This window comes from Streptomyces sp. NPDC048521, from assembly GCF_043199855.1.
GTDB lineage: Bacteria > Actinomycetota > Actinomycetes > Streptomycetales > Streptomycetaceae > Streptomyces.
In genome coordinates, this window is sequence record NZ_JBICWR010000010.1 from 1 (window position 1) to 57,267 (window position 57,267).

50 protein-coding genes (1 of these 50 only partly in view) are annotated in these 57,267 nt (G+C 69.6%); 23 read left to right on the forward strand and 27 right to left on the reverse strand.

Annotated features, from left to right (window positions below):
- Positions 1–397: 397 nt before the first annotated feature.
- Positions 398–1,405, reverse strand: a complete 1,008-nt coding sequence (locus ACGFRF_RS22835) for a stage II sporulation protein M (protein ID WP_393742709.1) — start codon at positions 1,403–1,405, stop codon at positions 398–400.
- A 143-nt stretch (positions 1,406–1,548) separates the two neighbouring features.
- Here ACGFRF_RS22835 and ACGFRF_RS22840 point away from each other — a divergent pair, with 143 nt between their 5' ends.
- A complete protein-coding gene (locus tag ACGFRF_RS22840; protein ID WP_393742711.1) occupies positions 1,549–2,508 on the forward strand; it encodes an RDD family protein in 960 nt (319 codons plus the stop codon).
- A 54-nt stretch (positions 2,509–2,562) separates the two neighbouring features.
- On the opposite strand, the gene ACGFRF_RS22845 is transcribed toward ACGFRF_RS22840, so the two are convergent.
- Together ACGFRF_RS22845 and ahcY are read right to left on the reverse strand one after the other, a co-directional pair.
- The gene (locus tag ACGFRF_RS22845) at positions 2,563–3,177 is read right to left on the reverse strand and encodes a hypothetical protein (protein ID WP_393742713.1); all 615 of its coding nucleotides are present in this window, start codon (positions 3,175–3,177) and stop codon (positions 2,563–2,565) included.
- Between the two features lie 150 nt (positions 3,178–3,327).
- Positions 3,328–4,785, reverse strand: coding sequence for an adenosylhomocysteinase (gene ahcY, locus ACGFRF_RS22850; RefSeq protein ID WP_393742715.1), 1,458 nt, complete (start codon positions 4,783–4,785; stop codon positions 3,328–3,330).
- Between the two features lie 516 nt (positions 4,786–5,301).
- Between ahcY and lepB the strand changes: the two genes are divergently transcribed.
- Positions 5,302–5,982, forward strand: coding sequence for a signal peptidase I (gene lepB / locus ACGFRF_RS22855; protein WP_393742717.1), 681 nt, complete (start codon positions 5,302–5,304; stop codon positions 5,980–5,982).
- Between the two features lie 91 nt (positions 5,983–6,073).
- On the opposite strand, the gene ACGFRF_RS22860 is transcribed toward lepB, so the two are convergent.
- From ACGFRF_RS22860 to ACGFRF_RS22885, 6 genes are all read right to left on the reverse strand, one after another.
- Complete coding sequence (locus ACGFRF_RS22860; RefSeq protein WP_393742718.1) at positions 6,074–7,054, reverse strand: cation diffusion facilitator family transporter; 981 nt, start codon at positions 7,052–7,054, stop codon at positions 6,074–6,076.
- Between the two features lie 147 nt (positions 7,055–7,201).
- A complete protein-coding gene (gene manA, locus ACGFRF_RS22865; RefSeq protein ID WP_393742720.1) occupies positions 7,202–8,353 on the reverse strand; it encodes a mannose-6-phosphate isomerase, class I in 1,152 nt (383 codons plus the stop codon).
- A gap of 159 nt (positions 8,354–8,512) precedes the next feature.
- A complete protein-coding gene (locus tag ACGFRF_RS22870) occupies positions 8,513–9,643 on the reverse strand; it encodes an SIS domain-containing protein (RefSeq protein WP_393742722.1) in 1,131 nt (376 codons plus the stop codon).
- Positions 9,644–9,730: 87 nt separating this feature from the next.
- Complete coding sequence (locus ACGFRF_RS22875; protein ID WP_393742724.1) at positions 9,731–9,901, reverse strand: Trm112 family protein; 171 nt, start codon at positions 9,899–9,901, stop codon at positions 9,731–9,733.
- Between the two features lie 196 nt (positions 9,902–10,097).
- Entirely contained in the window at positions 10,098–11,462 is a 1,365-nt protein-coding gene (locus ACGFRF_RS22880; RefSeq protein WP_393742726.1) for a phosphomannomutase/phosphoglucomutase, read from the reverse strand.
- A gap of 147 nt (positions 11,463–11,609) precedes the next feature.
- Positions 11,610–11,987, reverse strand: a complete 378-nt coding sequence (locus ACGFRF_RS22885) for a DUF3499 domain-containing protein (protein ID WP_308286699.1) — start codon at positions 11,985–11,987, stop codon at positions 11,610–11,612.
- A gap of 397 nt (positions 11,988–12,384) precedes the next feature.
- On the opposite strand from ACGFRF_RS22885, the gene ACGFRF_RS22890 reads away from it, so the two are divergent.
- A complete protein-coding gene (locus ACGFRF_RS22890) occupies positions 12,385–12,771 on the forward strand; it encodes a metallopeptidase family protein (protein ID WP_393742728.1) in 387 nt (128 codons plus the stop codon).
- Between the two features lie 199 nt (positions 12,772–12,970).
- On the opposite strand, the gene ACGFRF_RS22895 is transcribed toward ACGFRF_RS22890, so the two are convergent.
- The 3 genes from ACGFRF_RS22895 to ACGFRF_RS22905 all read right to left on the reverse strand — a co-directional run bounded on the left by ACGFRF_RS22895 (position 12,971) and on the right by ACGFRF_RS22905 (position 18,650).
- Positions 12,971–14,488: a DUF5719 family protein gene (locus tag ACGFRF_RS22895; RefSeq protein WP_393742730.1), complete on the reverse strand. Its 1,518-nt coding sequence runs from the start codon at positions 14,486–14,488 to the stop codon at positions 12,971–12,973.
- A complete protein-coding gene (locus tag ACGFRF_RS22900; protein ID WP_393742732.1) occupies positions 14,485–18,186 on the reverse strand; it encodes a glycosyltransferase in 3,702 nt (1,233 codons plus the stop codon). Before ACGFRF_RS22900 ends, ACGFRF_RS22895 begins: the two co-directional genes overlap by 4 nt.
- Before the next feature lie 200 nt (positions 18,187–18,386).
- Positions 18,387–18,650 carry a WhiB family transcriptional regulator gene (locus ACGFRF_RS22905; protein WP_003975777.1) on the reverse strand — a complete coding sequence of 88 codons (264 nt, stop codon included), beginning with the start codon at positions 18,648–18,650 and terminating at the stop codon, positions 18,387–18,389.
- Between the two features lie 672 nt (positions 18,651–19,322).
- Here ACGFRF_RS22905 and ACGFRF_RS22910 point away from each other — a divergent pair.
- The 4 genes from ACGFRF_RS22910 (at position 19,323) to ACGFRF_RS22925 (ending at position 23,298) form a co-directional block, all read left to right on the forward strand.
- Positions 19,323–19,829, forward strand: a complete 507-nt coding sequence (locus tag ACGFRF_RS22910) for a cysteine dioxygenase (protein ID WP_393742734.1) — start codon at positions 19,323–19,325, stop codon at positions 19,827–19,829.
- A 33-nt stretch (positions 19,830–19,862) separates the two neighbouring features.
- Complete coding sequence (gene cofD, locus ACGFRF_RS22915) at positions 19,863–20,822, forward strand: 2-phospho-L-lactate transferase (RefSeq protein ID WP_393742736.1); 960 nt, start codon at positions 19,863–19,865, stop codon at positions 20,820–20,822.
- A complete protein-coding gene (locus tag ACGFRF_RS22920) occupies positions 20,819–22,138 on the forward strand; it encodes a coenzyme F420-0:L-glutamate ligase (protein WP_393742738.1) in 1,320 nt (439 codons plus the stop codon). Before cofD ends, ACGFRF_RS22920 begins: the two co-directional genes overlap by 4 nt.
- A 137-nt stretch (positions 22,139–22,275) precedes the next feature.
- On the forward strand, positions 22,276–23,298 hold the full coding sequence (locus ACGFRF_RS22925) for a DNA-3-methyladenine glycosylase family protein (protein ID WP_393742740.1): 1,023 nt from the start codon (positions 22,276–22,278) through the stop codon (positions 23,296–23,298).
- A 256-nt stretch (positions 23,299–23,554) separates the two neighbouring features.
- On the opposite strand, the gene ACGFRF_RS22930 is transcribed toward ACGFRF_RS22925, so the two are convergent.
- Positions 23,555–24,637 (reverse strand): sugar phosphate nucleotidyltransferase, encoded by a 1,083-nt coding sequence (locus ACGFRF_RS22930; protein ID WP_393742742.1) that lies wholly within the window; start codon positions 24,635–24,637, stop codon positions 23,555–23,557.
- A 217-nt stretch (positions 24,638–24,854) separates the two neighbouring features.
- Complete coding sequence (locus tag ACGFRF_RS22935; protein WP_393742744.1) at positions 24,855–26,234, reverse strand: peptidoglycan recognition protein; 1,380 nt, start codon at positions 26,232–26,234, stop codon at positions 24,855–24,857.
- A 129-nt stretch (positions 26,235–26,363) separates the two neighbouring features.
- Between ACGFRF_RS22935 and ACGFRF_RS22940 the strand changes: the two genes are divergently transcribed.
- The 4 genes from ACGFRF_RS22940 to ACGFRF_RS22955 all read left to right on the forward strand — a co-directional run bounded on the left by ACGFRF_RS22940 (position 26,364) and on the right by ACGFRF_RS22955 (position 32,416).
- Positions 26,364–27,119, forward strand: coding sequence for a TIGR03089 family protein (locus ACGFRF_RS22940; protein ID WP_393742746.1), 756 nt, complete (start codon positions 26,364–26,366; stop codon positions 27,117–27,119).
- Between the two features lie 219 nt (positions 27,120–27,338).
- A complete protein-coding gene (locus tag ACGFRF_RS22945) occupies positions 27,339–28,520 on the forward strand; it encodes an LCP family protein (RefSeq protein WP_393742748.1) in 1,182 nt (393 codons plus the stop codon).
- Positions 28,521–28,751: 231 nt separating this feature from the next.
- Complete coding sequence (locus ACGFRF_RS22950) at positions 28,752–30,545, forward strand: LCP family protein (RefSeq protein ID WP_393742750.1); 1,794 nt, start codon at positions 28,752–28,754, stop codon at positions 30,543–30,545.
- A gap of 275 nt (positions 30,546–30,820) precedes the next feature.
- The gene (locus tag ACGFRF_RS22955; RefSeq protein ID WP_393743238.1) at positions 30,821–32,416 is read left to right on the forward strand and encodes an LCP family protein; all 1,596 of its coding nucleotides are present in this window, start codon (positions 30,821–30,823) and stop codon (positions 32,414–32,416) included.
- Between the two features lie 73 nt (positions 32,417–32,489).
- Here ACGFRF_RS22955 and ACGFRF_RS22960 read toward each other — a convergent pair whose 3' ends face one another.
- Positions 32,490–33,518 carry a glycosyltransferase family 2 protein gene (locus tag ACGFRF_RS22960; protein ID WP_393742752.1) on the reverse strand — a complete coding sequence of 343 codons (1,029 nt, stop codon included), beginning with the start codon at positions 33,516–33,518 and terminating at the stop codon, positions 32,490–32,492.
- A gap of 282 nt (positions 33,519–33,800) precedes the next feature.
- Between ACGFRF_RS22960 and ACGFRF_RS22965 the strand changes: the two genes are divergently transcribed.
- A complete protein-coding gene (locus ACGFRF_RS22965; RefSeq protein ID WP_393742754.1) occupies positions 33,801–35,174 on the forward strand; it encodes an LCP family protein in 1,374 nt (457 codons plus the stop codon).
- A 134-nt stretch (positions 35,175–35,308) separates the two neighbouring features.
- Here ACGFRF_RS22965 and ACGFRF_RS22970 read toward each other — a convergent pair whose 3' ends face one another.
- Both ACGFRF_RS22970 and ACGFRF_RS22975 read right to left on the reverse strand, forming a co-directional pair.
- On the reverse strand, positions 35,309–36,964 hold the full coding sequence (locus tag ACGFRF_RS22970) for an LCP family protein (RefSeq protein ID WP_393742756.1): 1,656 nt from the start codon (positions 36,962–36,964) through the stop codon (positions 35,309–35,311).
- Between the two features lie 227 nt (positions 36,965–37,191).
- A complete protein-coding gene (locus ACGFRF_RS22975; RefSeq protein ID WP_393742758.1) occupies positions 37,192–37,767 on the reverse strand; it encodes an acyl-CoA thioesterase in 576 nt (191 codons plus the stop codon).
- A 92-nt stretch (positions 37,768–37,859) separates the two neighbouring features.
- Between ACGFRF_RS22975 and ACGFRF_RS22980 the strand changes: the two genes are divergently transcribed.
- Positions 37,860–39,182, forward strand: a complete 1,323-nt coding sequence (locus tag ACGFRF_RS22980) for an LCP family protein (protein ID WP_393742760.1) — start codon at positions 37,860–37,862, stop codon at positions 39,180–39,182.
- On the opposite strand, the gene ACGFRF_RS22985 is transcribed toward ACGFRF_RS22980, so the two are convergent.
- Both ACGFRF_RS22985 and ACGFRF_RS22990 read right to left on the reverse strand, forming a co-directional pair.
- On the reverse strand, positions 39,179–39,961 hold the full coding sequence (locus ACGFRF_RS22985) for a class I SAM-dependent methyltransferase (protein WP_393743240.1): 783 nt from the start codon (positions 39,959–39,961) through the stop codon (positions 39,179–39,181). The two genes, ACGFRF_RS22980 and ACGFRF_RS22985, sit on opposite strands and share 4 nt — an antisense overlap.
- Positions 39,962–40,083: 122 nt before the next feature.
- Entirely contained in the window at positions 40,084–40,455 is a 372-nt protein-coding gene (locus tag ACGFRF_RS22990; RefSeq protein ID WP_393742762.1) for a four-helix bundle copper-binding protein, read from the reverse strand.
- A gap of 256 nt (positions 40,456–40,711) precedes the next feature.
- Here ACGFRF_RS22990 and ACGFRF_RS22995 point away from each other — a divergent pair, with 256 nt between their 5' ends.
- The 8 genes from ACGFRF_RS22995 (at position 40,712) to ACGFRF_RS23030 (ending at position 45,892) form a co-directional block, all read left to right on the forward strand.
- Positions 40,712–41,260, forward strand: coding sequence for a GNAT family N-acetyltransferase (locus ACGFRF_RS22995; RefSeq protein WP_393742764.1), 549 nt, complete (start codon positions 40,712–40,714; stop codon positions 41,258–41,260).
- A gap of 492 nt (positions 41,261–41,752) precedes the next feature.
- A complete protein-coding gene (locus ACGFRF_RS23000; RefSeq protein ID WP_030115393.1) occupies positions 41,753–41,944 on the forward strand; it encodes a hypothetical protein in 192 nt (63 codons plus the stop codon).
- Positions 41,928–42,452 carry a DUF6879 family protein gene (locus ACGFRF_RS23005; RefSeq protein ID WP_393742766.1) on the forward strand — a complete coding sequence of 175 codons (525 nt, stop codon included), beginning with the start codon at positions 41,928–41,930 and terminating at the stop codon, positions 42,450–42,452. The genes ACGFRF_RS23000 and ACGFRF_RS23005 overlap by 17 nt, the downstream gene beginning before the upstream one ends.
- On the forward strand, positions 42,449–43,279 hold the full coding sequence (locus ACGFRF_RS23010) for a helix-turn-helix domain-containing protein (RefSeq protein ID WP_393742768.1): 831 nt from the start codon (positions 42,449–42,451) through the stop codon (positions 43,277–43,279). Before ACGFRF_RS23005 ends, ACGFRF_RS23010 begins: the two co-directional genes overlap by 4 nt.
- 332 nt (positions 43,280–43,611) lie before the next feature.
- Positions 43,612–43,836 (forward strand): hypothetical protein, encoded by a 225-nt coding sequence (locus ACGFRF_RS23015; protein WP_250404821.1) that lies wholly within the window; start codon positions 43,612–43,614, stop codon positions 43,834–43,836.
- A 95-nt stretch (positions 43,837–43,931) separates the two neighbouring features.
- Positions 43,932–44,156 (forward strand): DUF397 domain-containing protein, encoded by a 225-nt coding sequence (locus ACGFRF_RS23020; protein WP_046427928.1) that lies wholly within the window; start codon positions 43,932–43,934, stop codon positions 44,154–44,156.
- 81 nt (positions 44,157–44,237) lie between these two features.
- Entirely contained in the window at positions 44,238–44,705 is a 468-nt protein-coding gene (locus ACGFRF_RS23025) for a hypothetical protein (protein WP_393742771.1), read from the forward strand.
- 431 nt (positions 44,706–45,136) lie between these two features.
- Positions 45,137–45,892, forward strand: a complete 756-nt coding sequence (locus tag ACGFRF_RS23030) for a class I SAM-dependent methyltransferase (protein ID WP_393743242.1) — start codon at positions 45,137–45,139, stop codon at positions 45,890–45,892.
- Positions 45,893–46,082: 190 nt separating this feature from the next.
- Here ACGFRF_RS23030 and ACGFRF_RS23035 read toward each other — a convergent pair whose 3' ends face one another.
- The 7 genes from ACGFRF_RS23035 to ACGFRF_RS23065 form a co-directional block, all read right to left on the reverse strand.
- Positions 46,083–47,465 (reverse strand): DUF3987 domain-containing protein, encoded by a 1,383-nt coding sequence (locus ACGFRF_RS23035; RefSeq protein ID WP_393742773.1) that lies wholly within the window; start codon positions 47,463–47,465, stop codon positions 46,083–46,085.
- A 397-nt stretch (positions 47,466–47,862) separates the two neighbouring features.
- Positions 47,863–48,618 carry a histone-like nucleoid-structuring protein Lsr2 gene (locus tag ACGFRF_RS23040; RefSeq protein WP_393742775.1) on the reverse strand — a complete coding sequence of 252 codons (756 nt, stop codon included), beginning with the start codon at positions 48,616–48,618 and terminating at the stop codon, positions 47,863–47,865.
- A 220-nt stretch (positions 48,619–48,838) separates the two neighbouring features.
- A complete protein-coding gene (locus tag ACGFRF_RS23045; RefSeq protein ID WP_393743244.1) occupies positions 48,839–49,381 on the reverse strand; it encodes an HNH endonuclease in 543 nt (180 codons plus the stop codon).
- A gap of 303 nt (positions 49,382–49,684) precedes the next feature.
- On the reverse strand, positions 49,685–49,978 hold the full coding sequence (locus ACGFRF_RS23050) for a hypothetical protein (protein ID WP_393742777.1): 294 nt from the start codon (positions 49,976–49,978) through the stop codon (positions 49,685–49,687).
- 117 nt (positions 49,979–50,095) lie between these two features.
- Positions 50,096–50,806 carry a hypothetical protein gene (locus ACGFRF_RS23055; RefSeq protein WP_393742779.1) on the reverse strand — a complete coding sequence of 237 codons (711 nt, stop codon included), beginning with the start codon at positions 50,804–50,806 and terminating at the stop codon, positions 50,096–50,098.
- Positions 50,807–50,821: 15 nt separating this feature from the next.
- Entirely contained in the window at positions 50,822–51,268 is a 447-nt protein-coding gene (locus ACGFRF_RS23060) for a helix-turn-helix domain-containing protein (protein ID WP_393742781.1), read from the reverse strand.
- A 1,356-nt stretch (positions 51,269–52,624) separates the two neighbouring features.
- Entirely contained in the window at positions 52,625–53,176 is a 552-nt protein-coding gene (locus tag ACGFRF_RS23065; protein ID WP_393742783.1) for a hypothetical protein, read from the reverse strand.
- Between the two features lie 145 nt (positions 53,177–53,321).
- Between ACGFRF_RS23065 and ACGFRF_RS23070 the strand changes: the two genes are divergently transcribed.
- A complete protein-coding gene (locus ACGFRF_RS23070) occupies positions 53,322–54,497 on the forward strand; it encodes a tyrosine-type recombinase/integrase (RefSeq protein WP_393742785.1) in 1,176 nt (391 codons plus the stop codon).
- A 199-nt stretch (positions 54,498–54,696) separates the two neighbouring features.
- Here the strand turns inward: ACGFRF_RS23070 and ACGFRF_RS23075 are convergent, their stop codons facing one another.
- Entirely contained in the window at positions 54,697–55,854 is a 1,158-nt protein-coding gene (locus ACGFRF_RS23075) for an acyl-CoA dehydrogenase (RefSeq protein WP_393742787.1), read from the reverse strand.
- A 180-nt stretch (positions 55,855–56,034) separates the two neighbouring features.
- Here ACGFRF_RS23075 and ACGFRF_RS23080 point away from each other — a divergent pair, with 180 nt between their 5' ends.
- Positions 56,035–57,267: the 5' portion of a UDP-glucose dehydrogenase family protein gene (locus ACGFRF_RS23080; protein WP_393742789.1), read on the forward strand. The gene runs 111 nt beyond the window's last position; 1,233 of the gene's 1,344 nt are visible here — the first part of the coding sequence; the start codon lies at positions 56,035–56,037; the stop codon falls past the right edge of the window.

A 57,267-nucleotide genomic window follows, 5' to 3' on the forward strand; every position in this document is an offset into this window, starting at 1 on the left:
TGTTGAGTTCTCAAGGAACGGTCGCTTCCTTCGTACTCACCCTCTCGGGCTTTCCTCCGGGCGCTTCCCTTCGGTGTTTCCGACTCTATCAGATCTTTTCTCGATCCGATTTCCTCGGCGCTTTCCAGGTTTCCGCTTTCGCAGTTCCCTTTCCGGCGGTTCCGACTTTATCAGAAGTTCTTGGCCGGTCTGACCGGCCGCTCATTTCTGAGTAATCGGGCGGATTGCTTCTTCAGAATGTCGTAGTGACTTCTCCGAAGCGGAGTAGAGTCTAGCGGCTGCCTCCGAACCTGTCCAGTTCCAGGCAACTGTTTGAATCTACCTCCCCACGCGCTCCGTGTCAACGGCTCTTGTGAGGCGAAGAGGAGAGTAGCAGCTCACAGAGGGTGGATGCACATCAGGCCGCGGTGGGTACGGAGGCGCTGCGCTCCCGCGCTTCGAGATCGCCCGTCTCGCCGGCGCGTGCCGCACGGCCGCCCAGGACGTAGACGTACGTGAGGAATGCCAGCTCGGCCGCGATTCCGATGGTGATGCGGGCCCAGGTGGGCAGGCCGGACGGGGTGACGAACCCTTCGATGGCGCCGGAGACGAACAGGACCAGAGCCAGACCGATGGCCATGGCGATCGCCGAGCGTCCCTCCTCGGCGAGAGCCGTGCGCCTGGTGCGCGGACCGGGGTCGATCAGTGTCCAGCCCAGGCGCAGGCCCGTACCGGCGGCGACGAAGACCGCGGTCAGTTCGAGCAGGCCGTGCGGCAGGACCAGGCCCAGGAAGGTGTCGAGGCGGCCGGCCGAGGACATGAGACCGAAGCCGACACCGAGGTTGAGCATGTTCTCGAAGAGGATGAAGAGAACCGGCAGCCCCAGGAAGACGCCCAGGACCAGGCACATCGCGGCTGCCTGGGCGTTGTTCGTCCACACCTGGGCGGCAAAGGCGGTCGCCGGGTGGCTGGAGTAATAGGTCTCGTACTCACCGCCCGGGCGGGTCAGCTCACGTAGCTGGCTGGGGGCCGCGATGGACGACTGCACGTCGGGGTGGGTACCGATCCACCACCCCAGGAGGATCGCGACGGCGGTGGAGACGAGCGCGGTGGGTACCCACCAGTGGCGTGCGCGGTAGACGGCGGCCGGGAAGCCCTGGCCCAGGAAACGCGTGACGTCGCGCCAGGAAGCGCGGCGGGTTCCGGTGACGGCACTACGCGCGCGTGCCACGAGTTGGCTGAGCCGCCCGGTCAGCTGCGGGTCCGGAGCGCTGGACTGGATGAGGGAGAGGTGGGTGGCGGTGCGCTGGTAGAGGGCGACGAGTTCGTCGGCTTCGGCTCCGTCGAGACGGCGCCGACGACGGAGCAAGGCGTCGAGGCGGTCCCATTCGGCACGGTGTACGGAGACGAAGACGTCCAGGTCCATCGGGTCTGCCTGCTCCTCGGCTGGTCGCCGACTGCTTGTGGTGGATGCTCGTGGGTGCTGTCAGCTTGTCGTACTGGGGCGCGACGCGCTCACAGCTTGGCAGACTTGCGGTTCACCGGGTGGACCAGGGAAGGGCGGCGGGCGTGAGTGAGCTGGTGACGGGCGAGGCGGTGGCGCTCGAGCTACGACCCGCGAAGCTGCCCAGCAGGGCGTTGGCGGTGTTGCTCGACCTGACGGCTGCCATGGTCGTGTACATCCTCGTGACCGTGGTGCTGGTGGCGACGACCTCTTCTCTGGACGAGGCCGCGCAGATGGCGTTGTCGATCGCGACGTTCCTGCTGGTGCTGGTCGGGGGGCCCATCGCGGTGGAGACGCTCAGTCATGGGCGTTCGCTGGGGAGGCTGGCGTTCGGGCTGCGGGTCGTGCGGGACGACGGTGGGCCGATCCGGTTCCGGCACGCGCTGGTGCGGGGCGCGATCGGTGTCGTCGAGATCCTGATGACGTTCGGGGTGGTGGCCTGCATCGCCTCGCTGGTGTCGGCACGCGGGCGGCGGCTCGGGGACGTGTTCGCGGGCACCCTGGTCGTGCGTGAGCGGATACCCGCCGGACGGACCGGTTTCGTCCCGCCTCCGCCCCCATGGCTCGCGGGCCGGTTCGCCGGGCTGGATCTGTCGGCGGTTCCGGACGGACTGTGGCTTGCCGTCCGGCAGTACCTGACGCGGATGCACCAGCTCGATCCGCAGGTCTCCCTGGGTATGGCGCAGCGGCTCGCGGACGACCTCGCGGTGCGGACGGGAACTCCGGTGCCGCAGGGGATTCCTCCAGCCGCTTTCCTGGCGGCCGTGGTGCACGAGCGGCAGGCCCGGGAGGCCCGGCGGGCGTTCGGCGCCCCTTCCTTCTCCCCACCCGTGGCACAGCCGCCTGGTACGCCGGCCGCGTATCCGCCGCCCGCGGGGGTGCGACCGCCCCAGCCGGCGTCTCAGGCCCGGGTTCCTCTCGCTCCGTCGGTGTCCCCGGCGCACGCCCCGCTCGCGCCGTCGGCGCCGGCTCCGGATCAGCCGCCCGCCGACCGGCCGGCCACGGGGTTCGCACCGCCGGCGTAGGGCGCGGGTGCGTTCGGTCCGTGTACGTGACGTTCGACGCCGCGTGCGCGCCGTTCAGTCGAACCGCGACGGCGGCGACTGAAGGTCTTCCAGCTCTATCCCGGGCGCGGCCAGGACGACGTCGCCGGCGATGTGGACGGAGTGCCGTTCGCCGGTGTCCAGGGCTGTGACCTGGTATTCGTCCACGGTCAGAGGCCCGTTGTCAGTGGCGTGTGCTTCGCTGTTCACCAAGGCCCAGGACTGGTCCACGGTGCGGGGGGCGAGGACCGGATCCGTGAAGGCCACCAGGCGGACGCGGGTCGCGGCGGCAGAGGGGGTGAGGCGTAGGAGACGGGCGGTGGCGACGAGGAACGCGGGGGACGTGCCGGTGAAGGCGTGGGCGCGCACATTGCCTTCGGTGGCATGGGTTCCGGTGGGGTCGGTGCGGACCCAGGTCACGCCGTCGAGGGCGGCACCGCGCACCTGCCAGCCTCCCGCGTGGAGTTCGAGACGGATGGGGCGGCCGAGGTCGTCCAGGGCGAGGTCGACCGAGCCGCGGTGGTCGCCGCCGGGGGTCGTCAGCTGGGAGACGTAGCGCCAGCCGGACGGACCGGGGGCGCACTGGAAGTGCTCTTCGGCGAGGGGGGTGTGATCGTGCGGATCGTGGAGCGAATAGCGGCCGCGGGGCATGGGGGTCCTGGGTCTTGACGGGCTGGTCGGGCCACAGCGGCCAAAGGGGCAGGCCCCCGGCACGGGGGTGCGGGGGCCTGCCTCGGAGGTACTTCCGCTGAGGAGCGCGTCGGCGCACCGACGCGCTCGCCACGGGCTGCGCCGGGCTGCTCAGTAGCGGTAGTGATCCGGCTTGTACGGGCCGTCGACCTCGACGCCGATGTACGCGGCCTGCTCCGGGCGCAGCTTGGTGAGCTTGACGCCGAGCGCGTCCAGGTGGAGGCGGGCGACCTTCTCGTCGAGGTGCTTGGGCAGCACGTAGACGCCGATCGGGTACTCGTCGGGCTTGGTGAACAGCTCGATCTGGGCCAGGGTCTGGTCCGCGAAGGAGTTGGACATCACGAACGACGGGTGGCCGGTGGCGTTGCCAAGGTTCAGCAGGCGGCCCTCGGACAGCACGATGATCTTCTTGCCGTCCGGGAAGGTCCAGGTGTGGACCTGCGGCTTGACCTCGTCCTTGACGATGCCGGGGATCTTGGCGAGGCCGGCCATGTCGATCTCGTTGTCGAAGTGGCCGATGTTGCCGACGATCGCCTGGTGCTTCATCTTCGCCATGTCCGACGCAAGGATGATGTCCTTGTTGCCAGTGGTGGTGATGAAGATGTCGGCGGTCTCGACGACGTCGTCCAGGGTGGTGACCTGGTATCCGTCCATGGCCGCCTGCAGGGCGCAGATCGGGTCGATCTCGGTGATGATCACGCGGGCGCCCTGGCCGCGCAGGGACTCGGCGCAGCCCTTGCCCACGTCGCCGTAGCCGCACACGACGGCGGTCTTGCCGCCGATCAGGACGTCGGTGGCGCGGTTGATGCCGTCGACCAGGGAGTGGCGGCAGCCGTACTTGTTGTCGAACTTCGACTTGGTGACGGCGTCATTGACGTTGATCGCCGGGAAGAGGAGGGAGCCCTCGCGCTGCATCTCGTACAGGCGGTGGACACCGGTGGTGGTCTCCTCGGTGACGCCGCGGATCTCGGAGGCCAGCTGGGTCCACTTCTGGGGGCTCTCGTCCAGGGTGCGGTGGAGCAGCTGGAGGATGACGCGGTGCTCGTCGGACTCGGCGGTGTCGAGGGAGGGGACCTCACCGGCCTTCTCGTACTCGACGCCCTTGTGGACGAGGAGCGTGGCGTCGCCGCCGTCGTCCAGGATCATGTTCGGGCCGCCGGTGGGGCTGTCCGGCCAGGTCAGCGCCTGCTCGGTGCACCACCAGTACTCCTCCAGGGTCTCGCCCTTCCAGGCGAAGACCGGGACGCCCTGCGGGTTGTCGGGCGTGCCGTTCGGGCCGACGGCGATGGCGGCGGCCGCGTGGTCCTGGGTGGAGAAGATGTTGCAGGAGGCCCAGCGGACCTGCGCGCCCAGGGCGACCAGGGTCTCGATGAGGACGGCGGTCTGCACGGTCATGTGCAGGGAGCCGGTGACGCGGGCGCCGGCCAGCGGCTGCGCCTCGGCGTACTCCCTGCGGATCGCCATCAGGCCGGGCATCTCGTGCTCGGCGAGGGTGATCTCCTTGCGGCCGAACTCGGCCAGCGAGAGGTCGGCGACCTTGAAGTCCTGTCGGTTGTCGACAGTCGTCATTGCGAGCTGCTCCTCGGGGTTGGGTCGAGGTGGGTACGGCTGGTCTGCGCGGCGGCGGACACAGGGGTGCCCGAAAGAGGACACAGGCATGCCCACGTGCGCGCAGCGCAGTCCGTCGGAGGCCCTCTCTCCCTCGGTCGGTCCATCACTGGACCGCCCGACCGCCATCAGCAGCGACGTCTGGCTCCGTCCCAAGCTACACCGGAGGACCCGGTCGTCCCCAGTCCGCCTTCGCATACTTCGAGCCGCACGGAAGGCGGTCTCGAGGCGGAGACGAGGGCGCGAGGCGGGGCCGGAGTGTGTGCGGCAACGGTGGAACCGGAGTGGTTTCGGAGTCGGCGGAACGGCGTGAACTGGGGCTTTTGTATGTTCGGGTCGGCGGCGGGGTGATGCGGAATGCAGGGGATCGGGGCGGAGCACGATGCCGCCCTGGCCGCCCGAGGGGCCCCGTAGGACGAGTTTCACGGGTGACCGCTATTCTCCGCGCCGCGGATGGGCCGCGTGGAAGGACGGGACATGGCGGGTAGAGGGCGGGGCCTCGGGATCGCGGCGCTCGTGGTGGGGCTGCTGGGGTTGGTGCTGGCGATCGGCACCTTCGCCCATATGCGGGCGGCGTACGGGGCCTCCACCATCCGGAGCGGCAGCATGGCGCCGACGTACGAGCCGGGTGACCGGATCGTCTGGGAGCACGTCGACGGGAGCGAGCTGCGGCACGGTGACATCGTGATGTTCAGGGCGCCGGAGTCCTATGGAGTCGACGGGCTTCTGATGAAGCGGGTCATCGGCGTGGGCGGGGACCGGGTGGCGTGCTGCACGCTCGTGGGCTCGCAGGAGCGGGTGACCGTGAACGGGAAGCCGATCGCGGAACCGTACGTGCACGGCGGTGACGCCGACGGCGCGCACCAGTCGTACGACGTGAAGGTCCCGGCGGGCCGGCTGTTCCTGCTGGGCGATTACCGCGCGAACTCCCAGGACTCGCGTTTCCACCTCGACGAGGAGGGCGGCACGGTGTCCGTGGACGCGGTGCGGGGCCGCGTGACGGACGCCCGTACGGCCCCGGCGCTGCTCGCCACGGCCCTGCTCCTCGGGGGTGTCCTCGTCCTGACCGGCATCGGGCTCGGGATCGGGGCGTGGGCCGTACGCCGGCGGAAGGCGGCGCAGCTGCCGCCCGCGCCGTGGCCGGTGCAGCCGGTGTGACGACGACGTGAGGCCGGCCGGGACGGCGATGACGTGACGACGGCCACGGGGCCCGCCGAGTGATCGGCGGGCCCCGTGGCCGTGAGAGGACTCAGTGGTCGGCCGCGTGGGGGTTCGGGCCGCCCGGGGTCGCCTCCGGGTCCGGGCCCTTGGCGGCCTCGGCCTCGCTGTAGATGTCGGGCTCGAGGTAGATGACGCGGGCGATGGGGACGGCGGCGCGGATGCGGGCCTCGGCGGCATTGATGGCGTTCGCGACCTCGGCGGCCGTTTCGTCGTGCTGGACGGCGATCTTGGCGGCGACCAGCAGTTCCTCGGGGCCGAGGTGCAGCGTGCGCATGTGGATCACGCCGGTGACCGCGTCGCCGTCGACGATCGCGGTCTCGATCCTCTTGACCTCCTCGATGCCGGCGGCCTCGCCGAGCAGCAGCGACTTGGTCTCGCCGGCCAGCACGAGGGCGATGAGGACGAGGAGGACACCGATGCAGACGGTGCCGATGCCGTCCCAGATGCCGTCGCCGGTGAGCAGGGCGAGGCCGACTCCGCCGAGGGCGAGGACCAGGCCGATGAGCGCGCCGAAGTCCTCCAGGAGGACGACCGGCAGCTCGGGGGCCTTGGCGCGGCGGATGAACTGCGACCAGGACAGCTTGCCGCGCAGTTCGTTCGACTCCTTGATGGCCGTGCGGAAGGAGAAGCCCTCGGCGATGATCGCGAAGACGAGGACGCCGACCGGCCAGTACCAGTGCTCCAGTTCGTGCGGGTGGCGGATCTTCTCGTAGCCCTCGTAGATGGCGAACATGCCGCCGACGGAGAAGAGGACGATCGAGACGAGGAAGGCGTAGATGTACCGCTCGCGGCCGTAGCCGAAGGGGTGTTGCGGGGTCGCGTCGCGCTGGGCCTTCTTGCCGCCGACCAGCAGCAGGAACTGGTTGCCGGAGTCGGCGAGCGAGTGGACGCCCTCGGCGAGCATCGAGGAGGAGCCGCTGAACGCGAACGCCACGAACTTCGATGCCGCGATCGCGAGATTGGCGCCGAGTGCCGCCACGATCGCCCTGGTACCGCCTGACGCGCTCATGTTCCGCGTTGTCCCTTCGCCTCTGGCGACAGTCGCCCTCGTACGTCCACGCCGTCCAGACGTGTGCCCGGCTTTGCCCGGCCTTTGCCAGTGGGCCATTCTTGCAGCCCGGCCGGGCATCGGATCGTCAGGTATCCACAACCCCGGTCATACGATCACAGTGGCGCGGAAGACGGTGCCCTCGCCCGAGATCTCCGCCTTCTCGCCCGCGGGGACGAACACCGACTGACCAGGACTCAGCTCGTGTTCGCCCGCCCGGACGGAACCGGCCGTGCAGAGCAGGATCTGCGGGGTGTCACGGGTGACGTCGTGGGTGCTGCCGCCCTGGGGCAGGACGTACCGGGAGAGCCGGAACTCGTCGATCGGGGTCTCGTAGACCTCCTCGCCGTCCGGGGACGCCTCGGGGCGCAGCACGCCTGGGTCGCTCGCCGTGAAGCGGACTATGCGCAGGAGTTCGGGGACGTCGACGTGCTTGGGGGTCAGGCCGCAGCGCAGGACGTTGTCGGAGTTGGCCATGATCTCGACGCCGAGGCCGTTGAGGTAGGCGTGCGGGATGCCGGCGCCGAGGAACAGGGCCTCGCCGGGCTGCAGGCGGACGTGGTTGAGCAGCATGGCCGCGATGACGCCGGGGTCGCCCGGGTAGTGGTGGGCGATGTCGGCGTAGGGGGCGTAGTCGCCGCCCAGGCGGGTGCAGGCGGTGGTGGCCTCGGCCACCGTGCGGGCCATCTCCTCGGGATCGGCGGTGAGGATCGCGGTGAGGACCTCGCGCAGGGCCGCGTCCTCGGGGTGGGCGTGCAGCAGGTCGACGTACGGCTTGAGGGAGCCGACGCCGAGGCCGTCGAGCAGGTCGGCGGCCCGGGCCGGGTCGCGGAATCCGCACAGGCCGTCGAACTCGGTGAGGGCGCAGATCAGTTCGGGCTTGTGGTTGGCGTCCTTGTAGTTGCGGTGCGGGGCGTCGAGCGGGATGCCGCGGCGCTCCTCGTCGGCGTAACCCTCCTTGGCCTGCTCCAGGTTGGGGTGCACCTGGAGGGAGAGGGGCGCGCCGGCGGCGAGGATCTTGAGCAGGAACGGCAGGTGGGGGCCGAACCTGGCCACCGCGCGGGCGCCGAGTTCCTGCTCCGGGTCGGCCTCGATGACCTCGACGAGCGTTCCGCGCGCGGTGCGCGAAGGGGCGCCGGGGTGCGCGCCCATCCACATCTCCGCCTGGGGTTCGCCGGTCGGCTCGACGCCGAGCAGGTGCGGGATGGCGGTGGGGGAACCCCAGGCGTAGGGGCGGATGGTGTTGTCGAGGCGGTCCATGTGTCTTCTCTGTCTCCGTACGTACGCTGCTCAACCGGTGTCGAGCCGGTCCCTGACGCTGTGCCGGGTACCTGTACCGGTCTCTCCCCGGGGCATGCCTGTCGCGGGCGGCGGTCCCTGTGCCGGTCGCGGGCGCGGGTCGTTCGGCCCGCAGCAAGGTCAGGCCCTGGAAGCGAGCGCCAGGTAAACGGCGGCGAAATCCGTGACGGCGATCAGTTCCGCGAGGGTCTCCAGTTCGCCGCCCTCCTCCGGTTCGAGTTCGCTGATCGGCGTGTCGTGGCTGAGGGCCACGTCACGGGCGGTGGGGGCGGCGGTGAGGCCGCCGATCGGGCGGTCGCGGAGCAGCACCACGCGCGCGTGCAGCGCGGGAGGCTCCTCCACGCGGTCGCGGAAGAAGTCGTCCGGGTCGGCGCTGGCGGCGAGCGGGCCGGCCAGCAGGGCACTGTGCGCGGCGAGCGCCTCGGGAAGTTCGGCGACGAGGGCGGGGCGGCCGGCGAGTTCGGCGAGGGCGGCGGCGAACCGGCGGCCCGCCGGGCCCGCCGAGATGCCCTCCGTCCACACCACGGGAAGCGCGTCGGCCAGTTCCGCGGCGAGGGTCTTGGCCGGGTTGCTGTAGGTCGCGATGGCGGGACCGCAGCGCTCCGCGATGTGGTCCAGGCGGTCGGCGATCTTCTCCAGGGCGTTCGGCGGGGCGCCGCCGAGCAGGCCGATGCGGTCCAGGAGGGCGAGGAGCGGGGTCAGCAGGGCCCAGAAGACGCCCGGGGAGGACGCGGCGAGCGGTTCCTCCTGGTCGTACGGTGCCGTCGCCATCGGTACGAACAGGCCGTGCGCGCCGGCGACCGCCTCGGCGAGCGGGGTGCCGGGCGGCGCCACGGCGACGACCGAGCAGCCGCGGCGGTACGCCTGGTCGGCGAGGAGGGAGAGGCTCGGTTCGCTGCCGTCCGGGGTGGCGATCAGCAGCAGGTCCACGGAACCGGCCCAGCCCGGAAGCTCCCATCGCAGGGCGCCCGCGGCCGGGGCGACGCCGGCGGGGGCGAGCCGGACGACGGGGCTGCCGGGGCCGGCCAGTGTGCCGAGGAGGTCTGCGGTGTGGGTGGCGGCGGCGCCGGGGCCCGCGATCAGGACGGCGCGGGGACGGCCGTCGGGCTTCAGGTCGCCGATGCCGGCCTCGGCGGCGTGCCGGGCGGCGGTGCGGACGCGGGCGCCGGCCTCCGCCGCGCCGCGCAGCAGGCCTCGGTGGTCGGCCTCGGCGAGGCCCTCCGGGGTGTCGAGCAGCGATTCGTCCAGCATGGGCGGCAGCCTCTTCCGATCGCCGGGATCCTGTGCGGGTTTGTGGGCGCGAGGGGGTGCCTCGTCGCTACGAGGTGAACGGCCTCGTCACTCCGGGCGGCGGGCCTCGTCCACGAGCAGGACCGGGATGCCGTCACGGACGGGGTAGGCGAGACCGCAGTCCTGGCCCGTGCAGATCAGCTCGGTCTCCTGCTCCTTCAGCGGGGCGTGGCAGGCCGGGCAGGCGAGGATCTCCAGGAGGCCGGCTTCGAGCGGCATGGGGTGTCCCTTCGGAGGCGGGTACGGCTGTGTGGATGTGCTGGTCAGCGTACCGCCGGTGGCGCCGCGCCGGAGGGTTCGTTCGACTTCCGTCGCCCTGCGGGGGGCTTGGCCCCCTGGACCACCGGCCCTGTGCCCACGCACCACGCGAGTGTGTCGGCTGGAAGGGCAGGCGGCTGGATCGGTGGGGCGGGCGTCAGGCTCGGATGATCGCGAGGGCCTCGTCGCGAATCTTGGTCATCGTGGCCTCGTCCTTGGCCTCCGCGTTCAGGCGCAGGAGCGGCTCCGTGTTGGAGGGGCGGACGTTGAACCACCAGTCGGCCGCGGCGACCGTGAGGCCGTCGAGGTCGTCGAGGGTGACGTCGGTGCGGCCCTCGTAGGCGGTGCGGATGGCGGCCAGGCGGCCGGCCTGGTCGGCGACCGTGGAGTTGATCTCGCCGGAGCCCGTGTAGCGGTCGTACTGGGCGACGAGTGAGGAGAGGGGGCCCTCCTGGCCGCCGAGGGCAGCGAGGACGTGGAGGGCGGCCAGCATGCCCGTGTCGGCGTTCCAGAAGTCCTTGAAGTAGTAGTGGGCGGAGTGCTCGCCGCCGAAGATCGCGCCGGTGCGGGCCATCTCGCCCTTGATGAAGGAGTGGCCGACGCGGGTGCGGACCGGGGTGCCGCCGTTCTCCCGTACGACCTCCGCAACCGTGCGGGACGTGATCAGGTTGTGGATGATCGTGCCCTTGCCGTCATTGCGGGCCAGTTCCCGCGCGGCGACCAGCGCGGTGATCGCGGACGGGGAGACCGGGTCGCCGTGCTCGTCCACGACGAAGCAGCGGTCGGCGTCGCCGTCGAAGGCGATGCCGAGGTCGGCGCCCTCCGCCGGAACCCGCTTCTGCAGGTCCACGAGGTTGGCCGGGTCGAGCGGGTTGGCCTCGTGGTTCGGGAAGGTGCCGTCCAGTTCGAAGTACATCGGGACGAGGGTCAGGGGCAGGCCGGCGAAGACCGTGGGGACCGTGTGGCCGCCCATGCCGTTGCCGGCGTCGACCACGACCTTCAGGGGGCGGATGGAGGTCAGGTCGACGAGGGAGCGCAGGTGTGCCGCGTAGTCCTCCAACGTCTCGCGGGCGGTGAGGGTTCCCGGCTCGGTGACCGGCTCGGGGGCGCCCGACTCCAGCCAGGTCTCGGCCAGTTCGCGGATCTGTGCGAGGCCGGTGTCCTGGCCGACCGGGGCGGCGCCCGCGCGGCACAGCTTGATGCCGTTGTACTGGGCGGGGTTGTGGGAGGCCGTGAACATCGCGCCGGGCAGGTTCAGCGCACCCGAGGCGTAGTAGAGCTGGTCCGTGGAGCACAGGCCGATCTCGGTGACGTCCACGCCGCGGTCCGCCGCGCCGCGCGCGAAGGCGCGGGTCAGGCCGGGGGACGAGGGCCGCATGTCGTGGCCGACGACGATCGCCGCCGCACCCGTCACCTCCGCGAAGGCGGCACCGAAGAGTCCGGCCAGTGTCTCGTCCCACTGGTCCGGGACCACTCCGCGTACGTCGTACGCCTTCACGATCTGCGACAGATCAGCAGTCACGGCCAACCCTCCTGAAAGTCCTATGGGTGCCCACAAACTACCCGTCGGGGATGAGGGGGAGGTGTGCGGACACCAGGTGGAGGCCCAGCGGACTCCGAGCCGTAACCGAGGACGAGGCCGGGCGGGGGGGGGGTGGCGTGGGGTGGCTCAGTTGTCCGGGGAGCGCAGGACCCGCAGGTGACCGCGGCGGGCGACCTCCATGGGATCCGCCGAGCGGGCTCCTCCGCCGCCCGCCTGCGCCGCCCGCTCCTGGGGGCGGGCCGCCTCGCGCACGGCGTTGGCAAGGGCTTCCAGGTCGTCTCCGCTGGGCCGCGCGGGAGCCGAACCGTCGAGGAGGCGCACGACCTCCCAGCCGCGCGGGGCGGTCAGGCGCTCGGAGTGCTCGGCGCACAGGTCGTAGCAGTGGGGTTCGGCGTAGGTGGCGAGCGGGCCGAGGACCGCGGTCGAGTCGGCGTAGACGTACGTCAGCGTCGCGACGGCGGGTCGGCCGCAGGCGGTGCGCGAACAGCGACGTACAGGGCTCACGACGTTGGACGGTACCGCACTCTTGAGCGGGCCGCGACGACTCTCCCCCAGGTCACTCCACCGTGTCGTGCTGTGAGACGCCCCACACACCTTACCTCGCGGACCGCGTTGACCTGCGTGTCCGAGCTCTCGGCGGGTCCCGGGCGGGAGCGCGCCCGGTCACGAGTCGGCACAAACACCGTCAATTGCCTTGAGTTCGGCGGTCTTGGAGGGTTACGGAAACGAGCCAGACCTTGGCTGGAATGGTCAACCTGTGACAGGAATGTGCCGGTGGCCGGTTGCCGCGTGGGGCCGGGCGGGCGGAGCGCTCGGGGACTACCCTTCACCAGTGATGGACAACCGTGTACCCCGTGCCGCAGGCCCCGGGCCCCGTCGCCGTGATCGCCACGGGCGGGGCATGCGGGGGCCGATCGCACCGCCTCAGGTGCCGCTGGCGGCCAGCCGTGCGGAGGTGTTCGCGGATCTGGTGCAGGACTCCGTGGACCGCCTCGAGCGGCGGTGGCCGCAGCTGGCCGACATCGATTTCCTCGTGCTGGAGGTGCCTCGGCTGGAGAGCCGGGGCGGTCAGGCGGTCTGGGGCGACGATGCCGTGCCGCTCGGCGGAATCATCCCTGCGCGTGACGGGCGGCGGGCCCGGGTGGTCGTGTACCGGCGGCCGGTGGAGATCCGGACCAAGGGGCGGGACGAGCGGGCCGCGCTGGTGCACGAGGTGGTCGTGGAACAGGTGGCGGAGTTGCTCGGGCTCACGCCGGAGACGGTGGATCCGCGGTACGGGGAGGACTAGGGCCGGGCTGCCGGTTGCCCGGTGCCGCGGCCGCTCAGCGGTGTCGCCGTTGGTCCCTGGTGCTGTCGTCGGGCGGCCGGGCGTCGGCGGGTGCCGCTTTTCTCCTGGACGGGCGCCGCCCGACCGACCGCAGCCGCGCAGGTGCGACGACTGCCGGCCGCACCTGCGCAAGGACGGTCGATCGAATGCGCCCCGCCCGCTACTTCTGCAGCACCGACAAGTCCTCGTCCGTCCTCGGTACGGACACCATTCCCCGGTCGTCCGGGAGGGTCTGGATGGTGAAGCCGGGGATGCCGGCCTCGGTGGCCGCCAGGGTGCGGGAGGCGTAGACAGGGCCCCCGGAGACGGGTTCCACCGTCAGGGCGTAGGTGCCCTTCAGGCCGGACGGGCTCGGGACGTCGACGTTCTGCGTGGTGCCGGACTTGATCGTGTACGTCTTCGTCACCGCGGTGCCGCCCTCGCTGCCCGCCGAGGCCGTGACCTTGACCGTGGCGGTGGCGGTGGGCGCCGTGATCGCCAGGGTCGTGCCCTTGGCGCTGTTGTCGGCCGAGGTCGCGCGCGTGCCGACGGGGGCGGTGGCCGGGATGTACGCCGTCTCCCGCTTGTCGCCCTTGCCGCGCACGACACGCAGGGCGGCGACGACCGGGACGGACCGGTCGGTGGGGGTGAGCACCAGGGAGCCCGCCTCGCCGCGGGTGACGCGGCCGAGGTCGGCCGCGGTGGTCATGCCGGACTTGACGTGCAGGGCCTCGTTGCCGGCCGGGGTGATCAGGCCGTCGGGCGAGGCCAGGCGCACCTTCAGGTCGGCGTCGTCGCCGCCGGGTGTGAAGGCGATCAGGCGGACGTCGGTGGCGTCCTTGGGGATGCCGGGCAGGACCAGGCTGCCGGCCGGGTCGGTGGCCGCGGCCAGCCAGTCGCCGCCGGTGGCGTCGTCCAGGGCCTGCACGGCCGCGCCGACCCGTCCGCTGCGCACGCTGACGTGCACGGTCAGGTCGCTCTGGTGCTCGTCGCTGAGCGTGGAGAGCAGGATCGGCTCGCTCGTGTGCGGCTTGATCGTGAGGTTCTCCCCCAGCGGGGATTTGATCGCGCCGTCCTTGCCGTACAGCTCGATGTCGACGACGGCCGCGGAGTCGTCCGGGTTGGTCAGGTGGACGTAGTCGGTGCGGCCGGTGGCCGTACTGGCGCCCGGGAACCAGAACTCCGTGTCCGGGGCGGTGCAGTTGACGCCCTGCAGGCCACGGCCGGTGCCGGCGGCGACCTCGGTGGTCTCCTGGACGGTCCAGCCGGGCGCGAACCTCCCGTCGGCGGTGCCGATCAGCGCGGGTGCGTCACCCCCGGAGGTGTCGCCGGTGACGGGCGTGCCCGGCGCCTTCGGCGTGAGCACCGGCTGGTCCGCCTTCTTCTTGGTGCCCTTGCCCTTCTGGCTCTTCTGCGAGCCGTCCGTGCCGTCCGCCGACTGCTCGCCGGCGGCCTGGAGTTGGGCCTTGCCGCTGTTCGCGGTGCCCTTGATGACGGGCGTGAACGAGGTGTACGACGTCTCGGCTATGTCCGAGAGGCTCGGCGCGGGGCACAGCAGGCTCGTGCGCTCCACGGGCAGTCGGGCGGCCGCCTCGGCGACGGACGCGCCGGACGCGGACGGGCTGTCGAACGCCGCGAACGCGGTGACGGCGGCCAGCGCGGAGGTGCCGGCGATCAGGGACAGGGTGGTGCGCTTCACTGCTGGCTCCCGTCGGGGCGCTCGCTGCCGGTGCCGTGGGGGTGCTGGGCCGGGTCGTAGCCCTGCTGGGCGGGGTCGTAGCCCTGCTGGGCGGGGTCGTACGCCGGGTCGTAGCCCTGCTGGTAGGTCGTCGGGTCGTACGGCATCTGGTCGGCCGTGCCGCCGTAGGCGTAGGGGTCGTACGGGGCCGCCTGGTACGGGTCGGGCGGGTAGGCCTGCTGGTCGTAACCGGAGGTCTGGTGCTGTCCGCCGCCCTGGTACTGGTCGGCTCCGTAGCCGGTGTACCCGGCGTTCGCGTAGCCGGCCGGGTCCCACTCGTCGTAGGACTGCTGCTGGGGCACGGCGGCCGGGGCCTGTGCCGGGGGCGGCGGGGTGCCGGGCTGGTCCCCGGCGGCCGTTTCCTCGGCCTGGGCGCGCAGCCGGCGGGCGCGGCGGCCCTCGCCGGCGGTCGCCTGGGCGGGCAGCGGCTGCTCCTCGGGCAGGTCGTCGTCGACGTCGCGGCGGCGGCCGGGCAGGGCGAGGACGACCAGGACGACGGCGAGCGCGCCCTGCACCCACAGCCAGGCGGTGTGGCCGATCGGGTCGTCGTAGACGACGTCCAGCTTGCCGCCGCCCGCGGGCAGTTGGAAGCCCTGGGCCCAGCCGTCGACGGTGGTGCCGGTGAGCGGCTTGCCGTCGAGGGTGGCCGTCCAGCCGTCGGAGGCGCTGTCGGCCAGGCGCAGGACGCGGTTGCCGGAGCCGGAGGGGATCGTCGTGTGGACCTCCACCGGTCCCGCGCTGATCGGCTGGGCCTTGCCCGAGCCGCCGGCGGGCACGATGGCGGCTCGGGAGACCTGCTGGTCGACGCGCCACAGGGCGCTGCCGTCCTGCTGGCTGAGCCGGGCCAGGCCGGGGGTGGCGTCGAGGACGCGGGTGATCTCGCGGGGCGCGCCCTTGTGGACGAGGACGTACCGCACGGCGAAGCCGCCGAGTTCGTCGGCCTGGTCGGCACCGGAGCCGGCGACGAGGTTGGCGACGACCTTGGCCAGACGTGTGTTCTCGCCGTCGGCGGCGGCCAGTTCGGCGTCCCCCAGCCGCGCGCCGGAGCCGCGGACCAGGGTGTAGCGCACGCGCGCGGTCGAGTCGCTGTCGAGGACCAGGGTGCGCGCCTGGTCGCCGCCGCTGGAGTCCTCGGCGACGAACGCGGGCACCTGGGCCGGGTCGCGGCGCTCCAGGGGGCTGTCGGCACCGCGGATCATCCAGCCGGCGGCGACGAGCAGCGGACCCGCAGCGGCGGCGAAGGCGATCAGGGCGGCGACGGGCTGACGCCAGCCGAAGCTCTGCTCGGCCACCCGGGCGCGTGCGCCGTCGGCGCCGAGGGCGGCGGCGGCCAGCAGGGCGACGCCGTAGACGAGGGTGGCCGGGCCGGCCCAGGCGGACTGGTTGGACAGGACGGCGAGGACGAGGCCCAGCAGGGCTACGGCCCAGGCGGTGCGGATGCCCAACTGCCGCTCGGAGCGCAGGAGCGCGCCGAGGGCGGCGAGCACGATGCCGATGAGCATCAGGCCGTGCACGGTGCCGGGGCCGCCGGGGCTGGAGCCGAGCAGATCCAGCGCGGAGGCGGTCGAGGGGCCGTAGTCCAGGCCCGCCTCCTCGAAGAAGCCGGTCGGGAGCAGGGTCAGCGACCAGGGGGCGAGGACGAGCAGCGGGGTGCCGAGCTGGGCGAGGAAGCGCAGTCCGTGGGCGAGGAGGTCGCCGCGGCGCAGGACGAGCACGCCGAGGCCGAGGATCAGCGCGAGAGGCCAGACGATCGGCGTGAAGGCGGTGGTGATGGTCAGCAGCAGCGCGTACGCCCAGGTGGCGCGCCAGCTGCCGCGTGCGCCGGTGCGGTTCGCGAGGCCGCTCGCGGCGATGCCCGCGCGCGCGATGAGCGGGAGCAGCACGGCCAGGACGGCGGTGCCGATGCGGCCGCCGGCCAGGGCGCCGGTGGTGGCGGGCAGGAAGGCGTAGGCGATGGCCGCCCAGGCGCGCAGCAGCCGGGAGGTGACGAGCGGCCGGGAGGCGAAGTAGGCGGTGCAGCCGGCGAGCGGCACCGAGCAGACCAGCAGGACGGTGACGGCGAGCCCGGTGGAGCCGAACAGGAGGGAGGCGAGGGTCGCGACGATCGCGAGGTAGGGCGGCGCGGACGGGGCGCCGCCGGCACCGACCGGATGCCAGGCGTCCAGGTAGCGGGACCACAGGTCGCCGGCGCCGGCCGGGCCGGGCAGCAGGGCGCCGCCCGCGAGCGCGCCGCCGCCGAGCAGGGCGCGGCAGGCGACGAGGGAGACCAGGAGCAGGGCGAGGAAGAGCACCGGGCCGGGTTTGCGGGCGATCCGCTTGAGCCGGGCGAACTGCTCGACCTCCAGGAAGTCGGCGTCGTCGCCGCCGGGCCCGGACTCCACGGCGCCGCCGTGCCGGCCGGCCGAGGAGGTGTCGGTGTCGGAGCCGCTGGCGAAGTTGCCCGCGATCTGTTCCACGGTGGCCCGGATGGTGGCGCCGGGCGGCGGGAAGAGCCGGCGCAGCTCGCCCTTGTCGATCTGCGCGGGGCCGCGGCTGCGCCGGGCGGCGATGATCCGCTCGGGCCGCAGCAGGACGCTCAGCAGGCCGCGGATCTCGTCGACGGCCTGGCCGGGGACCTTGCCGACGAGGTAGGCGAGGGTCCGCAGGAGGGTGCCGAGGACGAGCCGCAGCAGCACCCAGGGCAGGGCTGCGGTGCGGGTGTTGGCGAGCAGGGTGTGGACGGCGCCCGCCTTGTCGACCTTGTGCGGGGAGGCGGAGGTACGGCCCGCGCAGTCGACGGTGCGGCGCTCGCGGGAGGCGGCCTCGGCGTGCCGGACGACCGCCTCGGGGGCGACCAGGACGCGGTGGCCGGCCATGTGGACGCGCCAGCACAGGTCGACGTCGTCGCGCATCAGGGGCAGCCGGCGGTCGAAGCCGCCGAGCTGTTCGAAGACGTCGCGGCGGATGAGCATGCCGGCGGTGGAGACGGACAGCACGGTGCGGACGTGGTCGTGCTGGCCCTGGTCCTGTTCGCGGCGGTCCAGGCCGGTCCACCGGCGGCCGGAGTTGGCGATGGAGACGCCGACCTCCAGCAGCTGTCGGCGGTCGTACCAGCCGCGCAGCTTGGGGCCGACGACCGCCACGTCGTCGCGGCCGAGCTCGAGTTCGTTGTCGACGACCCGGAGCAGCTGGGCGAGGGCGTCCGGTTCGGGGGCGCAGTCGTCGTGCAGCAGCCACAGCCACTGGACGGGTTCGCCGTGCGGCAGTTCGGGCAGGTCGTAGGCGTCGTCGCGCCATGAGCGCGTGACCGGGTCCCAGCCGCTGGGGCGTTTGAGGTACGGCAGCTCCTGCGGGGTGAGGACCGGGGCGATGCGGCTCGCCTCCTCCACTGCCTGGCCGAAGCCGGTGCGGCGGGCGAGGTGCAGCACATTGCCGTCGCCGAGGGCGTCGGTGAGCAGCTGGGCGGAGTCGTCCGCGCTGCCGGTGTCGGCGGCCACCGCGTGCTGGACGGGGCGCTCCTGGCCGAGCAGGCCGGCGAGCGCGTCGGGCAGCCAGCGGGCACCGTCGTGGGAGACGAGGACCGCGGTCACCACATGACGCGGGAACTCGGGCGGGCGGGACGGGTCAAACACGGCGGTGGCAGCGTCGTGTTGGGCTGCCGCATGGCTGTGCACGGACATCGAGGTACGGGCCCCGGTTCGATGGACTGCGGTGGACGCCTGTGTCTCCTCGTGCGTCAAGGGGACAGCGGGGCGTCTCGGACGAGCGCCCACACTATCGGCTGGCCAAGACGGCGGCCCGCCGCCTGTGGATAACCCACCTGCGACGGGCCGTTCGTGACGTTTTCGGGCGCGTACGCGCACGCGTGCGGGCGTGCGCGTCAGACGGCGGCCTTCTTGAGCCTGCGGCGTTCGCGCTCGGACAGGCCGCCCCAGATGCCGAAGCGCTCGTCGTTGGCGAGGGCGTACTCGAGGCACTCGGAGCGGACCTCGCAGGCGAGGCAAACCTTCTTCGCCTCTCTGGTGGAGCCGCCCTTCTCGGGGAAGAAGGACTCGGGGTCGGTCTGGGCGCACAGCGCGCGCTCCTGCCAGCCGAGTTCCTCGTCCGCGTCGTCGACCAGCAGTTGCTGCACCAGCTCGGTCATGTGCGCCCCTCGTCTGTCTTCGCGTCCCCGTGCGTAGCCGTTACCGATTTCGGCTGAACGACACGAGTGAAATTACAAGTGTGCTGCTCCGGGCGAGTCAAGCCGAGATCTGCTATTGGGTCCGTTATTCACTCTGCGGAACCAAGGCCGTGCGGAAAGTGTTCAAATCGCCATAAACCTTGACACGCAGACGGGACCCACGGGGCGACTGGACCCCGTACAGCTCTCTGTACGGAGAAGGACGTCTCCGTGTTCGATCGCGTTCCGCGAGGCTCGAGCGCTCGGTTGTGCCCCATGTGTCCCGGCATCCCGGTGAACAAACCTTTCACCTGACAGATGAACCGGATGAGGTGAAACATGTCCCACATACCGGGCGCCGAGTTGACACTGCGGGTGTGAACCGGTGTCCTAGTGGGCATGCTCGCGAACTTGGCACTCACCTCGACCCGCACCGCCGGGTCGCACGGTGCCGCACGCGCGCGCTGTAGCTGTTGTTGCTGTTCCAGCTGTTGAGCCACGCTCGCTCCGGCTGTTCCCGAGTCCATCCCGGCTCGGTCGCGTTTCCCGTCGTGATCCCTCATCCAGGGCACCCCGCCCGCCCGTGACCCGGGCGGACCGTACGCGCCGTCCCAGCTCCAGCCCCCACTTCTTCGCCGAGGACCACCGCATCCGATGAACAGCGACAACGACCTCCAGATCGCCGGCGACATCCTCGAAGTCCCGCACCTGCTCCAGCCGCCGCGCGAGCACCCGGCCACCGTCGCCGAGTTCGTGGGGCTCGCCCGCTCGATCGCCGCCGACCGCTCCGCGTGGGCGCACCTGGTCCGCTACGACGCCACCACCCGCTGGTACCACCGGCTGCGCACCGGTCCCGGCTACGAGGTGTGGCTGCTGTCCTGGGTGCCGGGACAAAGCAGCGGACTGCACGACCACGGTCGCTCCGCCGGTGTCCTCACCGTCCTGGAGGGCACCCTCACCGAGCGCACCGAGCGCGGCACGCGCGCGTTGGCGGCGGGTGCGCAGCGGGTGTTCGCGCCGGGGTACGTGCACGAGGTCGTCAACGACGCCCTGGAGCCCGCGGTCAGCCTGCACGTGTACTACCCCGGCCTGACCGAGATGCCGATGCACACCTCCCCGCACTGCGAGGCCCGGACCGAGCCGGGTGCGGTGACTGCCTGACGCGTTGTCGGACGAGCCTGCAAGACTTGGTCCATGCGCATTGTGGTTCTGGCAGGCGGCATCGGCGGTGCCCGGTTCCTGCGCGGTCTGAAGCGGGCCGTGCCGGAGGCGGACGTCACGGTGATCGGCAACACCGGCGACGACATCCACCTCTTCGGGCTCAAGGTCTGCCCGGACCTGGACACGGTGATGTACACGCTGGGCGGCGGCATCAACGAGGAGCAGGGCTGGGGAAGGACCGACGAGACCTTCCACCTCAAGGAGGAGCTGGCGGCCTACGGCGTCGGCCCGGACTGGTTCGGGCTCGGCGACCGGGACTTCGCCACGCACATCGTGCGGACGCAGATGCTGGGTGCCGGCTATCCGCTGAGCGCGGTCACCGAGGCGCTGTGCGACCGCTGGAAGCCGGGCGTGAAGCTGATCCCGATGACCGACGACCGCGTGGAGACGCACGTCGCGGTCGAGATCGACGGTGAGCGCAAGGCCATCCACTTCCAGGAGTACTGGGTGCGGCTGCGGGCCTCCGTCGCCGCCGCGGCCGTGGTCCCGGTCGGCGCCGAGCAGGCCAAGCCCGCGCCGGGCGTCCTGGAGGCCATCGCCGAGGCCGACGTCATCCTCTTCCCGCCGTCCAACCCGGTCGTGTCCATCGGCACCATCCTCGCCGTGCCCGGCATCCGGGAGGCCATCGCGGAAGCGGGCGTGCCCGTGGTCGGCCTCTCCCCCATCGTCGGGGACGCGCCCGTGCGCGGAATGGCCGACAAGGTGCTGGCCGCGGTCGGCGTGGAGTCCACGGCCGCCGCGGTCGCCGAGCACTACGGCTCCGGGCTGCTGGACGGCTGGCTGGTGGACACCGTGGACGCGGGCGTGGTCGAGCGGGTCGAGGCGGACGGCATCCGCTGCCGGGCCGTACCGCTGATGATGACCGATGTGGACGCGGCCGCGCAGATGGCGCGGGAGGCACTGGCACTGGCCGAGGAGGTGCGGGCAACGTGAGCGAGGAGCGCCCGGAGTACACGGTCCGGGCCCTGGACGGCATTCCCGAGGTGCAGCCGGGCGACGATCTCGCCAAGCTGATCGCCGCCGCCGGGCCGGGGCTGGCGGACGGGGACGTGCTGCTCGTCACCTCCAAGATCGTCTCCAAGGCCGAGGGACGGATCGTGCGGGCGGCCGACCGGGAGGCGGCCATCGACGCCGAGACGGTCCGGGTCGTGGCCCGGCGCGGCCCGCTGCGCATCGTGGAGAACCGGCAGGGCCTGGTCATGGCCGCCGCCGGGGTCGACGCCTCCAACACCCCCGCCGGCACGGTGCTGTTGCTGCCCGAGGACCCGGACGCGTCCGCGCGCGCGATCCGCGACGGCCTGCGCGACGCCCTCGGCGTCAACGTCGGTGTCGTCGTCACCGACACCTTCGGGCGACCCTGGCGCGCGGGGCTCACGGACGTGGCGATCGGCGCCGCCGGGGTGCGCGTGCTGGACGATCTGCGCGGGGGCACGGACGCGTACGGCAATCCGCTCAGCGCGACCGTGGTGGCCACGGCGGACGAGCTGGCCGCCGCGGGCGACCTGGTCAAGGGCAAGGCGGCGGGCCGGCCGGTGGCCGTGGTGCGCGGACTCCCCCATGTGGTGAGCGCAGACCGGGACAGCGAGGCGGGTGAGGGGGCGCGGGCGCTGGTGCGCACCGCGCGCGACGACATGTTCCGGCTCGGCACCTCCGAGGCGGTCCGTGAGGCGGTGACCCAGCGGCGCACGGTCCGGGCCTTCACGGACGAGCCCGTGGACCCCGGCGCGGTACGGCGCGCGGTGGCGGCGGCGGTCACCGCGCCCGCCCCGCACCACACCACGCCGTGGCGGTTCGTGCTGCTGGAGTCGGAGGAGTCCCGGACCCGGCTGCTGGACGCGATGCGGGACGCCTGGATCGCCGACCTGCGCCGGGACGGCAAGAGCGAGGAGTCCATCGCCAAGCGGGTCCGCCGCGGGGACGTCCTGCGCAACGCGCCCTACCTCGTCGTGCCCTGCCTCGTCATGGACGGCTCCCATCATTACGGGGACGCGCGGCGGGACGGCGCCGAGCGGGAGATGTTCGTCGTCGCGATGGGCGCGGGCGTGCAGAACTTCCTGGTCGCACTGGCCGGGGAGCGGCTGGGCTCGGCGTGGGTGTCGTCCACGATGTTCTGCCGGGACGTGGTGCGCGAGGTGCTCGGGCTGCCGGCGGAGTGGGACCCCATGGGCGCGGTGGCGGTCGGTCATCCGGCTCAGGATCCGAGACCGCGGCCGGAGCGGGACGCGGGGGCGTTCGTCGAGGTGCGGTGAGTTTTCCGCACAGGCGTTTCGCGTACGCCTTCCGTGCATTGCGTTCCGCGGATGAGGTCCGCGGGTGCGTTCCACGGATGGATTCCGCTACGACCGCCTAGTCTCATAGGACAGCCCCCGCATCCCGAGGACCTCACGTGGCAGGACGTTTCCCCCCGCGGCCCACGCGTACGACCGTGCGCGGTGGGCAGGTCGGCGTACCCGCGGGGGCGCGCGCCGGGATACCGCGGCAGGCGGGGGTCCCGACGCGGGTACGACGGTGGGTGCCGGACGGGCCGCTCGACCTCGGGCTGGTGCTCGGGCCGCTGCGGCGCGGGCCCGCCGACCCGACGTTCCGGGCCACGGCGGACGGGTCCGTGTGGCGGGCCACCCGTACGCCCGCCGGACCGGGCACGTTGCGGGTGCGCGCGTACGGCGGTGAGGTGTTCGGCGAGGCATGGGGGCCCGGTGCCGAGTGGCTGCTGGACCGGCTGCCCGAGTTGCTCGGCGCGGCCGACGATCCGGACGCGTTCGTGCCCCGGCACCGGGTGGTGGCGCTCGCGCGGCATCGGCGGCCGGGGCTGCGGCTGACGCGGACCGGGCTGGTGCTGGAGTCTTTGATCCCGTCGGTGCTGGAGCAGAAGGTCACGACCGACGAGGCGTACCGGGCGTGGCGGCTGCTCGTACGGAGGTTCGGGGAGCCGGCGCCGGGACCCGCGGGGGTGGGCGAACGGCCGATGTGGGTGATGCCCGCGCCGCGGACCTGGGCGTTGATTCCCTCCTGGGAGTGGCACCGGGCCGGGGTCGACGACAAGCGGGCGTCGACGATTCTGCGGGCCGTGCGGGTCGCTGCGCGGCTGGAGCAGGCTGTGGGGATGCCGGCGGCCGAGGCTCAGGCGCGGTTGGAGGTCGTGCCGGGGGTCGGGCCGTGGACGTCGGCGGAGGTGGTGCAGCGCAGCCACGGGGCTCCGGATGCGGTGACGGTCGGGGATCTGCATCTGCCGGGGATCGTGGGGTGGGCACTCGCGGGGGATCGGCATGCCGATGATGCGGTGATGCTGCGGCTGCTCGAGCCGTATGCGGGGCAGCGGCATCGGGCGGCTCGGTTGATTCTGCTGAGCGGGCATGTGCCGGCTCGGCGGAAACCGAAGATGCCTCGGGTGGACATCGGGTTGCTGTGAGGCGCCGTCCGCCGGTGCCGTTCTTCACCGCCCCCGCGCTTCCTCGTGCCCTGTGCTGCGACTGAGCGGGGGCGTTTCGCTTGCCCGCGCCGGCGGGGTGCCGCGCGCCCACCCGTGCCGCCCCAAGCGGCACGACTGCCCCCAGCTACGCAAGATGGACAGCCGGCCGCGGGGGCGCGGGGAACTGCGCGAGCGGCCACGACGGCCCGCAGGTGGGGCGCAGCCCCCATGGGCGGCGCCCCGAAGGCCGCTGACGTTACTGGTCGGAGGAGAAGCGCACCGCCCCCGCCGGGATACGGGCGTCGCACCACACCCGTACTCCCTCGCGCAGCTCGTTGTCGGCGCCCACGATCGCGCCGTCGCCGATCACCGTGCCGGTGAGGACGGAGCGTTCGCCGACGCGGGCGCGGGTGCCGATGAGGGAGTCGGTGATGACGGCGCCCGGTTCGATGACGGCACCGGGAAGGATCGTGGAGCCGAAGACGCTGGCGCCCTCCGCCACGAACGCGCCCTCGCCGACCACCGTGCCGCCCGTCAGCTTGGCGTCGGGGGCGACCGTCGCCGTGGGCAGCACGAGCCGGTCGCCGCAGCGGCCGGGCACGGCCGGGGAGGGGGCACGGCCGAGGACCAGGTCGGCCGAGCCGCGTACGAAGGCGGCCGGGGTGCCGAGGTCCAGCCAGTACGTGGAGTCGACCAGTCCCTGCAGGTGGGCGCCGGCGGCGAGGAGGCCGGGGAAGGTCTCGCGTTCCACGGACACCGGGCGGCCCGCCGGGATCGTGTCGATGACCGAGCGGCGGAAGACGTACGCCCCCGCGTTGATCTGGTCGGTGACGATCTCCTCCGGCGTCTGCGGTTTCTCCAGGAAGGCGAGGACGCGGCCGGTCTCGTCCGTCGGGACCAGGCCGTAGGCGCGCGGGTCGGTCACCTTGGTCAGGTGCAGGGAGATGTCCGCGCCCGTCGACTCGTGGGTGTCGACCAGGGCCCTGATGTCCAGGCCCGTCAGGATGTCGCCGTTGAAGATCAGCACCGGGTCGTCGGGGCCGGAGTGGAGGCGCGAGGCGACGTTGCGGATCGCGCCGCCGGTGCCGAGGGGCTCCTCCTCGGTGACGTACTCGATGTGCAGGCCCAGGGAGGCTCCGTCGCCGAAGTAGGGCTCGAAGACCTCGGCGAGGTAGCTCGTCGCGAGGACGATGTGCTCGACGCCCGCCGCTCTCGCTCTCGCCAGCTGGTGTGTGAGGAACGGCACCCCGGCGGCCGGGACCATGGGCTTGGGAGTGTGCACCGTGAGCGGGCGCAGCCGGGTGCCTTTGCCGCCGACCAGGAGGATCGCTTCTGTCACCTGTCGTCTCTGCTTCCTGCCGGGACCGGCCGAACTACTCGTCACTACTCGTTTCGGCCGGTCAGTGTATGCAGACCGTGCGACGACGCCCCGATGGCCGCGCGGTGTCCGGCGGGATCGGCGTGCGGATTCCCCCGACCGACCCCCCGGTCGCCCCACCCCGTTCCACGAGCCGCCCCCCACCCGTCCCCCGACGGCGTGAACGCGTGCCCCGGCGTCAGCGGCCCTGGTAGCGCGCCGCGTGCGAACGGGCCGTGCCGAGTTTGGCGTAGAGCGACTTGCCGGGGCACTCGGTGGCGAATCCGTCCCGATGGCCGGAGATCACATTCAGTCGTACGTTCTTCCCCTTGGGGTAGAGATTGCCACCGCCCGACGTGAGATATGTCTTTCCGCGCGGATTGGCCCCATAGAGCCCGAGCTTCCACGCGGTGAGCCTCGCGACCGCCGTCACCGCCGCCCCGGACGGCTTGCTCGCGGCGTAACTGCCGATCACGGCGATGCCCATGCTGTTGGTGTTGAAGCCGCGGGTGTGCGCACCCAGGACCGCCTTCGCCACGCCTCCGGCCCGACCCTCGTAGATGGTTCCGCACTTGTCGACGAGGAAGTTGTAGCCGATGTCCCGCCAGCCCATGCTCTTGACGTGGTAGCGGAAGATACTGCGGATGACGGACGGGGCCTGGGAACAGGTGTACTTGTTGCCCGAGGCCGTGTGGTGCACGAACGCCGCCTTGATCTTCTTCGTGTAGGCGAACCCGCGTTCGCGCAGTGACTCGTACGCGCCCCAGCCCCGGCGCGTGACGATCCGCGGCCGCGGCCCGATGTGCGGTTTCGCCGACACCGGGCCCTGGAGCCGGACGAGTTCCCGCCCGGTGTCCCGCCGGCCCAGCTCGGGGATCTCGGTGGTGCCGAAGCCGGTGATGTCGGCGTTGGCGGCGGTCGCCGCGTCCGTGTGCGGCCCGGTACGGCGTGCGTCGACCGGTGCGCCCTCGGTCGGTGCCTCGTCCCCCGGGTCGACGAGTTCCACGCGCAACCCCGGGGGCAGCGCGGCCCGCGGCCCTGCGCTGCGGGTGCCCCGCGCGACGGGAGCGTCCGCGCGGACCCGTACGTCCACGCCGTCCGACTCGCCCACCCACAGCGGCGCGGTCGCCCCGTGCACGCGGTGCGAGGACCGTTCCGCGGTGCCCGGGTCGGCGCCGTGGTCGACGTTGTGGGTCTCGACGTCCTGCCAGCCGGACCACTCCCCCGTCACCACGGACCGGGTGCGCACCTGGACCCGGCCGTGCAGTTCGGCGTCCGGGTCGTCCCAGACGACCCCGATCAGCGAGAAGCATGCGATGTCGGCGCGGTACAGACCCTGCTCCGGGGCCGCGCCGCCGACGCGGTCCGGGGAGAGGGGCGCGAGGGGCAGCGAACGGGTGCTGCCCGCAACCGCGGGCCCGGCGGACGCGGAGGCCGCGGGGGTCACGGAAGACGCGGAGGCCGCGGCGGTCGCGGTTACGGGCAGGGCCGGCGGGAGCGCGAGGACGGCGCAGGTGACGCCGATCGAGGAGGCGGCGAGCGAGGAGGCACCGGGGGAGGAAGTGAGGAATCCACGCATGCCCATGATCTTGGACATCATCATAGAAATGTGTCCAACGGTGAATTGACGGTCCGTCGGGAGCCGTTCCGCCGAACCGGTGGCCCCGGCGCTCGGTGCGCGCGCCCGCGCGCGCGTACCCTGTCCCGGGTGAACGCCACCGATCGCACCCCCGCCGACCTGCTGACTTCCGCGCTCGCCGCGGACCCCGGCCGTCCCCTGGTGACCTTCTACGACGACGCCACGGGCGAACGCGTCGAACTGTCCGTGGCCACCTTCGCCAATTGGGTGGCCAAGACCGCCAACCTCCTCCAGGGCGACCTCTCCGCCGGACCCGGTGACCGGGTCGCGCTGCTGCTGCCCGCGCACTGGCAGACGGCGGTGTGGCTGCTGGCCTGTTCCTCGGTGGGCGTGGTCGCGGACGTCGCCGGGGACCCGGCGGCGGCCGACGTGGTGGTCAGCGGGCCGGACTCGCTGGAGGCCGCGCGGGCGTGCCGGGGCGAGCGGGTCGCACTGGCGCTGCGGCCGCTCGGCGGGCGCTTCCCGCAGACGCCGGAGGGTTTCCTCGACTACGCCGTCGAAGTGCCGGGCCAGGGCGACCGGTTCGTGCCGTTCGCGCCGGTGGACCCGGAGGAGCCTGCGCTCATCGTGGCCGGCCGGGAGTTCAGCGGGGCGGAGGTCGTCGAGCGGGCCTCGGCGGAGGCGCCGTCGCTGGATCTGACGGGACCCGGATCGCGGTTGCTGGCCGCCCTGCCGTACGACACGTGGGAAGGGCTGAGCGCGGGGTTGTACGCGCCGTTGGCCGTCGGGGGGTCGGTGGTGCTGTGCCGTCACCTCGACCGGCTGGACGAGGAGGCTCTCGCCAAGCGGATCGAGAGCGAGAGGGTGACCGCGGTGCGGCGGTGACCGCGCCTCTTCGGGCGGGGGTGCGCCGTGGTGTCCCGCGCCGGCGGGGGGCCGCATGTCGCTACGGCCCCGCGCCCCCACGGCGTCACGGTTTCCCCGTCGGGAGCAGCAAGGAGGACGCCCGTCTGGAGTAGCAAAGGGCGCTCCTCCTCCCCCTCCCCCGCCATGGTCGTAGAAGCAGGACGTGACGCTCGTACGCCATGAGGGGGTGCCCCGGTCGTGACCGACACGGCAGGCAGACCCCTCGGTCCCGGTCTCGGGGCCTCCGCCACCGGAGAAGGGCTCGTACGGCGGCGTCGGCGGCGGTGGGGGAAAGGGTCGGTGGTGGGCCTCGCCGGGCTCCTCGTCGTGGCAGCCGGGACCGGCTGGGTCGTCTACGCCAAGCTCAGTGCCAACATCACCGCCGACGAAGCGGCCGCCGCCGAGCTGGCCCGGTACGAGCGGGAGCGGCCCACCGCGCTGGTGCACGGCGCGCAGAACATCCTGCTGATCGGGTCCGACACCCGGGCCGGGGACGGCAACGGCGAGTACGGACGGGACGTGGGCAGTGAGCGGTCCGACACGACGATCCTGCTGCACCTGGCCGCCGACCGGCACAGCGCCACCGCCGTCTCGCTGCCCAGGGACCTGATGGTGGACGTACCCGGCTGCCGGCGTACGGACGGCAGCCGGAGCGAGCCGGTGTTCGCGATGTTCAACCACGCGTTCCAGGTCGGGGGTTCGGCGTGCACCGTCCGTACCGTCGAGAAGCTGACGGACATCCGGGTCGACCATCACGTCGTCGTCGACTTCAGCGGGCTCAAGGAGATGGTGGACGCCGTCGACGGGGTGCAGGTGTGCCTGAAGGAGCCCGTCGACGACAAGGCGGCCAAGCTGAGGCTGCCCGCGGGCAGGGTCACCCTCGACGGGGAGCAGGCGCTCGGGTACGTGCGGGCGCGCAAGTCGCTCGGCGACGGCAGTGACACCGAGCGGATGGAGCGGCAGCAGCTCTTCCTCGGCGCGCTCGTCGACAAAGTGCAGAGCAACCATGTCCTGCTGAACCCGGTGAAGCTGTATCCGGTGCTGGACGCGGCGACCTCCTCGCTGACCACCGACCCGGAACTGGCCAGTCTGCGCGGTTTGTACCAGTTGGTCCGCGGGTTGCGCGGCATCCCCACCGAACGTGTGCAGTTCCTGACGGTGCCGAGGGAGTCGTACGTCTACGACGCCAACCGTGACCAGCTCGTGGAGCCGGAGGCGGAGAAGTTGTTCGCGCGGCTGCGGGCCGACCGGCCCGTGGCGGTGGCCCAGGACCATTCACGGCAGACTCCCGGAAAGACCGGGAAGGGGGGCGGCAAGAGCCACCCCTCCCCGGCCCCCACCTTCCGCGGGAACACCGCCGCCGAGCACGCCTGTGAGTAGGGCGACCACCGGGACGAAGAACTTTCCTTCAGAAAATGAGGGGGATTGCCCGGTTGTAGGAAGGTCGAATTTGTCACGGGCGTCGCTCGAGGCTGAACTGGGCGGATAGTGTGAGCGATCCGGTGCACCTGGCCGCGAGGTCCGTCCTGGGGTCGTGCACTGATTCACCGAGACCCGAGCGCCTTGGAGGGGGAAGGCGCCGCGTGGCCCCGACGGAGGATTCGGACAACCGTGGACGCGCAAGGCCGTGGGCGGGCGGACAACATCGACCCCGCAGACCAGTGGGTACTCAATCCGAACACCGGCGAATACGAACTGCGACTGAGCCCTTCCCCAGCGCAGTCACCGGTCCCCGGACCCCGGAGACCGGCGCGGGGCGACGGCGGTGCGCCGCGCCGCCGTGACGACGCGGCGCCCGGGGGGACGCGTGAGCAGCGCCGCCGCGACGACGCGGCGCCGGGGGGGACGCGTGAGCAGCGCCGGGTGCGCCCCGGGGACGTCCCCGCGCCGCGCGGACGGCGCCGGGCTGCCGAGCCCGAGGCGCCGCAGGGGCGGCGCGCGGCCCGGCGGCCGGTGAAGAAGAAGTCGAAGGTGAAGAAGGCACTGCTGTGGACCGGTGGGTCCATGGCCTTCGTGCTGGTCGCCGTGTCGGCCGCCGGTTACCTCTACGTCAAGCACCTGAACGACAACATCACGTCCGTCTCCGACGACGGCGCGAGCACGGGTGGCTTCCGCAAGGACGAGGCGATCAACATCCTGCTGATCGGCACGGACAAGCGGACCGGCAAGGGCAACGAGGGCTACGGCGACGCGGGCAGCGTCGGGCACGCCGACACCACGATCCTGCTGCACGTCGCCAAGGACCGGTCCAACGCCACCGCGCTGAGCATCCCGCGCGACCTGATCGTGGACGTCCCCGACTGCCCGACTGAGCAGGAGGACGGCACCACCAAGGTCATTCCGGGGTCGGAGGGCGTCCGCTTCAACACGAGCCTCGGCCAGGACGGCCGTACGGCGAGCTGCACCATGCGCGCGGTGACCGAGCTGACCGGGGTCAAGCCGGACGACTTCATGGTCGCCGACTTCAACGCGGTCAAGACACTGACCGAGGCGGTGGGCGGTGTCGAGGTCTGCCTGGCCCATGACATCGACGACAAGGACTCGCACCTGAAGCTGTCCAAGGGCACGCACAACATCTCCGGCGACCAGGCGCTGGCGTTCGTGCGCACCCGGCACTCCGTCGGCTTCGGCGGCGACCTGAGCCGGATCGCCCTGCAGCAGCAGTTCCTGAGCGCGCTGATGCGCAAGCTGAAGGGCAACGCCACGCTCACCAGTCCGACGAAGATGGTGAAGCTGGCGGAGGCCGGCACCAAGGCGCTGACCGTCGACGCCAAGCTGAAGAGCATCGGGAAGCTGAAGGACCTGGGCCTGGAGCTGGGCAAGCTCGACCCGAAGAACCTGACGTTCACGACGGTGCCGGTCGTGGACAACCCGGCGGAGAAGGTCAAGTCCACGGTCGTCCTCAACCAGTCGAAGGCGCCCGCGGTCTTCGACGCCATCCAGAACGACGTCTCCTTCACCGACGTGAAGAAGAAGAACAAGGCCGCGAAGGACGCCCAGGCCGCCCGACTCAAGGGCACCAAGGCGCCCGCCTCCGAGGTGCGGGTGCGCATCCTCAACGGCGGGGCCGTGGCGGGCAGCGCCCAGGCGGTGCTCAACTGGCTGCAGAACGACGAGGGCGTGACCAAGTCGGAGAACTCGGGCAACGCGCCCGCCGCGCTGAGCAGGACCACGCTCGAGTACGCGCCCGACCAGGCGGCCCAGGCACGCCGGCTGGCCGCCATCATGGGGCTGTCCGGCGCCGCGCTGAAGCCCGGTGAGAGCGTGACCAACTCCCAGGGACTGCCGGCGATGACGCTGACCCTGGGGAAGGACTTCAAGGGGGCGGGCGTCTCCCTCACCCCCTCGACGAAGGCACCCGACGTCGACAAGTCGACGGCCGACAAGGTGCAGTGCGCCTCCTAGACCGTGGGGTGCGCTCCATAGACACAGGGCGCGAGACACAGGGCGCGAGACACAGGGCGCCAGCAAGCGGTGATCTCACGAAACGAGTTCGTTTCATATGCGTGCGTATTCTGTGCGATGACTAGCAGATGGGGTGCGCCTCGTAGGTAACCCAATGGGCCCGTCGTGCGTCTAAGGGGACGCGGGACGGGCCCGTTGTATGGCGCAAGGGTGGGGAGGGCAGGGAGTTGGCGCAGAGCGAGGTGCGCGGGGAGGCTCCTGCGGCCGAGGACACGATGTCGTTCACGCCGCAGGCCTCGGATGCGTCGGCGGGTTCCGCAGGGGGCGGCGGCGGACGGCGGGCCGGCAGGGCGAAGGGTGAACGGCGGCGGCGCAGACGGCGCGCGCTGCGCTGGTCGGCGACCGTGCTGGCGGTGGTGATACTCGGCACGGCCGGCGCCGGATACCTGTACTACCAGCACCTCAACGGCAACATCCAGAAGGGCAAGCGCAACAGCGCCGACGACTCCAAGGTGCACAGGACCGAGCCGAACGCGGCCGGCCAGACACCGCTGAACATCCTGCTGATCGGCTCCGACAGCCGTAACTCCGCCGAGAACGTGAAGCTCGGCGGCAGCCGGGACCACCGGGGCGACCCGCCGCTCGCGGACGTGCAGATGCTCATCCACATCTCCGCGGACCGCAAGAGCGCCGCCATGGTCAGCATCCCGCGCGACACCCGGGTCGACATCCCCCAGTGCACGGATCCGGACACCGGCAAGGTCTACCCGGCGACCAACGACATCATCAACGTCAGCCTGGCCCGGGGCGGGGCCGGCTGCACGCTCGCCACCTGGCAGAACCTCACCGGCGTCTACATCGACCACTGGATGACGATCGACTTCGCGGGCGTGGTGCGGATGGCCGACGCCATCGGCGGTGTCGACGTCTGTGTCAATCAGAACGTGTGGGACCGCCCGACGCCCAAGGTGCCCGGCGGCTCCGGCCTGAAGATGAAGGCGGGCACGCACAAGGTGAAGGGCGAGCAGGCCCTGCGGTGGCTGCGCACCCGGCACGCCTGGGGCAGCGACCTGATGCGGGCCCGCGCCCAGCACATGTACCTGAACTCGATGATGCGCACGCTCAGGAAGCAGAACGTCTTCACCGACACCGGGCGGCTGATGGACCTGGCGGAGGCGGCCACCAAGTCGCTGAAGGTCTCCGAGGAGATCGGCACGGTCAAGAAGCTCTACGACCTGGGCATGCAGATGAAGTCGGTGCCGTCGGACCGCATCACGTCGCTGACCATGCCCAATGTGCCGGACCAGTTGAACGACAACCACGTCGTGCCGGACAAGCCCAACGCCGACCAGGTGTGGCAGATGCTCCAGGACGACGTGCCGTTCGACAAGAACGGCAAGGAGTCGGGCGCGAAGAAGGCCACGGACAAGGAGCCGACCAGGCAGCCCTCGGTCGACACCGGCCGACTCGGCGTGCTGGTGCAGAACGCCACCCGGACCGCCACCGAGGCACCGGTGCCGCAGCGGGCCGCGGCGATCGGCCAGGCGCTCGCGCAGCAGGGCTACGCCAGGGCGACCGCCGACACCTCGGGGTCGTTCGCCGAGGACAGGACGGTCGTGCGGTACCCGAGCGCGGACCTGGAGGGTGACGCCCAGGCGGTGGCCAAGACGCTCGGCATCCCCCTGAGCGCGGTGAAGAAGTCGACCGACGTGTCGGGCGTCACGGTCGTCGTCGGCGCGGACTGGCGCACCGGCACGTCCTACCCGAAGCAGTCCACCCCGAAGCCCGGAGACCTGCCCAAGGGCAGCGACGCCGTCAACGGCTCGGACGACACGAAGTGCATGGACGTGTACGACGTCTACCGCTGGTAGCGGAGCGCGGCGGCGCGCCGCCGACCACGCTCGGGGCCCCCTGCCCGACGGAGGAGGGGGCCCTGACGTGTCATCAGGCGGCGTCCACGACCGCCGGCCGCCGGGAGGCGATGACCTTCTTCGCCAGGGACCTGGGGCTGGTCAGGAAGCCCCAGCCCCACGACATGTGCATGGTGGTCAGCGCCACCGGGATCTGCAGGCGGGCCCTGAGGGGCAGGCCCTTGCCCGCCGGGACGGAGCCCGCGACGATGGCCGCGAGGTAGCCGCCGGGGATCACGAGGCCCCACGGGGTGAGCGCCACGCCCACGACCAGGCCCGCCGCCATCGCGCACACCGCCGTCGGCGGGGCGAGGTAGCGCAGGTTGATGGAGCCCGAGTGGTAGCGGGCGACGACGTGCCGCCAGCGGCCGTAGTCCTTGTACTGCTTGGCCAGCGCCCGCACCGAGGGACGCGGGCGGTACGACACCTTCAGCTCCGGCGAGAACCAGATCAGGCCGCCCGCCTCGCGGATGCGGAAGTTCAGCTCCCAGTCCTGGGCGCGGATGAACTCCTCGTTGTAGCCGCCCTGTTGCTCCAGGGCCTCGCGGCGGAAGACGCCGAGGTAGACCGTCTCGGCGGGGCCGGCCTGGCCGCCGGTGTGGAAGGCCGCGTTGCCGACGCCGATCTTCGAGGTCATCGCGGCGGCGACCGCGTGCTCCCAGGCGTTCTCGCCCTCGGCGTGCATGATGCCGCCGACGTTCTGCGCGCCGGTCTCCTCCAGGAGCCGGACAGCGGTGGCGATGTAGTTCGGCGAGAGCATGCCGTGGCCGTCGACACGGACCACGATCGGGTGCCGGGACGCCTTGATCGCCGCGTTCAGCGCGGCGGGCGTGCGGCCGGTCGGATTGGGGACGGTGTGCACGCGCGGGTCTTCGGAGACCAGCTCGGCGGCGATCTCGTCCGTGCGGTCCGTGGACGGACCGAGGGCGATCACGACCTCCATCTCGCCGGCGTACTCCTGCGCGAGGATCGCTTGGACGGCCCCGCGCAGATGCCGCTCCTCGTTGAGGACGGGCATGATCACGGAAACAGCGGGGAGCCGCACGTCGGGCTTGGCGTTCATAGGACGCTCACGTTACCGCGAACGGGGGACACCGGTGCGCGCCGCAGGGGCGTAAGACGCGGGCTGCAGATCGTATCGGCCTACTGTGCTCACGGATCCCACGTACGGCCTCGTCCGGAGGTGTCCCCCTTGCCCAGCCCGCCCCGGTCCCCCTCCCCCACCGCCGAGAGCGGGGGAGCCGCCCCCAGGCCACAGCGCCGCCCGCGGCCGGCCCGCCGGGTGCCCCGCCCGCCCGAGCGGCCGGCGCGGTCCGTCCGGCCGCCCAGGCGGCCGCGCTGGGCCATGCGGGCGATCACCACACTGTCCGTGGTGGTGCTCGCCTCGGCCGGCATCGGGCACGCCGTCGTCACCAGCCTGGACGCGGGCATCGCCCGCATCGACGCCTTCAAGGACATGAAGAACCGGCCCCGCGCCGGCCACGGCATGAACGTCCTGCTGGTCGGCACCGACGGCCGGGACAAGATCAGCGAGCAGGAGCGGCGCGCCTACCGGCTCGGCGGTCAGCCCTGCCACTGCACCGACACGATGATGATCGTGCACATCTCGGACGACCGGGAGCGGGCCACCGTGGTGAGCCTGCCGCGCGACTCCTACGCCGACGTGCCCGCGCACGTCGACCAGAACACCGGCCGGCGGCACGGCCCGCATCCGATCAAGCTCAACGCGGCCTATGCCGAGGGCGGTCCCCAGCTGACCATCCGCACGGTCGAGAACATGACCCATGTGAAGATCGACCACTATCTGGAGGTGGACTTCACCACCTTCATGAGGACGGTGGACGTGCTCGGCGGGGTGCAGGTCTGCACGCCGACGCCGCTGAAGGACGCGTACACCGGGCTCGACCTCGCGCCCGGCACGCACACCCTCAGGGGCGGGCAGGCGCTGCAGTACGTGCGGGCCCGGCACCTCGACGGGGCGAGCGACCTGGGGCGGATGAAGCGGCAGCAGCGGTTCCTGGCCGCGCTGATCGAGAAGACCACCTCCTCCGGGGTGCTGCTGAACCCGATCAGGTTCCGGGACGTGACCCGGGCGGTGCTCGGCTCGGTCCGCGCCGACAAGGGTTTCGGCACCGACGAACTGCTCGACCTGGGCCGCGCGATGCGGAACTTCTCCCCCTCGTCCTCGGAGTTCACCACCGTCCCCATCGGGCAGATGAACTTCCAGGTCAAGGGCGTCGGCTCGACCCTGAAGTGGGACCCGGCCAAGACGGGCCGGCTCTTCAGCTCCCTGCGCGACGACAAGCCGCTCGCCGTGGACCGTCCGCGCCGTGGCCCCGCCGCGGCGCCGGTGGAGGTGGACCCGCGGCAGATCCGGGTGCTGGTGGCGAACGGCACCGGCACCGTCGGGCTCGCCAAGCGGGTCGACGCGGCGCTCGCGGCGACCGGGTTCGCCACCACCCACCAGCCGGTGACGGCGCCCGCCCATGTGCCGCGCACGGTGATCTCCTACGACCCCCGGTGGGACCGCTCCGCCCGCTCCCTGGTCGTGGCCCTGCCCGGCAGCGAGCTGCGCGCGGTGCCGGGCCAGGGGCCGCTGATGAAGGTGACCGTCGGGGCCGGCTTCAAGGCGGTCCACAAGGTGCGGTTCGAGGACCCCGGACAGCCGGAGCAGAGCGTGGTGCGGGGCGACGAGGTGGTGTGCTCCGGGAGCGCGTAGCTCAGCGCTCCGGGACGCGTAGCTCAGTGCGCCGGGCGCGGCGCACCCGGCCGCGTGATTAGCTCAGCGCTCCGGCCGCGGGGCGCGGCGCACCCGGCCGCGCACCCGGCCTCGTCGGCCGTGCGCCCTCGGCGTCACGAGGCGCACTTCACCTGGTCCGCCGTCGTCTTGCGCACGGACGGGGCCTTCGCGGGGCCGGTGAGCGGTATGCCCGCGCCCTTGAAGTCGGCGCCGAGCCTGAGCACCATCGCGGGCAGCCCCTGTGCGTTGGTCTCGCTCTCGCCCGGCTTCAGGGCGGACGCCGGAAGCCCCATGAGGTCGGCCAGTTCGCGGGCCTGGGCGGCCTGGGCGGGCGCGTACTGCAGGGTCGTCTTCTGCTGGGGGGTGCCGGCGTTGCCGAGCTGGCTGGACTTGGTCACGCCCTTCTCCGTCTGCAGCCAGGCCAGCGTCGTCTGGGCGGAGCCGGCGGGGGCGCCCGCGTTGTAGAGATCGACCCGGACGTCGCCGGGGGCGGAGCGGGCGCCCTTGAGCTTGGCGGCCTGCTGCGCCTTCTGCTGCTTCTTCACCTCGGTGAAGGAGACGTCGTCCTTGATCATGGAGAAGATCTGCCGGGCGGGCACCTCGTCCTCGATGACGGTCTTGTGGACCGGGCCGTCGGCGGGGTTGTCCCGGACCGGCAGCGTGAGGAAGGAGATGTTCTTCGGCGGCACCTTCTTCATTTCCAGGGCCACGTCCTTGAGCGTGCTGATGTGGCCGATGCCCTTGTCCACGGTGAGGGCCTTGGTCGCCGTCTCCGCCAGATCCATGAGCCGGGTGGGGCTGGTGAGCGTGGAGTCGGACTTCATCTTGCGGAACAGGGACCCGAGGAACTGCTGCTGGACCTTGATGCGGTCCAGGTCGCCGAAGTTGCCCCAGCTGTACCGGGTGCGGACGAAGGCCAGGGCCTGTTCGCCCTCGATCTTCTGCGGTCCGGCGGCCAGGTTCAGGTGCGACTTCTCGTCGTTCACGGCGTGCGCCAGGCAGACGTCGACGCCGCCGACGGCCGTGGTCAGCGTCTTCACGGCGTTGAAGTCCGCCATCATGAAGTGGTCGACCGTGAGCCCGTCGCCGAGCTTGGCCACCGTGCGGACCGTGCAGCCGGGGTCGCGGCCCAGCTGGCCGAGGCTGGTGTTGAAACGTATGCCCTGCGTGCCCGGGATGGTCTTGACCGAGTCGTCGGGCTGCTTGGTGGGGCAGGCGGGTATGTCGGTGATCAGGTCCCGGGGGATGCTGAGCGCGGTGGCGTTCGTCCGGTCCTTGGAGACGTGCAGCAGGATCGTGGTGTCCGCGTGACCGATGCTGTTGGCGTCGCCGTAGCCGGAGTCGCCCTTGCCGGTCCGCTTGTCGGTGCCGATCACCAGGATGTTGAACGCCTTGTCCTTGCTGAAGGAGTCACTGGTCGCGCCGGCGGTGTCGGTCGTGGTGATGTTGCCGTCGAGGTGCCTGAGGTAGAGGTAGACGGTGCTCGCGCCGGCGACGAGGACGAACGCCAGGGTGCCGCCGGTCCACAGCAGAATCCTTTTGCCCCTGGGCTTCTTCTTGGCCTTGCGCTGGTTGCGGCCCGTCGCACGGCGGTGGCCCGGCGCGGCGGGCTCCGCTGCCGGCTCCGGCGCCGAGCGGGGCCCGGGCACGGTGGGCCGCCCGGCGGAGGTGTCCGGCTGCCGCAGCTCGTACTCACCCGTGCCCGGGTTCAGCACCCACTGGTCCGCGGGATCGATGTCGTCGCCACTGCCACGGCCGGGTGTGTCCACGCCTCTGCCCCCCGTCCGGGCCACACGCCGAGGGCCCGGCTCCACTCTCCAGCTACCGGACGGCGAGAGACCGCACGGCCACCCACCGGAGCGCACACACTATCCGCACACTCCTCCGGCCAGCAGCCCCCGTGATACTTCCCACTCCCGTACAACCCCCTTTGCGGAAGGGGGAATTGCAGGGCCCGTCCGGCCATTCCCGGCTGCCGTGATAGGTCGGACAGGCCCTAGTCCTCGAAGCCCTCGGCCGCGCGCTTCTCGCGCAGTTCTCGGATCGCGCGGCGGCGGGCCAGGCGGTGGGTGCGGCGGATCTGGGCCTCCTGGTAGCGGCGGCGGTCGCGGTCCGTCTCCGGCACCACCGGCGGCACCCGGCGCGGCTTGCCGTCGGCATCGACGGCCGCGAAGACCAGATAGGCCGAGCCGACCTGGGTGGCCGGGTCCGACTCGTTCCAGCGCTCGGCGAGGACCCGGACGCCGATCTCCATCGAGGTCCGGCCGGTCCAGTTCACCTGTGCCTTCACATGGACCAGGTCGCCGACGCGGACCGGCTCGAGGAACACCATCTCGTCCATGGACGCGGTGACGGCGGGACCGCCGGAGTGCCGGCCGGCCACCGCGCCCGCCGCGTCGTCGACGAGCTTCATGATCACGCCGCCGTGCACCGTCCCCAGCAGGTTGGTGTCGTTGTGGGTCATGATGTGGCTGAGGGTGGTGCGCGAGGCGGATGTCGGCTTGCCCGGGATGTCCGGCTCCATGTCCGTGGCCTGGTCTGTCATGCCCTCCACCTTATGCCGAAGCGACATTCGCGGAATTTGTGTCAGCTTGGCAACAGCGGCGCCCTGATTTTCCGACAACCCTTGTAAGGCACACAGTGCGGCCCTGCACACTGGGGCGCATGAATGACTGGCCCGAGGGATGGTCCGACGACAACCGCGGCCCGCGCTACGGACGCGGCAGCGCCGGCGCGCGGCCGGAGGGTGCCCGCGTGATGCGCCAGGTACGGCGCGGCCCGGTACCGCCCGGGCAGCACTCCGGGTACGGCACCCCCGGCCCGTCGGCACCGCCGTACGGCTCCGGTGTCCCGCAGCAGCCGTCGTACGTCGACGGCCGGGGACACGAGGAGGGCGCCGGCTACGACGCGTACGACAGCGGCTACAACACGGGCCAGGTCTACGGCAGCCCCGGCGGTCGCGGACCGGGTGGGCCGGAGGATGCGCCCGGCCGGGCGCCGCGTCCCGCGCCGAACTGGCGGCGCCGGATCAAGTGGACGGCGATCACGCTGGCGACCGTGCTGGTCGTCACCTCCGTGGCGACGTACTTCTGGGCCGACTCCAAGCTGCGCCGCGAGGTCGACCTGTCGAAGGTCATCGACCGGCCGGCGGCGGGCGACGGCACGAACTACCTGATCGTCGGCTCGGACAGCCGTGAGGGCATGTCCAAGGAGGACGAGAAGAAGCTGCACACCGGGGGCGCCGAGGGCAAGCGCACGGACTCGATGATGATCCTGCACGTCGGCGACAACGGCGACACGCTGATATCGCTGCCGCGCGACTCGGACGTGGTGGTCCCGTCGTACCAGGGCTCGACGTCCGGGAAGGTCTACCCGGCGCAGGGCCGGCACGCGAAGCTGAACGCGACCTACGCCGAGGACGGGCCGACGCTGCTGGTCCGCACGATCGAGGCCAACACCGGCCTGCACATCGACCACTACGTGGAGATCGGCTTCCAGGGCTTCGCGAGCATCGTGGACGCGGTGGGCGGCGTCGAGATCGACATCGACAAGGGCTTCAAGGACAAGTGGTCGGGCGCCGACTTCAAGGCCGGCAAGCAGACCCTGAACGGCCAGCAGGCCCTCGCCTTCGTCCGCACCCGGCACGCGTTCGCCGCCTCGGACCTGCAGCGCACCAAGAACCAGCAGAAGTTCCTGGCCGCCCTGGCCCACCAGGTGGCCACCCCCTCGACGGTCCTGAACCCCTTCAAGCTCTACCCGACCATGGGTGCGGGCCTGGACTCCCTGATCGTCGACAAGGACATGGGCCTGTGGGACCTGGCCTCGATGTTCTGGGCGATGAAGGGCGTCAGCGGCGGTGACGGCACGTCCATGAACATGCCGATCTCCGGCTCCTCGGGCGGCAACCTCGTCTGGGACAAGGCGAAGGTGAAGACCCTCGTGAACGAGCTGAACAACGACCAGAAGGTCACCGTCTCCGGCAACTAGCGGACCGCGGACCCGAGCAACGCCACATGGGGAAGGGCCAGCCGCCCTTCCCCCTCGGCGTCCTCGGGCACGAAGGGGGCGCACAGCCGCTCGTACGCCCGCCGGATCCGCACGAGGGTCCCGGCGTCCTGCGAGGTCACGACCAGCCCGACCCTGGCGACTCCGCCGATCGCCCCACCCCACCACTCCTCGACGGTCGTCCGGTGGTCCCAAGCCAGTTCGCCCGCCTCGGCGGCGGCGAAGCCGGCCGCGGCGAGCAGCCCGGACAGCCCCTCGGCGGTCCGGGTGAAGTCCTCGGCGGGGTCCAGGCGCGGCAGGTACGGCGGCGGCACCGCCCCGCCCGCCGCGCACGCCTCGCCGAGCAGGTCCTGGCCGGCCCCACGCCGGGCGCCCCACAGCGTCAGGGCGAGCCGGCCTCCGGGGCGCAGTACGCGTCGCAGCTCGGCGAGGACGGCGCGGGGCCGGCCCACGTGGTTCAGTACGAAGTTGCCGAGCACGGCGTCGAACTCACCGTCCCGGAAGGGGAGTCCGGGCAGTACGGCGACCTCGGCGGCGACCCCGCGCCGGCGTGCCTCGGCCACCATCCCGCGGTCGGCGTCCACGGCCCGCACCAGCGCGCCCCGCTCCGCCGCAGCGAGGGCCGCCGTACCGGTGCCGGTGCCGATGTCGAGCACCCGCGTACCGGCCGAGACCCGGGCCGCGTCCAGCAGGGCCGGCACCGGGTACGCGCACAGCCGGCCGAAGCTCCTGGCGTACGCCTCCGTCCGGCCCGCCCACATCGACCGCTCGGCGGCGTCGAAGGCCGCGGTCGCATCCGTCGCGTTCACAGGCCCCAGCCTGCCGCACAAAAGCTCAAGGGCACCCCGTGGGGATGCCCTTGAACACGGTCAGGCGTGGCAGGTCACATGCTGCCGGCGCCCGCCATCGCTCGGCAGGTGTCCGCGCAGCGGCGACACGCCTCGGCGCAGCGCATCATCTGCTGGTCGTCCGGCATGGACATACACGCCTCGGCGCACATGTCGCAGACCTTCGCGCACAGCGTGCACATCTCCGCGGACATCGGCGAGCGCCGCATCATCATGTCGGCGCACATCCGGGTGGTCTCGGAGCAGTCCATGAGCGCGCGCATGATCTGCATCTGCTCCGGGCCGCCCTTCTGCATGCAGGAGCTCATGGTCTCCTCGCACATGCTGTGGCAGCTCATGCAGGCCTCGATGCAGTCCTGCATCTGCTGGGTGAGGGCAGGCATCATTCCTGACTTGGACTGGGTCATGGCTCCTCCTCGGAGGCGGGGACCCGGACCGGGTCCCGTCTGCTTCCGTCCTACGTCCGGGAACGCCGCCCCGCATGTCGGCTTACGGCTTCCGGCTCAGCCCGCGGCCTTCGAGGCTGAGTGCCTGCACTGCAAGGGGAAGGCGACACCTTCCGCCGAGTCGGCGTCCGTCGATGGTTTCCGAGGTATCAGGACCTCGTTCGCCTCGGTCCGCGCGTCTTGATCGCTTCCGAGCCTGCTGGCTAGGTTGGCCGGCATGCCTGATCCCAGACCCCTCACCTGGCCGCCTGCCCCGATCAAGACCGAGCGGCTCGTACTCCGCGAGTCGGAGGCCCGGGACCGCGCGGCGGTCATCGAGCTGAACGCCTCGCCAGAGGTGAACGCCTATCTGGGTGGCCCTCGACCGCGCGCCGAGCTCGAACGCACGGTACCCGAGGTGCCCGGGCAGCGCCCTGGCTGGTTCGTGGTCGAGCTCGACGGAGCAATGATCGGCACGGTCCAGCTCAAACCGCACGCCCCCGGGAGTCCGAGTAACCGCCGTCCGGAGGCCGGGGAGACGGAGCTCGGCTACTTGTTCCTACCGCAGGCGTGGGGCCGTGGGTACGCCACCGAGGCGTGCACAGCGGCACTCGACTGGTTTGCCGACGCGCTGCCCGGTGAGCCGGTGGTGCTCTACACCCAGACCGCCAACGCCGGCTCGATGCGCCTCGCGGCGAAGCTGGGGTTCACCGAGGTGGAACGGTTCGAGGCGTGGGGCGCCGAGCAGTGGTTCGGCGTGTGGTCCGCGCTCACGCCGTCCGGTTGACGGGCTCTGCAGTCGACGATCGCGCAGGTATCCCCGGCGCCGACGACTCCACGGAGGCGTGCGAGGTCGCCTGATCCGCGTACGACGACAGCCCCCGGCGTCGCGCCGGGGGCTGTGTTGTCTGTGCAGGTCAATGGCTGTCTGACCTGTACAGACCTGCTAGGGGAGGTTCCTTGCCATCACGATCCGCTGCACTTGGTTCGTACCTTCATAAATCTGGGTGCTTTACAGGTCATACGGCTCTGGCCTGCACGAAGACTCCTCCTAGAGAGGGCCTCCCCAGCATTTCCCCATGATCGTCAACAGTCTGTGCAGGCCCGAGGCGCGCTGGAGGCCCCGCCGCCAATCGCGCGGTATACGAGCAGGCTCGACGCAAGTTACGCGGTTTCCCGTTCCGTCAACCGTGATCGCTTGACCGGTGCGCACAGCCCTCGGGAGCATCAACCCAGAGGCGGGGTACTGGCAGCGGCACGGGAGAGGGGAACCCAGACCATGAAGGTCACCAAGCTGGTCAGCACGTGCGACATCAAGGACTGCCCGACGATCTACGCCACGGATCGCGGCACCTTCCTGGTACAGGGCGAGACGCCGACCGACCACGGGCTTCAGATTCCCGCGCACGAAACCCTGGTCGAGATCCCGATGGAACTGATCCAGAAGGCCATCCGTGACAACCTCATCTAGGACCCTCGGCGACCTCTTCGAGGCATTCGAACGCGAGGCATTCCGGCTGGAGACCCTGGACGACTACAGCAAGTCCGGGAGCGTCGACGCCTATCAGGCATTCCTGGCCGGGGAGACACAGCCAGACGACTACAACGCAGGCTGGATCGAAGAACTACGCTCGCACACCGAGAAGGGGAAGCGGGTATACCGGGTCCATATCCTGTCCCGCCCGCTCACGGACTATCTCAGGTTCGAACTCGGCTGGGGCTACCACAAGAATGTGAGCGGGGGTGAAGAGTTCTTCATCCTCGACATCACCGACAAACCCAACCCCCTGGAGAACGTTCCGGATTTCTGGTTCTTCGACTCCGAATCCGTGGCCGTGATGAACTACGACGGAAGCGGAAAGTACCTGGGATCGGAAGTGCTACCGCCGGAACGGACAGCGGAATTCACGCGGTACCGTGATGCGGCTCTCGCGCACGCGGAACCGTTCACCGAATGGTGGGCCAAGTACGGGACGTGAACAGAGCACAGCTTGGAGCCGCGCTGCGGGCGCTGCGAGTGGCATCCGGCAAGGAAGCCAAAGCGGTGGCCCGCAGCGCCCTCATGTCTCCGTCCAAGCTGTCCAAGATCGAGAATGCGAAGCTGGCACCCAGCGCGACGGACGTAGAGCGCATCCTGACCGCCATCGGTGTCTCGGACGAGGTCAAAGCGGAGTACGCGGAAGCCGCACGCGCGTCAGCGACGGAAGCGACGGCGTGGCGCCTGCTCAAGCGAATCGGGGTCCACAAGGGCCAGCAGGCCGCCAAGGCTCTGGAAGCCCAGATGTCTGTACTGCGGCTGTTTCAACCCGCGCTCGTTCCGGGCCTGCTCCAGACGCCCGAGTACATCAGGGCCATTCTGCAACGGCACAATTTGAGTGAAGACGCACTCACGCGAACGATCAATGCGCGACTCGAACGGCAAGCGGTTCTCTACGACAACGCAAAGTCGCTCCGGTTCATCATCACCGAACCTGTTCTGCGCTGGCGCATCGTACGACCGCAGATGATGGCCGCTCAGCTTGATCGCATCGTCTCCATTTCGCGGCTCTCCCACGTGGACATCCGGATAGTCCCTCTGCAAATTCAGCAAAATGACATCGCAAATCATGCCTTCGTCATCCGTGACGACCGCATGGTGACGGTTGAAACCGTCCATGCCGAAGTCGTCGTTACGGACCCGCGAGATGTGAGTCTCTACGTTGATAAGTTCGAAGGATTCGCGCGAGCCGCGCTGGCCGGCGACGAAATGCGGGATCTGATCGAAAGCATCCGCAACGACTTTTTGCGGGAACAGGAAACAGGCTAGAGGCGCAATCGTGGGCCGCCGAAGATGGGGCCCATGGTGAGCGACAGCAAGGCACATAGGACCGAAGCGGCTGATCATCTGGGCAGCAGTGAGGCCCGCCAGTTCCTCTCCCGTCTCTCCGGAGCGTTCGGTGTCGGCGGCGTGCTCATGGTGCAGAAGAGCGACCCTGGCCCCGAAGGCGCGGACGTGGCGCCGAGTTCGGCTTTGCGCTGGCCTCGGTGTGAGTGCGGGAGCCCGAAGTGTCCTGACTACAAGCCCCCGCCGAATAGCCCGTCAGCGGGACTGAGCGGCAGAGTCGCCGCAGCCAACGCGCGGAGCCGTAGGGGTGGGCTGTGAGCGTCAGAGCGGCTATGCGGTACGTCATGCACCGGATCATCGAGCATCCCGACACGGACGTGACGTTCGAGGCCGAGTGTCTGCACTGCGGTTGGAAGGCGACTCCCGCCGATGACTCGGCCTCCGTCGACGTGGAGTGCATGAGCCACACGGGCCGGTCCGGGCACGCCGGTTTCCGGCGCATCCGGACCTCGTTCGCCATGGTCGTTCGCGCCGAGTGAGACACCGCCCCTGCGGTGGAATCCCTGAACTCCCGCCCGGTATGGGCGGCGACGGTCAGTCATGGCCGTGATCAGTTGAGCAGGAAGGTGCAGTGATGCTGGACGGAAGTGATCTGTACGCGCTCGACATCAACGGGGCGTCGTTCGTGAAGGCATGCGGCGGCCCCTGCACCGAAGGGTGCGTGACCCTGGCGCGGATCGGTGACGACGCCTGGGCCCTGGGGGACAGCAAGCGGCCGGACGCCCAACCGCTGCGGTTCACCACGGAGGAACTGGACGCGGCCGGTATCGACCCGGCGCGCTTCGGCCTGAACGTCTGAGCCTCCCCCTCCCGCCAGCCGGGCCGGGTCCTCCTGTCCCTGGGTCCGGCCCGGCTGGCACTCCTCGGAACGGAACGACTGGTGCACCACCACGGCTATCTATGGACCGGCCCGAAAGAGCGTTTCGACAATGAGGCCCTGCGGCGACCTCCACATCCTGAGCCGCCCCCGGCCGGAAGCAGGCCAGAACTGATCCAGCGTTACCGGGAGGTCGCGGCGGAGTTCCCGACCGTCGACCTGCCGCCCCTTGAAACGGCGTACTGGCTGATCAAGCCCCGTTCCATCGTTCGTGGCACATGGGAGGAAGCCAAGGAGGCTGCAACCTGGCTCGGTGAGCGGCTGGCCGAGTACGCGCCCCGGTTCGCGGCGGAACGGGACCGAGACACCACCCGCCTAGCCCGCCTGATGGTCTCTGCTGCCGAACACCTGCACTCGGGCGCTGATGTGTCGTACGGCTTCTATCTGGAACGTCCCTCGTATCTGTCCCTGGCAGTGGTGACGTGCTCCCCGAATCGTGCGCTTCCTGAAGCGGCCTGCCCAGTCGCGTAGTCGAAACAGTGAAAGGCCCCGTCCGAATGGACGGGGCCTGCTTGGTTTGCCTAGAGCAGCGCAAGGAAGGGATTCGTGTCCCCGAGCGGTTCCGGTCGCTTCGGTTCCGGCGCAGGCTTGGGTGCTGGTCGGTAAGCGTCAAGCTGGACAACCGTTGCGCGGTTCTGTTCACGCTCCGCGCTGGCCGGCTGCAGCTCAGCGTGACGGGAAGTGTCCCGGTTCCTGTTGCTGTCCGTGCTGGCCGGCTGCGGCGCAGAGTCACCTCACGAACAACTTCTCAGCTAACCAGCCGATGACATCCACTCAGACGGACAACTGACAATTCACAAACGCCGTCAGAGCCATCCTTGCGAAAACCATTGGTGCCCGGCTTGCTCCGCTGATGAACTGACGTCCTGCCGTGAGTCTGCCGCGTGACGGAGGTAGTAGTTGTGACGGGTTATAGCGCGCTTGCCGAGGTGTACGAGTGGCTCATCTCGGATGCAAAGCTGGCTCCAGCCGAGTTCGCTGCGTCGTTCGATGACGTCCTCAATCTCCTGCCGTCGAACGCTCACGTCCTCGACTGTTCGTGCGGCACCGGACAGTTGGCGGTTGGCCTCGCCGGTCGTGGCATTCAGGTTGTCGCAACTGACGCCAGCGAAACGATGGTTCGTCGGACTGCAGAGTTGTCTGAGGAGTTCGGGGCATCCGTCCGGGCCGTACGGGCGAACTGGGAAGAGTTGCCCGACCATTTCCAGGACAACATGTTCGACATGGTGTTCTGCGTTGGCAACTCGCTGCACCATGCCGTGGGCGCGAGAGGCAGGGTTGCTGCTCTGGAGTCGATGTCACGGCTTCTGCGTCCCGGCGGGCGCTTGGTACTCACCTCCCGTACTTGGGAACTCGTGAGGGCCAGAGGTTCCCGGCTGGACATCAGTGACCGACTCGTCCGCCGAAACGGTCGCGATGCCATCGTGGTCTACCGCTGGGAGATTGCGCCGCATTGGGAGGAGGAGCACCACATCGAGATTGCGATCGCGCAAGTTGATGCGACCGGGTTGGTTCTTGTCCGCTCGGAACTGCTGTCCTGCTGGCCCTACCGGTACGAGGAACTCGAAGTCGAGCTGCACCGGGTCGGACTCCAGACGGAACTGAGCACGTTCGATCTGGAGGCCGAGAACTACATGGTGGTCGCGAGCAAGGTATAAACACCGGACTCTCAGTCCCTGCCCGGACCGCGCGGTTGCTCGCAGGACGCTTGCGCCCTCTCATCGGTGCGGTTTCACCACGTACTCGCTCACCAGGGCACCCATCCAGCCGGTGTAGACGTCGACTGGCGCCACCTGCCAGATGCCGGACGAAGCCCCCGGAAGTGGTTCCGAGGGCTGACTTTGTTTGCTAGAGCAGTGCGCGGAACGGGTTCTCTTCGAGCGGTTCGGGCCGCTCGGCCACGGAAACCGGTGGGCGAACCGACCGCTTCGGTTCCGGCGCAGGCTCCGGGGCACGGTTCGGCTCCGGACGGTAGGCGTCCAGGCGGACCACGGTGGGCCGCTGCGCCTCCCGATCTGCTGCGGCCGGCATGGGGGCGGAAGAATGGGGGACCGGTTCTGGCTCGGACTCGGAATCGTCACCGCGGAGTGTGAAAACGGTGGCCGGCCGACCCGTCTTGCCTGACCGTTCTACGGTCACCACAACTTCCGGAAGTGCTCGGACCTCAGCGGCCGTCGCTCCCACGTACGGGAGCACCTGCGAGGACGTGGCCGATCCTCCATGAAGTTCGATCCTGGCCCGGACCTTCTCAGCAAGGCTGAGCGGCTGACGCTTCCCCTTCGGAGACTCGCCCCCGGCGATCTCTTCCACCGAGTCCATGGTGTACGTGACAAGTGACGCCGCCGCTTCCAGGTCGGTCGCCGTGATCTGCGACCGCAGATCGAAGAGCGCGAACAGTGCTGCGATGCGGCGTACCTGTTCGTTGCAGCGGGCAGCGAACGCCTTCAACCCCTCGGACTCACGGGCCTTTGTGAGCAGGTCCCGCCGGATGATGTCGGCTACCTCGTACGCATCCTCGGAGAGGGTGACCAGACCGGCCCGCTGACTGTGCCGCACTGCGCGCGCCATCGCTTCCCCAGCTTCCGGGATCAGATGCCGGGGCATCTGCTCGCGCTCGCTCAGCCACTGGACCTGGGCAACGGGCAGGATCAACAGCCGGTTGTACGACCCGCCGTCGCGTTCCGTTGTGCTCATGCTGGCCCGGAACTCTTCGGGCGTGATGTGACCCATGATTGCCACGCGCGGATCATCGACCTGTACCGGTTCCTTGGCCCTAGAAGTGGCGACCGTTGCCCCGTCCCACAGATCACGGAGCACCTGAGAGAGGTTCGCCTGTCGACGCCCCGCCCGCAGGACGCGGGCGTATTCGGTGTCCACGATGAGCGCATGTCCGTCGCGGTCGGCCACGGCTTGGATGACACCGGCTCCGCCGACCACACCATTGATGACGTGCCCGCTCATGAAAGAACTGTTCGCGTCCTTGGCCACTGCTGAGGCGATACCCCAGGACTGGCCCTTGCCCTCACCTGTGCCACCACACAGCAGAACGTGAAGCATGAGCGGCATGGAACCGGAACCGCGCTGAACTCGGGTCTCCGGCAGCATGGCGGAGAACACGCACAGCAGGCCACCGAGCAGACCAACCGGGGACCACTCCACATGGGGAGCCAGGGAGGCCACGACTTCCCTCAGCCGACCGGTGCTCATCGCGCGGAAATCGGGGGTGCTCATGCTGCCTGCGCTTTCTGGGAGTTGGTTTGGTTGCGGAGGGAGACGACGCGTCGCCACCGGCCTCCCTCCTTGGTCTGAAAGTTGGGTTCCTTGGCTGACTTCCGCAGCAGGGGAAGTGTGTCTCCCCCGTCCGCCGGAACGATCACAGCGGTACAGCGGGATACCTTGTCCATCGGGACATGTCGGCGAACAGCGGCCACCGATAGCGGGTCGTTGCTCACGATTCCGGTACGGCGCTTACCCTTGGGCGTGGTCCAGGTGACCCAGGAACCGGGAGTGCAGTCCCCCTTGGATGGTTTGGACTCGGCCCCGTACGCCTTGGCGCTCTTCCACAGGCTCAGGTCAGTGAGCCGGGGGTGACGGCCGCAGTCAGCAGCCGTCACAGTGGGCGCGGCGCTTACGCCGCTATTCCTTTTCCCTCCGACGCATCCTTGTGCGTCAGTTCGTAGGCGTGCCGCACGTGCATCGGGATGCGTCCCTTCGTAGGGACTGTGTATCCGTTCTCTCGTGCCCACGCGCGTACGGCTCGGTTCCGCTCCCGCTCGCTCACTCCGGAACGGTCGACCTTGGCAGGCTCCGGCAGCGCGTCACCACCGACCAACTCACCGGCGCGAATCGCGTCACGGAACCGACCCGGCTTCCGCACGTCCATCATAGGAATGCCACGCTCGGAAGCGTCACGCAGCTTGGTCGCATTCCGGTCGCCACCGTCGCCAAGGATGAGCAGGACCGTGCTCTCATCGGCCCGCCCCACTACCTCATAGCCCATGCGGCGAACGGCTTCACGAGCGTCCGTCCAGTCGTAGCCGGGAACCTCACCTGCGATCATCACGGACGGGACAGGCTCCGCGTCGGGCTCCACCACAGGTGCCGCTTCTCGCTCCGGCTCCGGCTCCGGCTCCGGCTCCGGCTCCGGCTCCGAGACAGGCTCAACCGGCATGGAATCAGGTGCAGTCGGCGTGACCTCATTCTCAGACGGAGCACCCAACGCATCGCAGAGGTAGCGACCGAATGTGACGTCATGCTCCAAGCACAGATGCCACGTGTCCTTACCTAGCGTCAGCGATGACGTGGCCTCCACTTCCGACCCGTCACGAGCAATGTGGGCATCACAAAATGTGTACTCAACCGGAACCAGAATGGTACGACGCATGACGCTGCATTCCTTTGATGAGGCGGAAGTCTTAGCGAGTGTCCGGAGCGTTGCTCTGACGGTCTTCTCGCTTGAGAACTATTCTTCCGTACCCCTATCACGGAACGATAACTAGCGAATATCTGACGCATTACTCAATTGTTTATAACCCCGGGGGTAATGCCTATTTGAAAAGGAATAGGACCCACCGGGGGTGCCACCCTTCGACCGCGTTTGCCAATCAAAATGTGGGGCTTGATGTACTAGATTTGCCAAAGAAGGCATCCATGATGTCATCGAAGTCACTAGATGGTCGAGTCCAACGGATTGGATCCGTGGTGAAGTCTCGGCTGTGAGCTTCCCGGAGCTGATCGGCGTATGATAGCCGCAAATCACGAATTTGCTCTCGATTGTCGGGGGCGCGCTTACCCGGGAAGGATTGGACAAACCATCGGCGGCGTTCCGGAGTGGCCAGCTCTTGGCAGACGGCTTCAACGCGCCGAATGGTCCTGACGCACTCCTGGTGTGCGTCTTGGTAGCTCTCCAGAAGCCGTATCTCTCCGAGCGGAGTTCCCCTCCAGTAGGTGATCTTCTGAAACTCCCTACGCATGATCCATTGCGGGAGGGGGGCATCTGACTTGCTCTGGTTGCAGTCGTCGCAGGCTGGCACGAGGTTCTGCGTGCTGTGCCTGCCCCCGCCTGCGAGCGGGATCACATGGTCCATCACTTCGGACTCTGCGCCGCAGTAGACACAGCGGCCGTTGTGGGCTGTGAGAACCATCATGTGTACCCAGAGATAGAACGACTTCCGTGCCACTTTTCCCCTCCCACGATCTCGGAGCGGACCCTATCTCTGGGCACTGACACTCAGTTGGCTACTCCCTCTGACACTCGAAGCACCGAGAGGGCACGTGGTGATGGTCGTCGTCCCACGGGCGGTGCTTGCCGGTCGCCAGCCAGGCGATGTGCACGGAGAACTCCAGGAGGCAGCTAGGGCACTGAGGGTCGTCCCAAGGGCACTGGACACCGGGCCTGTGCTGGCCGTCGTGCGCGGTGGCTGCCCCAGCCTTGGTGGCTCGCCGGGCACTCACTGGGCATCTCCCTCGAAGGCCCAGCCGAGGCGCTTCATGCCCTCTGCGGTGAGGCCCAGGGCCCCGGCAAGGTGACGGAACTCCATCTGATGAGTGCTGGTGGCAGTGCCATCAAGGATCTTGCCGAAGTAAGTGAGCATCACGGCCACGGTCGGGATGAACGACTCGTCCCACATGGCGGCTTGCGGAGACTCCCACCACTGCTGCCACTGTTCCCGTTCAGCCTCCGTCCAGTCCCGGACGGCCGGCATGTCCGGCACGGGAAGCCCGTGGTCGGAAGGCAGCTCCACCACACCCCTATATCTGGAATGGGGACTATTCGGGTTTCGAAACTTCGGCATCTCATCACCTCTCAAGCAAAACAATGGCCCCCTGCTACGTGCAGGGGGCCGGTTCGGCTGCGATTGTCAGGCGGCATCTTCCTCAGGCGGTGCGACGAAGTCTCCGAACTCAGCCCGGTTGCCTCGGTACTGGTCGATCAGGCCCAGGTCCTTGGCGCTGTCGAAAGTGAGTCGGCCATCCGAAGTGGTCCGCCAGGCGATCACCTCTTCGCCCAGGGCGCCAGAGAATCCGCGCCACTTGGGCCGGGTCAGCTCTCCCCCGGTTGTCGCCCACAGGAAGCGGCTGACGCTGCCTGCCAACTGGGCGCGTGCCGCTTCTGCCTTGGCGATTGCGGCCCGGTACTGCTTCAGTGCACGCTCAGACTGCTCGAACCCCTGGCGGGCCAGCTCCGGCAGATCCTTCACGATGGCCTGAGTCACTGCGGATTCGGCCTGTTCCACGGCAAGGGCTAGGGCAGGCTCTACCCGCTCATACTCCTTGACTCTCGAACGGACATCAGTCAGAAACTCATCCCGATCGGGGAACGGTCGGCCGTCGGCTACGGCTTGCATCTCCTGCTCCCTGAGCGCCTTATCAGCCCTACGCAACGCGGGAACATAGTAGTCACGCGACGCGCGGCCGTGGCTGTCATCGATGTACTGACGAGCGCAATCCGCATTCTCTGTTCTGTACTTGCGATGGCGTTCCTCCAGCTCGTCACGCTTGCGGATCAGGTCCAGAGTCTCTCCAGAGAGCTGAAATGCCGACAGATCAAATCCTGGGTGAATGATGGGCATGAGTCTCCTCGTATTTCAGTTACGGCCGAACATCAGGTCATCAAAATGGCCCGAGCGTCGGGCCTGGGAAATCTGCTCCGGCGACATGCGGGCGAGATCGTCCCGCGTGTACTGCGCGGGCCTGACCTCCTGCATCGCCTTGAGGATTTCGGCTCGGATCATTGCGCGCATCGGGTCATCTTCATCGTTGTTCTCCTTGGCTATGCGATGAATCTCGGCAAGCTGAATCGCTCGGGCGGAGTTCTCATCCCCTCCGGCCTGTTCGACCAGGGAAGCGATCGGAATCCGGAGGTGATGAGCAATGACCACGAACGTAGTCAGGCTCGGCTTACGCTCACCACGCTCCCACTGGTAGACAGCCTGGGTGCTGCACCCGATTCGATCGGCTAGCTCCTTGACGGTGATTCCCAAACTCAGACGTCGAGATTTTCCCTTCTCTGGGTCATACATGAATTTCTCCAAGCATTCGAGTGAGTAACAAGAAGAGCAAAAGACAGGGCCCCTGCGCGGCTGAGAGGTGAAGAAATCCAGTGATGCCACAGAGGCGACTATCACTCCACTTGACCTAAAATTCTCTGACCGAGAATCCAAGTGAAGAGGGCCGCTTTGGGGGCGGCCCTACACCTCACAAGAGGACAACGTAAGAGAAGACACTGCCCCCCTTACCCCCCACTGTGATTGAGATCAGCAGGAAGCAAGGGGAGGAGTGTTTCTCTACGTTGTCATCTCACAGGGAGGTTTCCGCAGAGCCCCGTAACGACTTGGGAACTGCCCGGCCGGGTAGGCCGTGCCAGAGGCACACCGCCGAGTGTGCATGGCCCCAGAGGATCGCTCCTCCACTGTTCTGAATAAATGCGACACAGACGGGAGCTGCCCTGATGCGGTCACCTTCCGGTGGTGTTGATCTGGCCCCACAACTCCCGGTAGCCCGAGAGATCCTGTTCCTCCAGGCCGTCGAAGCCGTACACGAGATTCCTGTTCAGCCCCACTTGGATTCCGGCATACCGCGAACGCCGTGTACGGGCCCTGGCGTCCTTCTGATGAGCCTGACAGTGCTTACGCGGGCGCCCACGCTTCCGTGGTGCCTGCGAGGCATACAGAGGCTCACGGCATCCGGGCCATTGGCAGGAATCAGGGGGGTCGCTCCGGCGCTCCACAGTGAAGCCTGAACCGTATTGTGCACCGGAATCCTCGGCTTGGGAGAGAAGTGAGAGCAGTTCGCCATAGTGGTCGGGTTCCTCCGCGCCTGGGCGTTCCTGCATGAGGCATTCCAGGTCTCGACGTCTCGACTCTGGGTCGAAGGTGGGCAATGCCGCTACCACGGGAGCCCAGCGCAAAGACACCATCCCGGTATGCGCCGCCGCTATTCGCTCAAACTCCGTTTCCTCCCGCTGCGGCCAGAGTGCCGGCCACGCCTCCCAGTTCTCATCTCCTGCCGCTTCCAGAAGTACATCCGCCTGACACTCCAGTTTCCGTCTGGCCGACTCGTTATGCGGCGGGATCGTTCTGGTCACGTAGTCCTCTCAACAAACAAAAAGGCCCCCGAAATGCCTCGGGGGCGTTCGCGTTTGGCAGTTCTTCAGTTCTGGCCGTCCAGCCAGCGATCCAGGTCGGCAGGGCGGCATCGAAGCGACTGCCCTACCTTCCGGAACGGGATCTGTTCGGCCTTCCAGTTCCCGTACACCCAGGATCGGGCCTGTTCAGATAGTCGGCTACGTCATCAACGGTCATAAGCTTGGCTAGCGCCATCCGTCCTCCAAGAAACAAGAAAGCCCCCGAAGACCCTCGGGGGCTCATGCGTATGAAGTGCTAGGTAGTTCAGCCGCCTTGGCTACCTGCTTCAGCCATTTCCTCAAGTATGGCTTTGGCCTTGTCCGTCAACTCTCCACCCGCCTTACCGGCAACTGTGGTCAGGAAGCCGTCCCTTCTCGCCCGCTTCAGGTGATCCTTCACCGTCTCAGGTCGGCGGCCGATGAGCCGTGCCAGCCACGGAATGGGCGCAGGAGCCCCAAAATCCGCCATGGCGGTGTACGTGGCAACAAGCAAGGCCAAGTACCGCTCTGAGACGCCCTCGCCCTCCAGGGCGAGCCCCGCCGCCTCTCCCATCCCATTCAGCTTCCCTGCCACCTCCTCCATCGTCCGCTGGGCTTCGGGAGCCTGCTTGGCCAACTCCAGGGCTGCGGCTACATCGAGCCTGCGCAGGACAGTGGTCGAGATGCCCCGTGCCACCTCACGAGCAGGGCCATCTTCGGCCGGCTCGATGGTGATCCGTTGTGGTCCCCCGTTGATCGGCCCCACGGGCCACCACATGCGGACCACCCAGGCGCCTTGCTGCTGAGTGATCTCGAACCCACTGTCATCCGCTTCCATATCACTCAAGTTAGCACACCCAGGGGGTTCCACCCTGTGTTGACAACCCAGGGTGGTCAGTGTGCAAACTTGAAACGCCGGGGAATGACCGGCGCGACGGCGGGGTGGGCCCGTACGTCGGCAGCAGCAGGAGGGGGCCGCTTCAGTGGCAAGGGCATGGGTCGCGCGGTCAAAGGACGACCCGAAGAAGTGGACGACGTTCTGGTACGACCCGGACGGCAAGCAACGACAGAAGACGTTCGAGACCAAGAAGCGGGCTGATGACCAGCGCAAGCGCAAGGAACAGGAACTCGACGCCGGGACCTACCTTGACGACCGCTTGGGCAAGCAACCCGTGACGGCCGTGTGGGAGCAGTGGACGAATCAAAGGAAGCTGGAGAACAGCACCAAGAAGCAGTACCGGTCGATCCTCAACACGACCATTGAGCCGTTCTTCAAGGCCCGTTCCATCGTGTCCCTGAAAGTCGCTGATGTTGAGCAGTGGCTCTTGTGGATGGAGCAGGACCGGAAGCTGTCCGCCCGCACACGGCGTCAGCGGTTCTCGTTCTTCTCCGGGATGATGGACTGGGCTGTCGTCAACGAGATCGTCGGCCGGAACCCGTGCAAGAAGGTCAAGGGCGCGGGCAGCCGCGCCAAGGAGATCCGGGAGCAGAAGAGCACCGCAAGGCGGCTCACGACGCGGGAAGTTCTTGCGATGCTGGATGCCGCTCCTCCGCGATACCGCGCGTTGCTGTGGCTCATGGCCGGGTGCGGCCTGCGGCTGGGTGAGGCCATGGCGGTGTCCCGTGATCAGATCGACTTCAAGGCCGAGACGCTTCGCGTCGACTTCCAGATTGCGGAGGACGGAGATACCGAGTCGGGGAAGAACAGCGCGATCCAGCGTCGGCACATCAAGGCTCGTGATGAAGGTGAGCCAGGGCGTACCGTCCCCCTCCCGCCGAACGTCGCCTTCGAGCTACGGCGGCACATCAAGAACCACGGCGTATGGGGGCCGGAGCGACTTCTGTTCCCCAACGTGACGCGGACTGGCTACCTCTACGCGTCGTACTTCTACCCGAAGATCTGGATGGAGGCTCTGGGCAAAGGACAGGTGAAGTACTGCAAGGCGCACTCACTCCGGCACTACTACGGGTCGCGACTGCTGTACGCCGGAGTCCCCGAGAACGACGTGGCCGACTGGATGGGCCACAGCAGTACGGACGTGCTGAGGGAGCACTACCACTACATCTTCGAAGGGGCCGAGCAGCGTGGCCGGGCGGCCATCGCGACGATGTTGACGCCCGGCGCCGACGACCCGACGGAGGCATCAGAGGTCGCCTGATCCGCGTACGACAACAGCCCCCGGCGTCACGCCGAGGGCTGTGTTGTTTGTGCAGGTCAGTGGCCCTTTTCAGCCCGGCATCTCCCCAGGATTCCCCCAGCATGACGCCCAGGAACGGCCCTGATCAGGCCGCAACGGACAGAAAGCCAGGGGCGTCCCTCCGGACCTTCGAAACAGCTCCTGACCTGCAAAAACCTTGCTAGGGAAGGTTCCTTGCCATCACGATCCGCTGAACTTGGTTCGTACCTTCATAAATCTGGGTGATCTTGGCGTCGCGCATCATGCGCTCCACCGGGTAGTCGCGGGTGTAGCCGTAGCCGCCGAGGAGCTGGACGGCGTCCGTGGTGACCTCCATGGCGACGTCCGAGGCGAAGCACTTGGCGGCCGCGCCCTGGAAGGTGAGGTCGCTGTCGCCGCGCTCGGAGGCTGCCGCGGCCTGGTACGTCAGGGCGCGGGCGGCGGCGATCTTCATGGCCATGTCGGCGAGCATGAACTGGATGCCCTGGAAGTCGGCGATCGGCTTGCCGAACTGCTTGCGCTCCTGGACGTAGCCCTTCGCGTAGTCGAGGGCGCCCTGGGCGACACCGAGCGCCTGGGCGGCGATGGTGATGCGGGTGTGGTCCAGGGTCTTCATCGCGGTGGCGAAGCCGGTGCCCTCCTCGCCGATCATGCGGTCGGCGGGGATGCGGACGTTGTCGAAGTAGACCTCGCGGGTCGGCGAGCCCTTGATGCCGAGCTTCTTCTCGGGGGCGCCGAAGGAGACGCCCTCGTCCGACTTCTCGACGACGAAGGCCGAGATGCCCTTGGAGCGCTTGGCGGGGTCGGTGACCGCCATCACCGTGTAGTACTCGGAGACACCCGCGTTGGTGATCCAGCGCTTCACGCCGTTGAGGACCCAGTGGTCGCCGTCGCGGACCGCCTTGGTCCTCATGCCGGCGGCGTCGGAGCCCGCCTCCGGCTCGGAGAGGCAGTACGAGAACATCGCGTCGCCCTTGGCGAGCGGGGCCAGGTACTTCTTCTTCAGGTCCTCGGAGCCGGAGAGGATCACCGGGAGCGAGCCCAGCTTGTTCACGGCCGGGATCAGGGAGGAGGAGACGCAGGCGCGGGCCACCTCCTCGATCACGATGACGGTGGCGAGCGCGTCGGCACCGGCGCCGCCGTACTCCTCGGGGACGTGCACGGCGTGCAGGTCGTTGGCCACGAGCGCGTCCAGCGCCTCCTGGGGGAAGCGGGCCTCCTCGTCCACGGCGGCGGCGTACGGCGCGATCTTCGCCTCGACCAGCGAGCGGACGGCGTCGCGGAGCATGTCGTGCTCCTCGGACGGGCGGTACAGGTCGAAGTCAGCCGATCCGGCCAAGGTCTCTCACGCTCCAAAGACGCAGTGATACTGACGCTAATTACCGTTAAGTAACTCAAATTTTAAAGCGATGCCGGGGACACGCCTACGTGACCTACGCGACAGCGGGGAAATTGCCCGGGGCAGGGCCCGACTATGCTCAGGCACCGCACGAGCAAGTCCCCGAGCTGGAGCGCACCCATGAGCCTGAAGATCACCGTGATCGGCACCGGCTATCTCGGCGCCACACACGCCGCGGCCATGGCCGAGCTGGGCTTCGAGGTGCTGGGGCTCGACGTCGTGCCCGAGAAGATCGCCATGCTGGAGCGCGGCGAGACCCCGATGTTCGAGCCGGGTCTCGAGGAACTGCTGCGCCGGCACGTGGCCGGCATCGAGGGGGCCTCGGGGCGGCTGCGGTTCACCACGGACTGGGCCGAGGTCGGCGCCTTCGGCGATGTGCACTTCGTGTGCGTGAACACACCGCAGAAGCACGGCGAGTACGCCTGTGACATGTCGTACGTCGACTCCGCCATCGCCTCTCTCGCGCCTCATCTGCGCGGCCCGGCCCTGGTGGTCGGCAAGTCGACGGTGCCGGTGGGCTCGGCCGACCGGCTGGCCGCCTACCTCGCCGAGCACGCGCCGGCCGGCGGGGACGCCGAACTGGCCTGGAACCCGGAGTTCCTGCGTGAGGGCTTCGCCGTCCAGGACACCCTGCACCCGGACCGGATCGTGGCCGGGGTGCGCAGCGAGCGGGCCGAGAAGCTGCTGCGCGAGGTGTACGCCGGCCCGATCGGCGAGGGCACGCCGTTCGTCGTGACCGACTTCGCGACCGCGGAGCTGGTGAAGACCGCCGCGAACTCCTTCCTCGCGACCAAGATCTCCTTCATCAACGCGATGGCGGAGGTGTGCGAGGCCGCGGGTGGTGATGTGGCGAAGCTGGCGGAGGCCATCGGGTACGACGACCGGATCGGGAAGAAGTTCCTGCGCGCCGGGATCGGCTTCGGCGGCGGCTGTCTGCCGAAGGACATCCGGGCGTTCATGGCCCGGGCGGGCGAGCTGGGCGCGGACCAGGCGCTGACCTTCCTGCGGGAGATCGACTCCATCAACATGCGCCGGCGCGGCCAGATGGTCGAGATGACCCGGGAGGCGCTCGGCGGCGGCTCCTTCCTCGGCAAGCGGGTCGCGGTGCTCGGCGCCACCTTCAAGCCCGACTCGGACGACGTCCGCGACTCGCCCGCGCTGAACGTGGCCGGCCAGATCCACCTCCAGGGCGGCCAGGTCACCGTGTACGACCCCAAGGGCATGGACAACGCGCGCAAGGTCTTCCCGACGCTGGGCTACGCCGACTCGGCGGTGGAGGCCGTCCGGGGCGCCGACATCGTGCTGCACCTGACCGAGTGGCGGGAGTTCCGCGAGCTGGACCCGGCGGCGCTC

Excerpts from the sequence above, each read along its gene's own strand:
- ACGFRF_RS22835 (WP_393742709.1), bottom strand. The coding sequence starts at position 1,405 with ATGGACCTGGACGTCTTCGTCTCCGTACACCGTGCCGAATGGGACCGC.
- ACGFRF_RS22845 (WP_393742713.1), bottom strand. The coding sequence starts at position 3,177 with ATGCCCCGCGGCCGCTATTCGCTCCACGATCCGCACGATCACACCCCC.
- ahcY (WP_393742715.1), bottom strand. The coding sequence starts at position 4,785 with ATGACGACTGTCGACAACCGACAGGACTTCAAGGTCGCCGACCTCTCG.
- lepB (WP_393742717.1), top strand. The coding sequence starts at position 5,302 with ATGGCGGGTAGAGGGCGGGGCCTCGGGATCGCGGCGCTCGTGGTGGGG.
- ACGFRF_RS22860 (WP_393742718.1), bottom strand. The coding sequence starts at position 7,054 with ATGAGCGCGTCAGGCGGTACCAGGGCGATCGTGGCGGCACTCGGCGCC.
- manA (WP_393742720.1), bottom strand. The coding sequence starts at position 8,353 with ATGGACCGCCTCGACAACACCATCCGCCCCTACGCCTGGGGTTCCCCC.
- ACGFRF_RS22870 (WP_393742722.1), bottom strand. The coding sequence starts at position 9,643 with ATGCTGGACGAATCGCTGCTCGACACCCCGGAGGGCCTCGCCGAGGCC.
- ACGFRF_RS22875 (WP_393742724.1), bottom strand. The coding sequence starts at position 9,901 with ATGCCGCTCGAAGCCGGCCTCCTGGAGATCCTCGCCTGCCCGGCCTGC.
- ACGFRF_RS22890 (WP_393742728.1), top strand. The coding sequence starts at position 12,385 with ATGCGGGGGCCGATCGCACCGCCTCAGGTGCCGCTGGCGGCCAGCCGT.
- ACGFRF_RS22900 (WP_393742732.1), bottom strand. The coding sequence starts at position 18,186 with ATGTCCGTGCACAGCCATGCGGCAGCCCAACACGACGCTGCCACCGCC.
- ACGFRF_RS22905 (WP_003975777.1), bottom strand. The coding sequence starts at position 18,650 with ATGACCGAGCTGGTGCAGCAACTGCTGGTCGACGACGCGGACGAGGAA.
- ACGFRF_RS22910 (WP_393742734.1), top strand. The coding sequence starts at position 19,323 with ATGAACAGCGACAACGACCTCCAGATCGCCGGCGACATCCTCGAAGTC.
- cofD (WP_393742736.1), top strand. The coding sequence starts at position 19,863 with ATGCGCATTGTGGTTCTGGCAGGCGGCATCGGCGGTGCCCGGTTCCTG.
- ACGFRF_RS22935 (WP_393742744.1), bottom strand. The coding sequence starts at position 26,234 with ATGCGTGGATTCCTCACTTCCTCCCCCGGTGCCTCCTCGCTCGCCGCC.
- ACGFRF_RS22955 (WP_393743238.1), top strand. The coding sequence starts at position 30,821 with ATGTCGTTCACGCCGCAGGCCTCGGATGCGTCGGCGGGTTCCGCAGGG.
- ACGFRF_RS22960 (WP_393742752.1), bottom strand. The coding sequence starts at position 33,518 with ATGAACGCCAAGCCCGACGTGCGGCTCCCCGCTGTTTCCGTGATCATG.
- ACGFRF_RS22965 (WP_393742754.1), top strand. The coding sequence starts at position 33,801 with ATGCGGGCGATCACCACACTGTCCGTGGTGGTGCTCGCCTCGGCCGGC.
- ACGFRF_RS22975 (WP_393742758.1), bottom strand. The coding sequence starts at position 37,767 with ATGTCGCTTCGGCATAAGGTGGAGGGCATGACAGACCAGGCCACGGAC.
- ACGFRF_RS22980 (WP_393742760.1), top strand. The coding sequence starts at position 37,860 with ATGAATGACTGGCCCGAGGGATGGTCCGACGACAACCGCGGCCCGCGC.
- ACGFRF_RS22985 (WP_393743240.1), bottom strand. The coding sequence starts at position 39,961 with ATGTGGGCGGGCCGGACGGAGGCGTACGCCAGGAGCTTCGGCCGGCTG.
- ACGFRF_RS22990 (WP_393742762.1), bottom strand. The coding sequence starts at position 40,455 with ATGACCCAGTCCAAGTCAGGAATGATGCCTGCCCTCACCCAGCAGATG.
- ACGFRF_RS22995 (WP_393742764.1), top strand. The coding sequence starts at position 40,712 with ATGCCTGATCCCAGACCCCTCACCTGGCCGCCTGCCCCGATCAAGACC.
- ACGFRF_RS23000 (WP_030115393.1), top strand. The coding sequence starts at position 41,753 with ATGAAGGTCACCAAGCTGGTCAGCACGTGCGACATCAAGGACTGCCCG.
- ACGFRF_RS23020 (WP_046427928.1), top strand. The coding sequence starts at position 43,932 with ATGCTGGACGGAAGTGATCTGTACGCGCTCGACATCAACGGGGCGTCG.
- ACGFRF_RS23035 (WP_393742773.1), bottom strand. The coding sequence starts at position 47,465 with ATGAGCACCCCCGATTTCCGCGCGATGAGCACCGGTCGGCTGAGGGAA.
- ACGFRF_RS23040 (WP_393742775.1), bottom strand. The coding sequence starts at position 48,618 with ATGCGTCGTACCATTCTGGTTCCGGTTGAGTACACATTTTGTGATGCC.
- ACGFRF_RS23045 (WP_393743244.1), bottom strand. The coding sequence starts at position 49,381 with ATGATGGTTCTCACAGCCCACAACGGCCGCTGTGTCTACTGCGGCGCA.
- ACGFRF_RS23055 (WP_393742779.1), bottom strand. The coding sequence starts at position 50,806 with ATGCCCATCATTCACCCAGGATTTGATCTGTCGGCATTTCAGCTCTCT.
- ACGFRF_RS23065 (WP_393742783.1), bottom strand. The coding sequence starts at position 53,176 with ATGGAAGCGGATGACAGTGGGTTCGAGATCACTCAGCAGCAAGGCGCC.